Source organism: Kaistella yonginensis (genome assembly GCF_030409525.1).
In the GTDB taxonomy this organism is placed as follows: domain Bacteria; phylum Bacteroidota; class Bacteroidia; order Flavobacteriales; family Weeksellaceae; genus Kaistella; species Kaistella yonginensis.
The window spans coordinates 1-57,671 of the sequence record NZ_JAUFQB010000054.1 but is presented as its reverse complement, the minus strand read 5'-3'; the positions used below and the strand labels follow the sequence as shown (position 1 = coordinate 57,671).

The window sequence follows — 57,671 nt, the reverse complement described above, 5'->3', positions numbered from 1 at the left end:
TAGAGTTCATAGTTTTTTCCGATGTGATTGGCGATGAGTTTCCATTCCTTCGGTCCCATATCCGACGAATCAAGCGGCTTTTTAAACGGATAAACCGAAACCTCGCACTCGATCAATTTCATTTCCGGAATTTTCTGAAAGATATTTCCAAAGTCGAAGGCCATCAAACTGCCGGTTTCATAATCTTTTTCCATCCCGATCGTCCCACCGGTATAAATCAGAAGCACTTTTCTTTTCATAAGTCCAAAAATACAGTATTTCGCAGAATAACAAAAATTCCTTTTTGGGCGATTTTTTTAGATTTTTGCCTGGTCAAACGCCAGCTTCTAAAATCTAAAAAACCGGGCTCTCCGTTTCAATTCCTCGCCCTCGTCTAATACGAGGGCTGCGGGATTTCCACTGCGATCCCTATCGCGGGCGGTTGTATTCGAATCAAAAGAGAAAATCCCGAAAAACAGAAGAGGTTAAGTGCCTAACAATTTATCGCTCAACCTATAACTTGGTGACTTTTTGGCGCTCGCTTCGCTCGCGCCCCTGCTGCCACAAATGATTGAATCATGAATCAAAGAATTATACTATTTTATTTGTAGAAATTAAGAATCGTTTCTATGGTGTTTTCCTTAAAAAGAAGAATCGTATTATCAGCCCGTATTATTCGGGTATTTGCAGGCTATAAAACCTAAAATATTTCTTATTTTTGGCGGTATGAAAAACCAGAAAACCTTTGAATATCTGCAGCAATTTTTAACCGATGACCGATTAGAGAAAATCAATCATTTTGCGCCGGAAAGTTCCGATTTTATCTTGCCGGTGATCGAAGATGTTTTTCAGTTTCGCAATGCAGCTGCCATTGTGCGGTCGGTAGAAGCTTGCGGTTTTCATAAAATTGTAGCCATGGAAAGCGAGAATCAGTTCAATCCCAACTTACGTGTAACCAAAGGCGCAGAAACTTGGATGGAGGTGGAGCGGCTTCCGCACAACATCGATTCTTTAAAAAAAATAAAAAACCGAGGCTATAAAATGGTTGCGGTTTCCCCAGAAAAAAATGCAACGTTCCTTGCAGATTTTAAACTTACAGAACCCGTTGCTTTAATTTTCGGCACCGAAAAAGAAGGGGTTACGCCAGAAATCTTAGACTTCGCGGAGGAAACTCTGGCGATTCCGATGTATGGATTTACACGAAGTTTCAATGTTTCTGTCGCGGCGGCAATTTGTGTGTATGCGTTAAAACAAAAACTGATCAACTCGAATTTAGAGTATAAGCTTTCCGAAGAAAAATTGTGGGAAATGAAAGTTCGGTGGGCCGTGAATTCAATCAAAAGTGGGGAACAGATTTTGGCTAAGTATTTAAAGGATAACTCGTGAATCAGAAAGATGAAAAATTTATTGTTTTTACTTCTAATTTTTACTTCTTGTAAGAAACAAGACTCCGACATACAATTTATACATTTATACATAACAACAATAACGGCAATAAGTTGCGAAGAATTATTAAAGTCAAGTGAAATAAAAAAGTCGTTTTAACCAAAGAAGAAGACAGTGAATTGATAAAAATTTTCGCAGAATTAAAACCAGCAGATTACGATTGGAATGTTGATGCAAGAGTTTCTGGATTTTTGTATGAACAATCAACAAAATTGAATTTTTGCATGAGTACTACAATAATAGAAATAAATTCGAAAAAATACTTTGTCAACGATAAGTTACGAGATTATATCGTAAAAATAACGAAACCTTAATTTCAATACTGCGGTTAAAATTCATCATCAGCTCAACCCATAATTCCAAGCGGCTACGAAAACTCCGGCAGTTTCCGTTCTTAATCGTTGACTTCCGAGCGAAACTGCTTTCACACCTTTTTCCGCTAAAAGTGCAATTTCTTTATCCGAAAAATCTCCTTCCGGACCGATTAAAAAAGTAATTTTTTTAATGCGGTCATGCGTAGTTTGTTGAAGGTTTTTTAAATCAATTCTCACTAACTTTTCATTGCAATGAGCCACAAATGTTTCTTCTGGATTGATGTTTTTTATAAAATCAGAAAACTTAGTTAAATCATTAATGACAGGAAAGTGAAAACGCAAACTTTGTTTCGAAGCAGCAATACTTTGCTTTGTCAATTTCTCAATATTCAGATTTTTACGCTCCGTTTTTTCAGTTTGCAATAAGGTGATTTCTGCAATACCCATTTCCGTGGCTTTTTCAACAAAGAATTCAATACGGTCAATGTTTTTAGTAGGTGCAATTGCGATGTGAAGTTGGGTCGGAAAATGGGGCAAATTCTTTTTAATTTCCGTAAGATCTAGTGATACCCTTTTCCCTTCAAATACAAGTTTACCCAGGGCTAAATTTCCTTTTCCGTCCGTCACGAAAATTTCTTCACCAGAGCGCATTCGCAAAACTTTTACGATATGCGTTTGCTCTTCTTCATTAATTTTAACTTCAGGAAGTACTTCTCCAAAAAAAAGTTTCATAAATGTTTATTATCTATTCGTCTATATTCTAAATATCTTTTTTAAAACGCTCCTCAATATCATACCGGGCTGTGGCAGAAATCGATAAATCTGCAAATTCGCCGCGGTCAAATTTTAACTTCGCTACCATAGCGATCATGGCCGCATTATCGGTGGTGTACTCAAATTTGGGGATGTAAATATTCCAACCCAGTTTCTCTATATTTTTCTGCATGGCTTCCCGCAAACCACTATTGGCAGATACGCCGCCTGCAATAGCTACTTCCTTTATATTGAGTTCTTCGGCTGCTTTTTCTAATTTATCCATCAGGATTTCTACAATCGATTTTTGCACCGATGCACATAAATCATTCAGGTTTTCTTCAATGAAATTTGGATTTTTACGAACTTCTTTTTGAATAAAGTAGAGGACTGAAGTTTTAATTCCACTGAATGAATAATTGTAGTTTTCCATTCGTGGTTTATTGAATTTAAATGAATTTTCTACCGTATTTTTTGACAATTTATCAATGATTGGTCCTGCAGGATAATCTAGGCCGAAAATCTTACCAATTTTATCAAAAGCTTCACCCGCAGCATCATCGATGGTTTTTCCGATAATTTCCATATCGAAATAATCTTTCACCAAAACGATCATGGTATGTCCGCCCGAGACCGTTAAACATAAAAAAGGAAATTTTGGTGGTTGTGGATTGGCATCCTCGATGAAGTGTGCTAAAATATGGGCTTGAAGATGGTTTACTTCAATCAATGGCACCTTTAAACTCATCGCCAAAGACTTTGCAAAAGAAGTTCCGACCAATAAAGATCCTAAAAGACCAGGCCCTCTGGTAAAACCAATGGCAGAAATATCTTTTTTATGTATATTTGCTTTATTGACTGCTTTTTCAACAACAGGGATGATGTTTTGTTGATGCGCACGAGACGCTAATTCTGGAACCACACCACCATATTCAATGTGGATTTCCTGATTGGCAGCGATGTTGGACAAGATTATATTTCCTTTGATAACCGAAACTGACGTGTCGTCGCAAGAAGATTCTATCCCTAAAATTATTGAGTCACTCATAACAATGGCAAATTTAGAGAATAATAACGATAAAGAAAATAAAAAATCGATTGCAGAAAACATTGGTGATTCTGTGCAGAAAGGCGTAGAAAATGTTCAGGATTCTGTAAAAGAAACCGTGAAAGATGCGGCCAATTTGGCATCGGACGCTCTTAATCATTCCGTAGAAACCGCAAAAGAATTTGGCGAACAGGCGGCAAAAGATGTGACCAACTACAAATGGTGGGCAAAATTGTTGCTCGGTATATTTTGGACCGGCTTGTTTTTGTTTTTATCATTTATCATTATAGTAAGTCTACCAGCCACCAAAAACTGGGCAGCACAAAAGGTGATTTCTAAACTAAATGAGGATTTGAATTCCAAGATGTCTTTCGAAAGTGTGGATGTTAATTATTTTGGGGATATTCACATTCATAAAGTTGCCATAAAGGACCATAAGAATTTTCCCTTTTTAAAGGCCAAGGAATTATATGCCGATTCAAACTGGTTTTCCATCATCAGCAATTCCCGGAATTTACAATTTCAATCCTTGTCTTTAGATGAACTCGACCTAAAAGTAATTACCTACAAAGGCGATAGCATTTCAAATTTCATAAGATTTGTAGAGCTATTTGATACGCCAGCACCCACCGTAAAAAGGGAACCTTTTCAGTTGAAATCCAGAGTGTATATTTCCAATTCTAAAGTATCTATTATTAATCAAAACAGCGAAGGAGAAGAAGGAAAATGGCTGGATGCACAAAACGTAAATCTCGTTGTTCCCGAACTTAAAGTGATTGGGCCAGAAGTGTTCGCACAAATTAACAATATGCGTTTTACAACGGAAAGATGGGGTAAAAAACATTTTGTCGATACCTTTTCTACGGATTTTTCGCTGACCCACGATTTTTTATTACTTAAAGATTTAACCTTTAATACCGATCATTCCTTGCTTCAAGGCGATGTGAAATTTAATTTGAACGATGGTTCATGGCAGGATTTTACGAACAAAGTGCGGTGGGATTTGCAACTTCAGCAGGGAAGCCAAATCAGCGGGTATGATATCAGTTATTTTGTAACCGATTGGGATAATTATAAACCGATCAATATGTCGGGGAAAATTACAGGTCCCTTGAATAAATTTACAATGGAAGATTTCCTCATTAGAAATCCACAAGTTAATATCAAAACGAAATCGCTGAAAGTTTCCCGTATTTTAGAAGGCGATTTTCAGATCGAAACCAACACGCTTTCCACCGATTTTACCTATAAAGATTTAAAGGCAATGATGCCTACTTTCATTTCATCAAAAATGAAAAATTTTGCTGATGATTTTGGGAGAATTAAATTTGATGGCGCAGCAAGAGTTACTCCAAAACAGGTTTATGTTCCACAAGCAAAATTACTCACCGGAATTGGTCAAGCCAAGATTAATAATTTCTACCTGGAAGATTACAGTACCGATTTGCCAAAATACAGAGGTTTTGCCGAAGTCAATGATTTAAACACGACGGTCATTACAAAAAGCAAAGAAGTGGGTTTAATCAGCGGAAAATTTAATGTAGAAGGCAGAAGTTTTGATGTGAATACCATGGTTCTACGCACCAAGTCGCAGATTTCTAAAATTGAAATTACCGATAAAGTAATAAATAATGTTTATTTGGACGGAATTCTGGATCATAAAAAATATTCAGGAATTATCAATGTTAATGATGAGCAAGCCAAGGCAAATATAAAAGGACTTATCGATTTCAGCACCTCTAAACTTTTTGCAGATGTTCAAGCCAATGTAGATTATTTAAACATAAATTATTTTACCGGAACGAAGGGTACGCAAGCAGTCAATGGAGTGGTGGTTGGGAAAATTGCCATGACCAACATCAACGATTTGACTTTAGATGCTGATTTGCAAAATATCAATTTCGCCACTACAACACAGAAATTTCATATTCCGAATGCAAAGGTAAAAGCATTTTTTGAAAACGGAAATCGTATTGTTTCCGTAGATGCTCCTGGTGCTGTTAAAGGACAAATTGCAGGGAAATTTAATTTAGGTGACTTAGCCGGAATGGTAGAAAATGGGTTCGGAAAAATATTGGTTGGCCCGCCAGCCAGAACGTTTTATCGCGGTCAAAATTTCACTATGAATTTTGAGGTTAAACAAGATTTGGTCAATTACTTTCTGCCAGAACTTCATATCCCAAAAGGAGCTTTGGTTGATGGCTCTTTCGACGGGAATTCTAACAATTTAATTTTAAACGTTGATGCGGAAATGCTGAAGTATGTGATGACTAAAAAAGAAGACATCACCGAAGCTGATTTGGCACTCGCCAGAGCGAACCCAGCCTATAAAATTAACGAAAGAGATAAAATCACAAAGGACAGCGCGATGATCAATCAAGTGATGGTACGAATTAACACGGCCAACTTGCAGGAACAAATCTTCGCAAAAATCGATAGAATTGAATACAATCAAAATATTTTGAAAGATATTACGCTCAGTGGAAATAATGAAAACAATCAAGTCCTGCATATCGCGACCAATTTTAAACTCGGCTCACCAGAACAAGAAATAAAACAAGAGTTGAAAGAATATTCGATCAACCTTAACCAATCCACCAACAGCACTGGCGATTTCATTTTCCGTTTTGAACCTACGACCGTTACCTTTAATGAAGTTGCCTGGAGTGTAGATACCGATCCACTTTTAAATCATTCGATTACCTATCGAAAAAATTCGGCTGATTTTTTTATTGAAAATCTTAGGCTGTACTCCGATAAAAGTGAACTTTTTATAAAGGAATCGATTTTTAAATCGGCGAAAGATTTCTCGGCAGCAGGCGAAATTCGGAATGTTGATGTGGCCAAAGTATTTGCGCTCATCAAAAATAAAAATGATATGGATATCAAAGGAATTGCCAATGGTACCTTTGATATTAAAATGGATAAGAACAATCTCGAACCGCTTATCGATTTGAACATTACCGATATTTTTATGAATGGGCAGGTTTTAGGAAATATTGAGATTAGAACCAAAAACAGCCCTATTCCCAATGTGTTTGATGTTGATGTAAAAGTACTTTCAACGGGAATTTTGGGAGATAATAATCTACATTTAACAGGTACGATTAATAATAATACCGCTTCGCCGTCGCTGGATTTAATTGCGAAAATGAATGATTTTGATTTGGCTTTTGCACAACAGTTTGTAGAAGGTATTTTTTCTAATATGCGCGGTAAAGCCTCGGGAGATTTGCGAATTTCCGGACAGCTCAATGATATGGATTATAGCGGTGACATTGCCCTAAAAAAATTCGGTTTAAAGCTAGACTTTACCGGTGTTGATTATTCTTTTGATGATACCGTAGTTTCTTTATCCCGAGGTTTAGCGATTCTGAATGATATTGGTGTAAAAGATGGCAGAGCCAATTCTAGTGGTTCAATTTCCGGGGCAATCCAGTTTGAGACCTTGTCTTCTATGGGAGTCAACTTAGTCTTGCGTGCAAATAATTTACTCTTGCTCAACAACACGCAGAAGGATTCTGATTTATTTTGGGGAAGGGTGTATGGCAACGGAACCCTTTATGTTGATGGACCGGTTTCGGGTTTAAATATTTCGACACCCGAAATGAAAGCCTTGGCAAATTCCGTTTTTACCTTTAATTCTAACTCCACCTCGAATGTGGAAGAATTTAAAATGTTGCGGTTTTTGAAAAGAGATGAAAATGGAGGCGTAATCACAGAAGAGAAGAAGAAATCAAGCGCCAATATAAATGTTGATTTCAATTTGGAAGTTGATAAAGGAACCACCGTAAATGTATTGGTTGGTGATGATATCGGCGACATCAGTGTGCGCGGAATTTCAGAGCGGCTTCGATTTGTGATGAGCAGAACGGGAGCTATTGCAATGAATGGAAATTATATTGTAGAAAATGGAACCTTTGTCTCTACCGCAATTCTTAATCGAACTTTTCAGATTGCCAAAGGCAGCTCCATTCGTTGGGATGGCGATCCCATCGCGCCTCAGCTTAATATCAATGCAACTTATTTGCGTACGGTAACGAATGCAGGGCAATACCTTAACACCGCAAATCTGCCGCCGATTAATGTTTTGCTTTCTACCAGAATTACGCAAACCCTTAATAATCCAAAAATTGAGCTTGGCGTTTCTGCAGAAGATGTCTCTAGTAATATCAAGGAAACACTCGCTGAAAAAATGAGCAATGAAGATGAAAAAATCATTCAGTTTGGATCTATTCTGGTGTTGAACAGTTTTAATGTTAGTAATTCAGGTGGTTTTGATATTAACATCGGAAATTTTGCTGAAAGTTCGGGATACAATATATTATTCAAACAATTGGGATCGGTTTTAAATACCATTAGTAATGAATTTCAGGTCGATTTAAATTATCTAAAAGGTGATGCCGGATCGAATACAGGCGATCGCGCCAATGCCAGTGTGAGTTTTGCGTTGTCTCCAAGAGTTACCGTTAAAACCGGTTTAGGAATTCCTGTTTCTAAATCAGAAAACGCCGGAAGTGATTACCTTTCCGGAGAAGGAATTGTAGAATATGACTGGTCCAAAAATAATGATGGAACAAGATTATTGCGCGGATATTCTAAACCAACCAATATTGGATTGAATGGAACTGCCGCCGGAAATGCTGGTGCCAACCAAAGCTATGGAGTGGGAGTCGTGTACAGTAAAAGTTTCAATACCATTTTTAAAAGAAAGAAAAAGGATAAAAATGCAAAATCCAGCCCTGAAAAAATTAAAACAGATTCCGTTAAAAACGATACACTTAATTAAAGATATTTAAGTAAATGTTGAGGTTTTAGTTAAAATTTATTAATATTTCATATAATTTTCGTCTATTCATATTTTTTTGTAAATTTGCAAAAAATATAAGATACTATTATTAAATTTATAAATGATAAAAATGAACTATCAACTGGACGAAATAGATAAAAAAATTCTGGACTTTTTAGTTGAAAACACCAGAATGCCTTTTACAGAAATTGCAAAGCAAATGGACGTATCGGCCGGAACAATCCATGTACGGGTAAAAAAAATGGAAGATGCCGGGATTATCTTAGGTTCTTCACTCAACATTGATTACTCCAAATTAGACTATCACTTCACCGCTTTTATCGGGATTCTTTTGACCAAGTCAAATAGAACTCAGGAAGTTTTGAAGGAATTAACGGTTATTCCTAACGTAATTGAAGCAAGTGTTATCTCTGGAAAATATAATATTTTCTGTAAAATAAGAGCAAAAAATACCGAAGATGCCAAACGAATTATCTATCAAATTGATGATATTCAAGATGTAATGAGAACGGAAAGTATGATTTCTATGGAAGAATATATTTCAGATAAAAACAGATTGATCGACGCGGTTTCTATCTAAACACTGATTAATATCAACTATATTTAAAACTTTTGATTTCTTATCAAAAGTTTTTTTATTTTTACCACTATGAATGATAATTTTAAAGGAGAAAGCCCAGCGAAAGATTTCGGCTTTGTATTGTCCCTTGCCGCTTTGATGCTCTTTTCCTTAATGGGAGTGGGGATCGACTTTGATGAGTATACGCAACATCAGGAAATCAACATCCCGTTGGGATATTTTTATTTTATTTTCTTGGTTGATTTGGTAATGATCGTGTCCCTGATTTTTATCTTTTTTTACAAGAAGGTCGGCGCTTTTATTTTTCCACTTGCAGTTTTAAGCCACTTTCTGTCGCATAATTACTTTCTTACCACCTTTCTCTATACCGATGTGACCAATTTATTTTTATTTACCGGTGTGGGTTTATTGGCAATTATTCCAAAATGGCAATTTTTTAAATAATACAATTATAGATGTTTTCAAAAGCGTGCGAATATGCCATTAAAGCAACGATTTATATTGCACAACAAACCAATCAGGAACGGCGCGCAAATGTAAAAGAAGTGGCGAAATCAGTGAATGCTCCCGAAGCATTTACCGCAAAAATTTTGCAGCAACTATGTCGTGCAAATATTTTAGAATCTGTTCGCGGGAAACAGGGTGGTTTTGTCTTTCCTACAGCGACGCAAAAACAGATTAAAATTTATGATGTCGTAGAGTTAATCGATGGCGATGGACTTTTTACGAATTGTGGATTGGGTTTACACAAATGTTCCTCGGAAAATCCTTGTCCGGTGCATGATGATTTTAAAATCGTTCGAGATAATCTCGTCGCCATGACCCAGAAATTTTCCTTTTACGACTTAGCCCTCAAAACCGAGAATGGGCTGGTCTGGCTCAAATAATTTATATATTTTTTCCCTTTTTAAAAGCTTCTAATGAAGTCCGAAATATTTTATTAAATTTAAATAAGATAATTTTGTCCGAATTGAAATTTTGTGTACATTTGTACTCTAATATTAAATAAGACATCATGTTAACGAAAGAAAAAACGATCGGTGAGTTTGTAGCAGAGGATTTCAGAGCAGCACAAGTATTCCGCAAGTATAAAATCGATTTTTGTTGCAAAGGCAATAGAACGGTAGATGAAGCGTGTGAGAACAAAAAATATCAGGCAGAAGATATTTATAAAGAACTCGCCAACGTTTCCAATTTACAATCTGGCGAAATTGATTTTAATTCTTGGCCCTTGGATTTATTGACCGATTATATCGAGAAAACCCATCACCGTTATGTTGAGGAGAATTCTCCAGTACTCGTTCAATATTTGAATAAGCTTTGTAAAGTTCATGGCGAGAGACATCCTGAATTATTTGAAATCACCGAATTATTCACCGGAAGTGCACATGATTTAGCAGAGCATTTGCAAAAAGAAGAAACTGTTCTTTTCCCGTTTATCCGAAAAATGGTCGTGGCCAAGCAAAAAGGCGAAACCATAGAAACACCACATTTCGGCACCGTTGAAAGTCCGGTTACCATGATGAAAGATGAGCATACCGTAGAAGGCGATCGGTTTGTAAAGATTGCTGAATTAACCAATAATTATCAAATCCCTGCCGATGGTTGTGGTACCTATCAAGTAGCATTCAAAATGTTAGAAGATTTTGAAAATGATTTACACAAGCACATTCACTTAGAAAACAATATTCTTTTTCCAAAAGCGATTGAGCTGGAAAAAACGTTCTAAACTAAATTTCTGTTTTTTTTCCTGAGATCCACTTCATCTTAATGAGGTGGATTTCTCTTTTAAAAGCGATGAAAGTTTACAAAAACCAATTATTATTTTGTAGAATCTGCTTGAAGATTGAGCTTATATTTTGGTTAAAGCCGAACCTCTATGCGCAGCAATATGTTCGGTTTTGCTGCTTTTAATTTCGTACTGCGGCGCTTCTTCGGTTGCGTGATGGGTGTACCCTTTGTAATCGAAATCCTTGGTATGAACTTTAATAATCGTTCCCGAAACCTTTCCCGCTTCAGAATTCCAACTGACTTTGTCGCCGATTTTAAATTTGTTTGCCATGATTGAATTTTTCAGCACTTGGTCAAAGTTAAGATTTTTAACAAAGTTTAATAGAACTTTATTTAAGAATTTTCACAAAATTAATGCGAAGATTATTCAGAATAAAATACCTTGTTGCCCACAATTCTTGCAGGTGCAGTATAAGGATGTTCCGTCGCTTTTCCTAAAGACATGATGTGCAAAACTTCCCAACCTTTTGCCTTGAAATAATCCGAAACCATGGAGCGGTGACAACGCCACCAAACTGCTTCTGAACACATTATCGCAGTCGGTTTCTCCAGTGCAAGCTTTGCCAGTTCGGCGGCAGCATTTGCAAAGGATTCGGTTTCCATGTAATCGGCGTAACCTTGAAAAGATTTATTTCGCCAAGTTGTATTTTTAGAATCCTTTTTTGCCGGTCTTCTGCCGCCTAGATCTTCAATATAAATATATTCTATTCCGTTTTCTTCTAAAGATTTTTTCAGCGCATCTTGATCGAATTGAGGATATTTTCGAGAGCCGGGCAATCTTCTGATGTCTGCTAAAATTTTAATATCAAATGAAAAGAGCAACTCCAAAAATTCCTCGATCGTTCTGGTAGAATGACCGATGGTGTAGAGGGTTGCACTTTCTGGAGGTTTCATTTTGAAAATTCATTTTCTTAATTATTATCAAAATTAAAGTTTTTAAATTAAAGTTTTGTCTCCAAATTAAAAGATGACCCAGTCTGGAATTTTCTTGGCTGGCTCTATATAAACCACATGATAGAATCGTGCGGCAGCGACGGGGAGTGTATTTAAAAAAGAAAATCCACTGAAATGTGATCAGTGGATTTGTCTATTTTCTAACAGCGAAGCTATTTATGATCTCTTCGTCTTTTGAAATTATCTCTTCATAATTCTCTTAACAGCTGCAATCACAGCGTCAGAATCAATTCCGTATTTTTTCATGAGTTCTGCTGGGGTTGCAGATTCTCCGAAAGTATCATTTACAGCTACAAATTCCTGGATGGTTGGTCTTTTTCGGGACAACATTCCGGCAACGGATTCACCTAAACCACCAATGTAGTTGTGTTCTTCAGCAGTGACGATTCTTCCGGTTTTCTCAATGGATTTCAGGATGATTTCTTCGTCCAAAGGTTTGATCGTGTGGATATTAATGACTTCACAGGAAATACCTTCTTTTTCTAAAGCATCTGCTGCCAATAAGGATTCCCAAACGAGATGTCCGGTGGCTACGATGGTCACGTCGGTTCCTTCCTGAAGCATAATTCCTTTTCCGATCTCGAAAGGCATATCTTCTGGAATGAAAACGGGAACAACTGGTCGTCCGAATCGTAAATAAACCGGCCCTTCAAAATCTGCGATGGCAAGGGTTGCCGCTTTGGTTTGGTTGTAATCACAAGTGTTGATCACGGTCATTCCGGGCAGCATTTTCATCATTCCGATGTCTTCTAAAACCTGGTGCGTTGCGCCGTCTTCACCCAAAGTTAAGCCTGCGTGAGAAGCACAAATTTTTACATTTTTGTTAGAATAAGCAATTGACTGACGGATCTGGTCATACACTCTGGATGTTGAAAAGTTTGCGAAAGTTCCGGTGAAAGGAATCTTTCCGTTGATGGTTAATCCTGCTGCAATGCCCATCATGTTGGCTTCTGCAATCCCAACCTGGAAAAATCTTTCTGGTGCTTTTTCAATGAACTTCTCCATTTTCAAAGAGCCGATGAGGTCGGCACAAAGTGCAACCACATTGGGGTTTTTATCTGCTAATTCTGCCAAGCCGGCACCGAATCCACTTCGGGTGTCTTTTTGTTCTGTATAGGTGTATTTCATTTTAATCTAATTTTTCTAAATATTGATTGACTTTCTTTTGGTCCGATTTATTGAGTTTTTCCTTTTCTGCATTGATGAACAAGAATTCTCGCCGAATTTCATCGATGGTTATTTTTATCGCCACATTATGAGATTCACTTTGGGTGAGATAAAGATCGCATAATTGTCCCGTCAAATTTTTAAGATGGGTTGCGAAATTTTTATCCTCCAGAATTGGCAGATTCTTATTCAGGTCTGTGCAATGGGTTGGAAGCATTTCCCACATTCTTTTATTGGGCAAGTTATCGATTGCATAAGATCCTTCTTCCGGTTTTTTCTTGTAAGTTGATACATATTTCTCTACACTTAAACCCTCGTCGATGTATGCGGAATCCATTATTGCAACTTGCATGGAATCTGCCATCTCGTGTTCAGAATTAAATTCGGATTCGTATTTTATTCTTTCGACTAAAAGGGAATCTGCAGTTCTTTGCTGCTGCATCATCGCTTTTCTTTGGTCAAAGAATGCGTAATTTTGCGTGTCTTTAATCGATTTAATAATGATGTAGTCATCAGTTTTGGATTCTCCTGGACCTACTTTTAATACCAAACCTTTTAAATTGGAGTTTGATAGCTTTGCATTACTCAATTCATTGATGATACTCGAAACTACGGGAACATTATTAATTGCATTTTTTTCATCGATACAAATTTTTATTTTCTCGGTCGCAATTTCGTCAGAAGGATCATATTCAGGATTTCCGTACGGATAACTTAACAAATAATTATTGCAAGAAATACCTAGAATGGTTTCTTTGGAGTTCAAATTTTTCACCGTCACTTCCGAAGGTTTTTTATCCGATTTATTATAAATACTTCCGAAAAAAAAGTAATTCACAAACATAGAACTTGTTAAAATATTATTAAAGCCAAGTTTTACGGGAATGATTCCTATCTCATTAGAAAACAAGTGGATCGGAAGATAATTCATTTCCAATGAAGTTAGAAATTCTCCTTTATTACTCGACAAAAGTTTGAAAGTTGGTAAAGGTTTATTCCCAATGTTTGTAGAATAGCTGGTGTAATTTAATTCTTTGGTAAATTCTATCTTTTTTTCTTGTCCGAAGGTGAATACCAATAGAAAAATTGCAAAAAACATATAGTGTTTTTTCATTTTTATTCTGGTTAATAATCTGAAGCAGCTTCTAAATACAACTGCTTGAAAGCAGTTGCTAGTTGCTCATCATTCGGTGCTTTGCCGTGCCACGCGTGTGTTCCGGTCATAAAATCGACTCCGTAGCCCATTTCGGTATGTAACAAAATACACACGGGTTTTCCTTTGCCAGTCTCGGCTTTTGCTCTTTCAAGAATGGCGATGACGGCTTCCAGATCGTTTCCGTTTTTTTCATTCAAAACAGTCCAACCAAAGGCTTCCATTTTTGCGTGTAAATCTCCGAGGTCTAAAACATCATCGGTATCGCCATCAATCTGCCGACCATTGTAATCGATGGTGGTAATGAGGTTATCTACGTTGTTTGCCGCGGCATACATAAATGCTTCCCAATTCTGGCCTTCTTGTAATTCGCCATCGCCTTGTAAAACGTAAACAAGATTTGCATCACCGTCTAATTTTTTACCTAATGCTGCTCCAATCGCAACGGATAAACCTTGACCCAAAGAGCCAGAAGCGATCCGAACGCCGGGAAGTTGATCGTGCGTAGTTGGGTGACCTTGCAATCTGGTTCCCAATTTTCTAAATGTGGCCAGTTCTGCTACCGGGAAAAAATCGAATCTCGCTAAAGTGGAGTAGAATACGGGCGAAATATGCCCGTTGGAGAGGAAGAATAGATCGTCGTTTTTTCCTTCCATGGTGAAAGGGAATTTGTAGTTCATTACTTTCCCGTACAAAGCGGTGAAGTATTCGGTACAGCCCAAGCTTCCGCCGGGATGACCTGAATTTACAGCGTGAACCATTCTTAAAATGTCTCTTCTAATCTGTGTGGTAAGAGATTTCAGCTCTTCAGTAGATTTACTCATTATTGTTGATTTATTAGTTCACGAATTTACGAATTTTTGGTGGGTTTGGGAAATGAAAAAATCCGGGGTTTTGTTCCGAATCTTTGGTTTTAAAATTGGAGTTGCTTAGCAACCTTCATTGATATACACAGTAACTTCTACCACTACATTATTGATCATTCGGAAAAATAATTCGGTGTTGGAATCGGAATCGGATAAAGTAAAGGAGCTTTCTGTGGTGGATTTTTTTGAGGTTTTCTCGTCCCACATTTGGTTTACAGAATAGTTGGGATAATTTCTGTAAGCATCTAAAAGTTGATCTTTTGTGCTTCCAACACCAATACCGCTTTTGGTTTTAAATTTTGGGCTTTTGGTGGTAAGGTTATAAATGCCAATGGCACTTGGCTGATTTTCACCGGCGTAAATTTGACTTAATGCGATTTCGATTTTTTCGCCATTGTAATTTGCGATGGCGACCTCATTGCCATATTTGTCCTTTCCATTGTTGAATTTGGTATTGGCAACTTTTCTCATATCGGTTTCTTTCATTCCGTATTTGAAGGGTCCGATCCTTAAGGTAGAAAGGTCGTAATTGTCTTGTGCATTGATGGAAAATGAGATAAAAATGAGGAGTAGAAAAATGGCTTTTTTCATGGTTTTGTGGTTTTAAATTTATTAGATAAAGATAAACTTTTATTTTAATATTTCTTTCCATTTCTCACTTTCTGCACTTTCTTTAATCACATTATTTCTTTCGATAAGAAATGAAGTCATATATTTTTTAAGAAATAATTTATTTGCCAATTTACCCAGAAATCCAAGCGGAGATCGGTATTCAAAAATATCTATCATCAAAGTTCCATTGTTTAGATCTTCGAAATAATGCCGATGTTTAAAACTTTTGAAAGCACCTTTTAGCATTTCATCTACGAAATAATTTGGCTTTTCAAATTCTGTGATTTTGGATGTTAAATTTTGATAAATTCCAAGATTTTTTGCGCGCCAAGTTACGGTATCATTCAATTCCATCAATCCGGAAGTTTTTCCTGCGATGGCTTTTTCGTTTGTTTTTTTGGTTGAAAGTAAATGCAAATCTACACTTCGAGAAAGATCAAATACCAACTCTTTTTTTTGCTTTGATGATGGTTTGAAGGTGGATTTTGGGCATAGAAAAAAATTAAATTCTTGTGGAAAACTTTTTAAATTAAACTTTGTCAAAGTACAATCACACCGCAGAAAACTTTGACAAAGTGTTGTGCGTTCTCACTTTGTCAAAGTTAAAAATCTTTGACAAAGTTTATCTCCATTACTTCACCACTTTCAAACCCTTACTCCGAATCAACCACAACCCAATAAAAGTCAGCAATCCATTAATAATGATCAACTCCACACCGATTTTGTAAGCGCTGTTGTGCGTTACCACGTAATTTAAAAAATAAGTTAAAACCGGTGAAACCAAAGTGACGACCAGAATGCCGTACTTTTTTACAATCTGGAACTTGGTTAAAATTCCGAACGCAAATAGGCCCAGAAGTGGTCCGTAGGTGTAACCGGCAACCTCCATAATTAAATAGACGATCGATTTATCATTGATGGCTTTAAAAACCATGATCAAAACAAAGAAAATAACCGTGAAAACCAAGTGAACTTTCATGCGCAATCTTTTCTTTTCTTTTTCTGTTTTTTCTTGATTTTCGTTCATGTTCAATAAATCTACGCAGTACGAACTCGTAACCGCTGTGAGGGCGCCATCAGCCGAGGGAAAGAGCGCAGAGATTAAACCGATAATAAAAATTACCGCAATAAATAACGGGAAATATCCTTGCAGCGAAAGGGCCGGAAATAAATCATCGCCCATCATATTGTTGATTACGCCCGTGGCCGGATCTTTAAATCCAAAAACATTGCTGATGCTTTCTTGACCATTGACCATGTTCACAATTTGACCATATTCAGCACCATTTTCCATGGAAAAAAGATAAAGAAGTCCACCCAAAAATAAGAAGGCCAAATTCACAACAAGCAAGGTCACGGCAAAAGTCAGCATATTCTTTTTTGAGTTGTGCAGATTATCCACCGAGATATTTTTCTGCATCATTTCCTGATCCAAGCCCGTCATGGCGATCGTAATAAACATTCCACCCAAAATGGTTTTCAGGAAAAAAGTCTTAGAATTCAGATCGAAATTAATGAAATGCGTATAATCGTTCGCCGCCAAAACCGTGTAGGCTTCTGCTGCAGAAAGATTCAAATTCGACAAAATATAGACAATACAGCCAATTAAACTGATAATCATAAAAGAAGTTTGCAGCGTATCGGTAATCACAATCGTCTTTACACCACCTTCAAAAGTGTAGAGCAAAACCATTAACAAAATCACCGCTGCCGTCACCCAAAATGGAATGCCCAAACCTTCCAAAAGAAAAATCTGCAAAACATTAACAACGAGAAATAACCGAGCTGTTGCCCCAATCGAACGTGAAATAATGAAAAATAATGAGCCGATTTTATGTGCTTCCACATTAAAACGTCGACCCAAATAGGTGTAAATTGAGGTCAGATTCATTTTATAGTAAAGCGGCAGCAAAACAAATGCGACGATGAAATAACCAATAAAAAAGCCGATCACCAGCATATAATATTCAAACCCACCGAACGGATAATCGCCCGCCGTCATCTTGCCCACCGTGCCCGGCACCGAAATAAAAGTCACGCCACTCAAACTCGTGCCGATCATCCCGAAGGCCACCAACCACCACTTACTTTTTTTGTTCCCGATAAAAAAAGACTGGTTATCCGCATTTCTACTCGTAATATAAGAGATGACCAAAAGGCCGATAAAATAGGCGAAAACAAATAAAAGCAAAATCGTTCCTGTGTTCATTTTTAAAAATTTAGGAACAAATATAGTTTTTTTCTCATTCATTTGGGCGCCTTTATCCGCCCTCCGTTCCCAATCTTTTAGCTTTACGATATGGATTTTATGCAAATAAAAAGGGGTGAATGGTGTTGTTGAGTAAGCGAAAATTCAGGTCGGCGCGCAGATTTTTGCTACTTATCAAATTCAGGAAATAAAAACCTTTCAGCGTTTCCACTGAAAGGTTATCAATATAAAAAATGATAGCACGTTCATCATCCCCGAATAGCTTAATTACACGCGCCGCGACTTATTCTAAAGTTTTTTCAATTCGAAGATCCGGAATAATCCACATCAAAGCCACTATATAATAAATTACCACGCCGCCAATGGGAAATACAAAAGAAAGCAAAATACCGAGGCTGTAAAAAACAATAGATAATTTCTCTTTTAAAGTCGAAGTCAGCGCTTTTGCGATCACCGAATCTTTGCCTTCACCCTGTACGCAGAATTTCTCTAGAATATTAAAAGCAATGGCACACATGAGTAAAATCAATCCGTATAAAGCCACTGGATTTTTGGTGAAATTGTTTTCGCCCATCCAGGCCGTGGCAAACGGTAGAATCGACAGCCAAAATAACAAATGAAGGTTTGCCCATAAAATTTTACCATTTACATTCTTCACCGCTTGAAACAAATGGTGGTGATTATTCCAGTAAATACCGACATAAATAAAACTGAAAATATAAGAAAGAAATTTGAAGAATGTAGGTTTTAAATCGGCAAAAGTATCACCGTTTGGCACCTGCAGAGCCAGCACCATGATTGTAATAATAATCGCAAGAACACCGTCGCTGAAAGCCTCTAACCTTCCTTTTGTCATTTTGTTTTTTTTAATTTAGAGCCTAAATGTATAAAAAAAAGTGAGAAACTTAATTTCTCACTTTCTATTAAAATGGTTTTACGGTTGCGTTGGTTTTGGCGCCCATTGATCATAAGGCGTTAGATCAAAATTATTGACTTCCTCCATGCTTAATCCCAAAGCAGTTGCAACACCTACTCCATATTCTGGATCGGCTTTGTAGCAATTTCTGATGTGGCGAATTTGAATGAATTTTTCTGCGCCACCTACATTTGCTGCAGTATTTTTGAAAAGCAAATCTTGCTTTCCATCTGCTTTGATGATGCGGAATAAATCTCCCGGTTGCGTGAAATAATCTTCATCATCATCTCGGAAATTGTGTGCATAAGCGTCTCCAGATAATTCTAAAGGCGGTTCTTTTGCAGAAGGTTGCTCCTGCCATTCTCCATAACTGTTTGGTTCATAGTGTTTTGTTGCGCCATAATTTCCATCTACGCGCATTTGCCCATCTCTGTGAAAAGCGTGATACGGGCATCTTGGCTTGTTTACCGGGATTTGATAATGATTAACACCCAATCTGTAACGTTGTGCATCGCCATAAGAAAACAATCTTCCCTGCAACATTTTGTCTGGTGAAAAACCAATTCCGGGTACAATATTCGTAGGATTAAAGGCGGCTTGCTCAACATCTGCAAAATAATTTTCTGCATTTTTGTTGAGTTCAAATTCGCCAACTTCTATTAAAGGAAAATCTTTTTTGGACCAAATTTTGGTCAAATCAAATGGATGAAAACGATAGGTTTTGGCTTCTTCTTCCGTCATTATTTGAATTGCCATTTTCCATTTTGGGAAATTTCCTTTTTCAATGTTGTCAAATAAATCACGTTGAGAAGATTCTCTGTCCATCGCGATTAATTTTCCGGCTTCTTCATCTGATAAATTCTCGATACCTTGTTGCGTGATGAAGTGAAATTTCACCCAATGTCTGGTATTATCTTTATTCAAAAAACTGTAGGTATGACTTCCAAAACCGTGCATGTGACGATATCCGTTGGGAATGCCACGATCACTCATCAATATTGTTAATTGATGCATCGCTTCAGGAAGCAAAGTCCAGAAGTCCCAATTGTTGTTGGCATCCCGCATATTGGTTTTTGGATCGCGTTTTACAGCGTGATTCAAATCTGGAAATTTCATTGGATCACGGAAAAAGAAAACCGGTGTATTATTTCCTACCAAATCCCAAATTCCTTCATCGGTATAAAATTTTAGGGCAAAACCACGAATATCTCTTTCTGCATCGGCTGCTCCACGTTCTCCGGCAACGGTAGAAAATCGTGCAAACATTTCTGTTTTTTTACCGATTTCGCTAAAAATATGGGCTTTCGTATATTTTGAAATATCGTGCGTAACTGTAAAAGTTCCGAATGCGCCAGAACCTTTTGCGTGCATTCTTCTTTCCGGAATAACTTCTCTATCAAAGTTGGCCATTTTTTCTAGAAACCAATAATCCTGCATCAGCATTGGTCCTCTTTGTCCCGCCGTTTGTACGTTTTGATTGTCTGGAACTGGTGCTCCGGTTTGTCTCGTGAGTTTTTTCTTGTCTTCCATTATTCATTTTTTTTAATGAATCAAAGTTAGGGATTATAACCTCAAATAGTTATTTATTTTGTCTAAAACGGTTATTTGTTTTAAATAATTCATTTAAATTTTACAAATAAGCAAGATATTGAGGGATTTCATTACCAATAAAAAAACAGCCAAATAATTAGCTGTTTGTCTAGATTTTGAAGGATATTTAATTCCCACAGAACCAGTGGTTTTGTTTTAGAAAAGCAGATCCTGCAATTCTTCATATTTCTCGAAGGTCGCTTTTGCATACGGGCAAAGTGGGATGATTTTTTTGCTGTTTTCGCGCGCATATGCTGCACCTGCAAATACCAGTTCTTTTGCTAAACCTTTTCCGCCGAAAGCTTTGTCAACCTCGGTATTATCGATGATGAATTTGTCTTTCCCAGCCCATTTGTAGGTCATTTCACCAGCTTTTTCTCCGTCAAAATAAATTTCGAAGGTGCCGTTTTTTTCGTTGTTGAGGTGTTTGATTTCTGTCATGATTCTGTAAATTTTGTGTTAATTTCTATATTTCCGTGAAGTATTTTATGAATGGGGCACCGCTCTGCGATGGTATGCAAGCGCGCCAGTTGGTCAGCATTTAGCTTTGCTTCGTCATAACTGATGTTTCTTTCAAAAATGGTCGTTTTGGTTTGTGGGTAATTCTCCAGTATAACTTCTACATTAATTTTTTCAACGTCCCACTTTTTCCGATTGATATACATTCTTAAAGTGGCTGCCGTACAGCTCGCCAAAGAAGTTGCCATGATTTCGTAAGGGTTGAAACCTTTATTTTCGCCACCAGCGCTCACGGGTTCATCGGTAATGATGGTATTTTCTCCAGCGGTAACTTCGGTGTAATATTTTTGTCTTCCTAAACTTGCTTTTACGGTAACTGCCATTATTTAATTCTAATAAATTGTTTATTGTTTTCCTTTTAATATTGCTCTCGGCAGTGGGATATATTCCTGATCATCGCCCGGAACTTTTGGGAACGCATCTTCATTTTGATCAAACCAATTTTGTTTTGCCTGTTCGATGAGTTCTTTATCTGAATTGACGAAATTCCAGAAAATAAAACGTTCTTCCTCAAAAGGTTCACCACCAAAAAGATATACGGTTGTATTTTCTCCGATCTCAAATTCGCAGAGTTTTGCGTTTTTTGCAACCAGTAATTGCTTGCCACCGTATTGATTTCCTTCGATATGTACATTTCCATCTAAAACATACATCGCAACTTCACCAAATAAAGCTTCGCCGATATTGAGTTTCTGCGCTTCTTTACTTTTAATTTCAAGAAAAAATAATTTAGAATGGGTTGGCACTGGAGATTGGAGTTCCTGAAGTTCACCTGCTATTAATTTATACTGAATTCCGTTTTCTTCCCAAGTTGGGATTTCGTGTGCTTCGGTATGATGAAAAGTGGGCTCAGACTGTTCCATGTGTTTCGGCAGGCCAATCCAGATTTGAAATCCGTGAAGATTTTTATCCGTTGTTCTCAAATAATCGGGCGTTCTTTCGGAATGTACAACCCCTTTTCCTGCCGTCATAAAGTTCACCGCGCCAGGCTTGATTTCAATCGTGCTGCCCAAACTATCGCGATGCATAATTGCACCTTCAAAAAGATACGTTAAAGTAGATAACCCGATGTGCGGATGAGGCGGGACATCCATATTTTGGTAATCTTTTAATGCCGCCGGACCCATGTGATCAATGAAAACAAAAGGTCCAACCGCCCGTTTTTCACGAAATGGCAGTAAGCGACCCACTAAAAAGTTGCCAATATCTGCGGGTTTTTCTTCTATAATTAAGCCAATATTCGACATCATACTATTAATTTTTAAGGATTATTTGAATTTTATTTGAATCAGAATCTAAATTTAATGAAATTTAAAATGAAAAAATCAGACTTTTTTTTTAAACTTTAATCTTCTAGATAACCGAATTTTCCTGTATTGTAATCATCAAAAGCTTGCATGATTTCCTGCCGGGTATTCATGACAAAAGGTCCATGGCTTGCGATAGGTTCATGTAGGGGTTCACCGCTTAAAATTAAAACTACGCTATCTTCAGTTGCTTCTATGGTGAAGGTCTCACCACTATTTTCAAAAACAGCAAAATGATCGGTAGGTACCGCTTCTTCTTTATTAATGATGACATTTCCTTCAATAACTAAAGCGGCAGTGTTGTATTTTGCAGGATAATTAAAATCGGCTTTCCCACCTAATTTTAATTTGGCATTCATCAAATGAACGGGGCTGAAAGTAGTTGCCGGGCCTTGTTGCTCTTGATAATTTCCTGCAATTAATTCAAGATGACCATTACTTCCTAAATCAATGGTTTTCAAGTTTGCATATGCAATCGCTTGGTATTGGGGTTTATTCATTTTGTCTTTGGCGGGAAGGTTTACCCAAAGCTGAACCATTTGAAAAATCCCACCTGATTTTGCCCATTCGGTTTCGTGATATTCTTTATGTAAAATACCCGATGCAGCCGTCATCCATTGTATGTCGCCTTCGCCAATAATGCCGCCGCCACCAGCTGAATCGCGGTGTTCTACTTTTCCTTGATAGGCAATTGTTACGGTTTCAAAACCGCGGTGCGGGTGAACACCAACACCTCTTGGCGTAGAACTGGCACCGAAATTAAATTTTGAATTATAATCCAACATAATAAACTGATCCATTCTCTGCATACTAAAATTGCTGGGAATAAAATTATGAACCCGAAAACCATCACCAACGAAATGGGCCGGTTTGGGCTGAACGACCATTTGAACTTTTTTTACTGACATTTTATTTATCATTTACAGCAGCAAAATTACTGCAGAAAAGGATGAAATACATTGATATAGGATAAGTAACACTTAGGGTTAGGATCTTTATTCTTAAAAGTACTTTTTTTTAAAGTGCTGATTTCATATTTTCACCATCAGTCCAGTGAAGGCGTCTAAAAACAAATCCAGTAAAGATCGTGAGTAAACCCACCAGGAAAAACGTATATCGAAATGCCAGATGAATTTCGCCGTGTGTGATCGCCGAGTTATTTTCAAATAATTTTAAGGTAATTAAACCGATGGCAATACCGAAACCTACTGCCAGCTGCTGATTCACGGCCAATAATGAGTTTCCACTGCTCGTATGAGCATCACGCAAATCGGCAATCGCGATGGTATTCATTGCGGTAAACTGAATGGAGTTGAAGAATCCCAGAATCGCAATAATCGGTACAAACCAATATATAGAACTTTTGATGCCAGGAAGTCCTAAACAAGCAATGAGAAATCCGATGATGAAAGTATTGGTCATTAAAGTCTTACGGTAACCAAATTTATCGAGAATTTTAATCACAAAAGATTTTCCAAACATCGCAGTTAAAGCCATTGGAGCCACAATCCAGCCAGAAATTACCGCAGTTTGACCGTAGGCGATTTGGATCATTAGTGGCAATAAAAGCGGGATCGCGCTGATTCCTAGGCGTGTTGCCAAGTTTCCTAAAATACCTACCCGAAAAGTTCTCACTTGAAATAAATTCAAGGGAAAAATAGGGTTTTCTGTTTTTTTGGCGTGAACATAATAATAGTAAATCATTAAAAAACCTAAAGTAAAAATCAGTAAAACCGGTGTGGTGTTTTTGGCGGTTCCAAAAAGCTCCAAAGAAACCGATAGCAGCAAGGAAGCTGAAGCGAAAATCAAAAAACCTTTTAAATCAAACGTTATTTTGGTAGATCGATAATCTGGCATGTATTTTAAGCTGAGCATAATCCCTAATAATCCAAAAGGAATATTGATGAGAAAAATCCAGTGCCAAGAGAGATAATCAACCATATAACCACCAACCAAAGGTCCTAATATAGGCCCAATTAAAGCAGGAATGATGGCATAATTCATCGCTTTGACCAGTTCGTTTTTCTCAAATGTTTTAATTAAAGCCAAGCGGCCGACAGGCGTCATCAAACTTCCGCCAATCCCTTGAATAACCCTGGAAAATACCAAATGGTTGAGGTTTTGTGAAGCGGCACAAAGCAAAGATCCTAAACTGAAAATTATTAAAGAAGCGATAAAAACTTTGCGCGTTCCAAATTTGTCCGCCAAAAACCCACTGACCGGCATGAATAGCGCCAAAGTCAAAACATAACTAATAATCGCATTCTGCATATCCAATGGTGATTCCTGCAAATCTTTAGCGATAGACGGAAGCGACGTATTGAGAATGGTCGAATCCAGCATTTGCATAAAGATGGAGGTCGCCAAAATAAGTGGCAGGTATTTTTTAACAGCAGTATCTTGAATCAAAGGCATTCGGCAAATTTAGCGCAAAAGACAGCAAAGGATTTGCCATCAATTAATATATCTTTATAAAACAGTGATTGAAAAAAACAATAGCCAAATAAAATGAACACTTCTGATGTATAAAAATACATAATTAGGATAAAAAGCACACAGTCTTTTGCCTAAAAATGTTGCGATGTTCGGATTTATTTTAAATCACGGTTTTTTAATTCTTTTTTTAAGGCCTCCTCTTTTTTTCTGTTTCTAAAGAGGATCAAGACAAAGAACAAAGGAAACAAGGTAAAGAAACCAAAACCATTTTTCACGGTGCTGTACACGGCAATTCCGATGAGCATTCCGATCAGAACTCCGTGAAGAATAGCATTGGATTTCATTTTTTTTCGTTCAGCAAGTAACTGCTCGTCGGTGAGGGTGGATAATTCTGGACTTGGCATTTGGCGATGATTTATTTTAATGTTTACATTCTAAGCGGTGTTCAAATATACTTTAATTTTAAAATTAGCCGATAAAAATGTCGTCTTTTTTATAATATTTTCAAAATTTAAAGTAGATTTTACTACTTAAACATAAAAGCGTTTTTTTTAATTAAATCAAAAGTCTCACACTGAAAATTCATCTTTTTGAATGGGATCATCTAAAACCAAGACTATAATATTCGGTTTAAAAACCCTATTTTTGCAAAAATTTAATCCGAAGGTTCGAGATTGAATTAAAATTAAATACATCCGAAATGGAACTCATACACAGAAACTTACTCATTGGAATTCACGACGCGTTGCAGGAGACTTTTTTCGAAGATCGAAAATATGCAGATAAAGTAATCGAACGTCTTTTGAAAGGCCGTAAACAATGGGGCAGCGAAGATCGAAAAGTGGTCGCCCAGATTTTTTACGACATCATCCGTTGGAAAAAACGCCTCGAATATTATATGGGCGAAGGGGTAAAACCAAACAATATTTATAAAATGATTCTGGCGTACTGTCTTTGGACCAAAACGCACTATAAAAAATTTGAAGAATTCGACGGCATCAAAAATGCCGATATCCTTATTAAATTAAAGAAAAATTCAGTTCCTACTAAAGCGATTGAGTATTCGATTCCTGAGTGGCTGGCAGAGACTTTTGAAAAAGAACTCGGTATGAATTGGGAGCGAGAAATGGTCGCACTGAACGAACAAGCTCCGACCATTCTGCGTGCTAACACCTTGAAAACAACCGCCAGAGAATTGATTTCTGATTTAAGAGATGAAAATGTAGAAAGCTTCCAGATCCCAAACTACCCTGATGCGGTACAGTTGGAGTTAAAGAAAAATGTTTTTTTAACCTCTGCTTTCAAAGATGGCCTTTTTGAAGTTCAAGACGCAAGTTCGCAAAAAATCGGTGAGCTACTCGACGTACAAGAAGGAATGCGCGTGGTTGATGTTTGTGCAGGTGCAGGTGGGAAAACCTTGCACTTGGCGGCTTTAATGAAAAATAAAGGACAAATCATTGCCCTGGATATTTATGAGTGGAAATTAGCAGAATTGAAACGCCGCGCAAAAAGAGCGGGTGCACACAATATCGAAACCCGATTTATTGACGATAATAAAGTCATTAAAAGACTGCACGAAAAAGCAGATCGCCTCTTAATCGATGCGCCTTGTTCAGGCTTAGGGGTTCTGAGAAGAAACCCAGATTCTAAATGGAAAATCGATCAGGACTTTATCGATAGAATCAAAAAAGAACAAGAGAAAATCCTACAGGATTATGCTAAAATATTGAAAAAAGGTGGTAAAATGATCTACGCAACCTGTTCCATTTTGCCCAGTGAAAATAATAAACAAGTTGCCCTATTCCTAAAAAATAATGAAGGGTATACTTTGATAAAAGAAGAAAAGGTAATGCCTAGCGAAGGTTTCGATGGCTTTTACATGGCCTTAATCGGAAGAAACGCTTAAGCAGTTTCTGGAGCAACCCAATTTTTGCTTTTTACAAAACCCGTCCGGCTCTACACTGTATCTTTTTTTCGTCGTTCCTCCTCAAAAAAGGATGTCGTTGCGATCCGGGCTAGAAAAAAAGTGCAGGTTTCTTTTACAATTTAAAATAGTGATAGCGTTCCCTAGGAGCGCTATTTTGTGTAAATTTAACTTGTTCTTTAATTGTCCACAAAATTATATCCAACGTATTATTAATTTCTATTAAATCATGTTATACTAATTGTATAGAAGAGGATACAATCGATGCTTTAAAGTATTTCCAAAGGACAAAGCGGTGATTTACTATGGACTGCCTACTTCTATTATGCTCAATAGCCAACTCTAGTATGGTTATTGTTTAGTGGTAATGATGAATCGCAAAGAATTTATTCAAAATAGTAGTCTAGGAGTTACTGCCTTTTTCTTTTTAGGATCAGGCAATTTGTTTGGTAAAGCCCAAAATCCGTTGGAACACCAATCCATAAAATCCACAGAAATCATCAATAAAGAAGTCGTAATCATCGGTTCTGGATATGGTGGTTCGGTCGCTGCTTTGCGCTTAACCGAGAGAAATATTCCCGTAACACTCTTAGAAATAGGCTTGGATTGGGGAAAATCTGGAAAGAGATTTTCTGCGATGAGCAAACCCGGTCATTCTGCCGCGTGGCTAAAAACAAAGAGCATTGCGCCATTTTTTAATCTCTTTAGTTTAGAAAAATATACGGGTGCGCTGGATCGTTTAGATTTTGAACATATTAAAATATGGGTGGGTCGCGGTGTTGGTGGCGGCTCTTTGGTAAACGGTGGCATGGCTGTTACGCCTAAAAAAGAGTATTTTAAAGAAATATTTCCATTTTTAGATACCGAGAAATTTTACACGATTTATTTTCCGTTGGCCAATAAAGAACTGAAAACCAATGTTGCTTCGGAAGAGTTTCTGCAAGATTGTGATTTCTATAAATTCAACCGTGTGGGCGAAGAGGAAGCGCATAAAGCAGGTTTTAAAACAGTTCGTGTCCCGAATGTATACGACTTCGATTACATGGAAAAGGAATACAAAAATGAAGTTCCCCGATCTGCCCTCGCTGGAGAAGTGATTTACGGAAATAATTATGGGAAAAATTCCCTGGACAAAACCTATTTGAAAAAAGCATCATCTACCGGTAAACTAGAAATTCTGGAGCTTCATCAGGTGAATCACTTCTCACAAAATCCAGATCAAAGTTATTCGATCGATATTTCTGTAATCAATACCAAAGGCGAAGCAATTCAACATAAAATCATCAATACCAAAAAACTAATTCTTGCTGCAGGTACCATGGGTTCATTGGATTTATTATTAAAATCTAAGGCCGTAAACCAACTCCATATGGATGAAAATATTGGAAAAGAGTGGGGGAACAACGGGAATTTCATGACCGGACGAAATTGGGTAAAAGCTTTTTCTGGTGGTACAGGATTTCAACAGTCTACCATTCCAGTCGGTGGGATTGATTATTGGGAAGATAAAAAACACCCATTTTTTGTCGAGATCGCACCCTTACCGATGGGAATGAATGTAGCAACCTCCCTTTACTTGATGGTCAATAAATTGAAAAAATTTGGAGAGGTCAGTTATAATCCCAAAGAACAGAAATTAAATTTGCGCTGGGATCAATCCCATACCGCGCATATGAAAGACAATGCGAAATATTTTCTTCGAAAAATGAATAAGACCAATGGTGGAACCCGCGCTCATTTGTTGTTCCATAATGGTTTTGGCGCAGACATTTGTTACCATCCTTTGGGTGGGGTCGTGCTGGGAAAGGCAACTGATCAATTTGGAAGATTAAATGGGCACCAGAATTTATATGTGATTGATGGTTCCTTAATACCAGGTACGATTGGCGTGAATCCGTTCGTAACCATTACGGCAATTGCGGAATACTGCATGGAGGAAATTATTAAAAAGGATTTTGTTTAGATTTCATTTGCCATTAAAGTGAGGTTTTAAACCAGAATAAATTTTATCCACTTTAGATAGCAAATTTTCTTCTCAAACTTTAAATTTTACTATTTAAAAACGAAATTTAGTATAAAATTAACTTTTTGTAACTTTTGTTTTTGTTTTGTAAACAATTTTAATATGTTTGCGCTAGAATTTTAATTAAAAGTTACAAAACGAATAAATATAGGATTATGTGTGGAATTGTATGTCTCTTTGACGCTAAACAAAAAACCGAAATATTGAGACCACAGGTTTTAGAAATGTCGAAAAAAATCCGGCACCGTGGTCCTGATTGGAGCGGTATTTTTCAGAATGAAAAAGTTGTTTTTTCTCACGAACGTTTAGCCATCGTGGATCCAACTTCTGGAAAGCAGCCTTTGTTTTCAAAAGATAAATCAATGGTTTTAGCCGTCAATGGTGAAATTTACAATCATAGAGAATTAAGAAAAGAATTTCCGGATTATGATTTTCAAACCGAGTCTGACTGCGAAGTGATTATCCCACTGTTTCAAAAATATGGAAAAACCTTTGTTGATAAATTGAACGGAATCTTTGCTTTTGCCATCTATGATATCCAAAATGAAATTTATTTGGTGGCCAGAGACCACATGGGAATTTGCCCGCTTTATCAGGGTTGGGATCAGCATGGGAGTTATTATATAGCCTCCGAACTGAAAGCGTTGGAAGGGGTTTGCAAGAAAATAGAAACCTTTTTACCCGGCCATTTTTTATTCAGTCCCGATGGCTATGAATTGCAACAATGGTACGAAAGAGATTGGGAAGATTATGATCATGTAAAAGACAACCCAACCGATATTACACAACTTAGAAAAGCTTTGGAAGATGCTGTTCATCGACAACTGATGAGCGATGTTCCATATGGCGTTTTGCTTTCCGGAGGTTTAGATTCCTCTATTATTTCTGCGGTGACCGCAAAATATGCACGAAACAGAATTGAAAGTGGTGATACGCAAGAAGCTTGGTATCCGCGATTACACAGTTTTGCAATTGGACTAGAAGGAAGTCCGGATTTAATTGCTGCCCAAAAAGCCGCCGAACATATTGGCTCCATTCATCATGAAGTTCATTTTACCGTTCAAGAAGGTTTGGATGCGGTTCGTGATGTAATTTATCATTTAGAAACCTATGATGTCACCACAATTCGCGCTTCAACACCGATGTATTTGCTCGCAAGAGTTATCAAATCCATGGGAATTAAAATGGTGCTTTCTGGAGAAGGAAGCGATGAGATTTTTGGTGGCTATCTGTATTTCCACAAAGCTCCGAACGCAAAAGAATTTCACGAAGAGAATGTGAGAAAATTAGGAAAGCTTCATCTTTACGATTGTTTGCGTGCCAACAAAGCCTTGATGAGTTGGGGAATTGAAGGTCGGGTTCCGTTTTTAGATAAAGAGTTTATTGATGTCGCCATGCGCCTTAATCCGAAAGATAAAATGGTGGCTGCCCACGAACCGAGAATTGAAAAATGGGTTTTGAGAAAAGCCTTCGAAGATATTTTGCCAGAAAATATTACGTGGAGACAAAAAGAACAGTTCTCTGATGGTGTTGGCTATTCCTGGATTGATTCTTTAAAAGAAGTGGCCGAAAAAGAAGTGACCGATGAGATAATGACGAATTCTAAATTCCGTTTTCCATTAAATACTCCTCAGAACAAAGAGGAATACCGATACCGTGCGATTTTTGAAGAACATTTTCCGAGTGAAACAGCCGCTGCTACCGTTCCATCCGTTCCGTCGGTAGCCTGTTCTACCCCGATTGCCCTGGAGTGGGACGAAGCCTTTAAGAATGCCAATGATCCCAGCGGGAGAGCAGTACTTTCTGTTCACGAGGACTCATACTAATTAGAAAATATTTACCTAAAATGATTCGGAACCGGGTGTAAACTCGGTTTTTTATTTTATTTAAAGACTTCATAAAATCACCATTTTTTTTATCAATATCGAGTATTGGTGCATACTTTTAACCAAGAATTTTTTTCAATACATTTTTATCGTACATTTATAAACGTGAATAAATTATCCTTTTTTACATTAAAATTAATCTATGAAAAATTACGCTTTAGTAACGGGCGGAGCCGATAGAATCGGAAAAGCGGTCACTGTTCATCTCGCACAGCAAAATTATAATTTGGTGTTGCATTACAATTCTTCTAAAGAAAAAGCGCAGAAATTAAAAGAGGAACTCGAATCGATTTATGCTGACATCACCGTGGAATTATTGCAAATTAATTTTTTGAAAGACAACGATTTTGATGAAATTTTTACAGAATTGAAAAAGAAAAAAATCACAATAGATATTTTAGTAAACTGTGCCTCAGATTTTATTCCGTCTGGTTTTAGAGAAAAAGGAAGTGAGCTATTAGACAAAGAAATGACCATTAATTTTAAAATTCCTTACCTCTTAACCAAAGCATTTGCAAGCGTTTATGGCAAGGGAAATATCATTAACTTCGTAGATACGAAAGTTGCGAAAAACAATACCGTACACCTTGATTATATTTTAAGCAAAAAGTTATTAAGTGATTTTACCAAAATTTCTGCCGTGGAATTGGCACCAAATATTCGGGTTAATGCAATTGCGCCCGGGTTAATTTTACCACCGGAGGGCAAAGATGAATCGTACTTGTTAAGCTTGGCGCAACATATTCCTTTAAAAACAATTGGAAATTTAGAAGAAATATTGAAAGCCGTACAGTTTATTTTAGACAGTAATTTTTTCACTGGTCAAATCCTCTATATTGATGGCGGAGAACATTTGGTCTAATCATTGGCATTTATACTTTAAAATCAGATCTAAAAAATAGTAAAATATGGGAGCAACCTACAATCCTAAATTGTCCGAAGTCTGTGTTGAAAATCTGCGCTTAAGAGCGTATATTGGTTTCATTGATTGGGAAACCGAAAAATTGCAGGATGTTGTAATTTCTTTTTCCTTTAAATATGATACTGCTCTTGCATCAAAAACAGATGAGGTGCAAAATGCCGTAGATTATAAAAAAATTACGAAAGGGATTATCAAATTTGTGGATCATCAAAGTTTTCACCTGATTGAAACCTTAGCGGAAAAAATTTATCAGTACATTCAATTTTCTGGAGCTGCTTTACAAGATATTACAGTCAAAGTTGAAAAACCACATGCCTTGCGTTTTGCAGACAATGTACTGGTTCAAATTGATGGGAAAGACCGCTACCATGCAGCAGTGATCGCCATGGGTTCTAATATAAATTCTGCGGATAATTTTGATAAAGCTTTAGGACACCTTCAGCAAATTGGTTTCATCATGCAGCGTAGTTCTTTTATAAAAACCGAACCACTTAAATTTGAAGAACAGCCCGAATTTCTGAATGGGGCAATTCTGCTGCACACCACAAAAAGCTTGTCTGAATTGAATAGGCATTTAAAACAAATTGAAGCGCTCTTAGGCCGGGTAAGAACCGAAAACAAAAATGCACCTCGCGAAATCGATTTGGATGTGACGACCTACAATGGATTTATCGTTGATCAAGATTTCGCAGAGTTTCCTTTTCTGATCGAGTTTGTGCAACAACTGCAACCCGAAATTCAGCTGGATAATTCAGTCTTGAACAGATAAAAAGCCCAGCATTTAATCAGTCGGAAATCACAATAAAAATGTCTCGTCAAATAATGACGAGACATTTTTTTTATTTAATATTCTCTCTTGACAACGACTGCAACTGGATTCAGTTTAATAAGTTTCATTTTATCGAGTAGCACCATGATGTAATAAGTTACATCAATTTCATGCCATCTTACCCCACCGAAATTCGCTCTGCCACCGTGTTTGTGGTGATTGTTATGATAAGCTTCGCCCATCATTAGCCAATCAAAACGGAGGAGGTTTTTAGAAGTATCAGAAACTTTAAAATTGGTGTAACCATAAATGTGTGCAAACCAGTTAATTATTACCCCATGAATTGGCGCCATCATATAGGCAACCGGTAATAAAAGCCATTGCCACCAAGCGGTTGCAAAGAAATAGAAAAAAGCAGTGTAGGCAATTCCCCAAGCGAGTCTTGATCCCCAAGAGCTGGCAAATTTGTCGAAACCTTCCCATTGTGGCACATTCTTGGTGAATTTTTCCTCAATAATCGCTTTCTGACTGTTGATATCAGCATAGATTTTCTTCGTACGCCACATCATTGAAAACAAATTATCATCATATTTCGGGGAGTGTGGATCTTTTTCAGTATCGGCAAAAGCATGATGCATTCTGTGCATCACTCCGTAACCGTAAGCGGAAAGATAATTAGATCCTTGCGTTACCCAAGTTAAAACGAAACAAAGCTTCTCGCCAAATTTCGACATTTTAAAAGATTGGTGCGCCGCATACCGATGCAGAAAAAAAGTCTGGAAAAAAAGTCCTGAATACCAAAGGACAACGATGAAAATAATGATAACCATGTAATAAAATTAAGTGGCAAAGATACGATGAAATCCGTAAAAATAAAAACCGGAAGTGCTCCGGCTTTCATAATATAGTGTTAAAAATTAGCAGTTTTGTGCTTTATACCGCTTTTATAATAAAATAATTTTTTTTGCCTTTTTGCACTAAAAGAAATTTCTCATCGATTAAATCACTGTCGGCAACTGTAAAAGTTTCGTCTATTTTTTCTTTATTAATGGAAATTGAATTGCCCGCCAATTCTCTTTTTGCTTCTCCTTTCGATTTTAAAAAACCTGATTTTTCTGAAATTAAATCGATAATGTTACTTCCCACAACTTCAGCTTTTGTGATTTCTTTTTGGGGAACACCTTCAAAAACCTCCAGGAAAGTTGCTTCATCCAAATTCACCAAGTCTTCTGCCGTGGAGCGACCGAATAGAATCTCGGAAGCTTTCACTGCTTTTTCAAATTCTTCACGATTATGAACCCAAACCGTGACTTCTTCTGCCAGTTTTTTCTGTAATTTACGCTCATGTGGAGCCAGTTGATGTTCGTTAATTAAGGCTTCGATTTCTTTTTTGCTTAAAAAAGTATAGAATTTAATAAATCGTTCAGCATCGGCATCAGTGGCATTCACCCAAAATTGGTAGAATTTGTATGGCGAAGTTCTCTTTGCATCGAGCCAGTAGTTTTCGCCCGCTTCCGATTTTCCGAATTTTGAACCATCCGCTTTGGTAATGAGTGGAACGGTTAAAGCAAAGGCTTCACCCTGTACTTTTCTTCGGATTAATTCGGTACCCGTGGTGATATTGCCCCATTGATCAGATCCGCCCATTTGAAGACGTATGTTTTTTTCTTTATAAAGATGCAAGAAATCATAACCCTGCAATAGTTGGTAAGAGAATTCTGTGAAACTCATTCCTTCCGCACCGCCTTCACCAGTTATTCTTTTCTTCACCGATTCTTTCGCCATCATATAATTTACGGTGAGGTGCTTGCCGGTATCTCGAATGAAATCAAGAAAAGAAATCGTCTTCATCCAGTCGTAATTGTTAACCAACTCTGCGCTATTGGTTTCTGTTCCATCGAAATTCAGGAATCTTGAAAGTTGACCTTTCAAACATTCTACATAATGATTTAGAGTGTCTTCATCTAAAGTATTTCGCTCATTGGATTTTCCAGATGGATCACCAATCATTCCGGTGGCACCACCAACCAGAGCGACAGGTTTATGGCCGTGTTGCTGAAAATGTGCCAATACTTTAATCGGGATTAAACTCCCAATATGCAATGAATCTGCTGTAGGATCGAAGCCGATATACGCCGTCGTCATTTCCTTATTTAGTTGTTCATCGGTTCCAGGCATCATGTCGGCAAAAAGGCCGCGCCATTTCAGTTCTTCAATAAAAGCGTTCATTTCAGTACAATTTTTTAAAGTAGCAAAGGTAAGAATTTCAAAGGAAGAGCCAGCTGAAGACTCGAGAAAGTTTTTTTTGGAGAAGCATGAGAATTTTTTTATTAATGTAGATCATTCAACAGAAATGATATTTAAATTTAAAAGCGTAATTTTGCACCCGCAAAAAAAGATATAGTTATGAAGAGAATTGGTGAACACAGAAAACTTCTTGGGGTTGATAAAACAGCCACTTTGAAAGATTTAAAAACAGTCTACAGAAATACGATGAAAGAAGCGCATCCTGATAAATTTGTAAATGATGAAGCGGGCAAGCTTGATGCGGAAGAACAAAGTAAAACAGTGATTGAAGCTTATCATTTTTTAGTGAGCATCAATCCTGAAACGCAAGAAAAATACAAGGAAGAATACACAGAAACAATCGCAAAATCGATTATTCAGGATTTTTATCATGAGAAATCGATCTTGAAAGTTCAGCATTTTAATGGGAAAATGTACGAATATATCGGCGTTCCGAGAAATACCTATATCAAAATGGTCAACGCAGATTCCCCAAGCCGATTTGCCAGAAGACACATCTACGGAAATTATACCTACAGAAAGTCGGGTGAAGCAATGGTTGATTAATTACCAGGCTACCACTTTTTAATCCTATTTCAAAAACATAAATTCAGAATTAATTGTGTTTTTTGTTGTTGTAATGGCGATTTTTCTTGAATTCTATTTGTTATCGCTCTTTATTAGCAGCGTTAAGCGCTTTCCATTGTCGGTTGCGCTATTGTTCTTACGCGCGCATTTTTGAATTATTTTTTAATCTAAAAATTCACCCGAAACATAATACCAACGCTCATTCAATTTCTGAAATAAGGAAAGTTCATGATGTACTTGTGGTTTTCTACTTTCATCGTTGTAGAAGGCTTTGAATTCTACTTGATTTAAAGTTGGTGTTTGAACAATTTCCAATTTTGTCCATTCATTAATTTCGCCCCATTCCTGTAAATCTTTTTCGTTATAGAGTTTTCTTTTGGCGGGCACGGTAGTTTCCATCAGATATTCTCCATTGGGAATGGCGAAGGCAGAAAACCGAGAGCGCATCAACGCTTCGGCTGTTGGAGCAAGTTTTTCACTTTTGTGATAAGGTTTGCAACATGCTTCGTACGATTTTCCAGAGCAACATGGGCAGTTCATTTCTCTTAGATTTTTTAGAAGTCCAGATTTAACCATTCATAGAAATTCACGCTGTCGTACAATTCAAAACCAGAACGTGGGTAAAGTTGGTTTCCGATTTCATTATTTTTTCCGGTTTCCAATAGGATTCCGCTAGCGGCAGTTTCGCGGCATAATTTTTTTGCCTCGTCGATCAGTTCCTTGGAAAAACCTTTACCACGCGAATTTACATTCACATATAAATCATTTAAAAGCCAATATTTTTTCATTCTGGTCGATGAAAACAGTGGATAAAGCTGAACAAATCCGACCAGTTTTCCGTCTGTTTCGGCCACATAAATTTCAGAATCTTTATTTTGTAAGCGTTCCTTTAGAAAGTTTTCTGCGCTATTAACATCACTTTCTTTATGATAAAAAACCCTGTATTCATCAAATAAAATGGATAATTCAGCCGAATCATCAAAAGTTGCATTTCTTGTTTTTTTCATTTTTGCAATGGTGTTAAGTAGCGCTCTTTAACACTGTTTAAATGATGAAGATGGTGACCAACAATTAATTTACCCAATGTTTCTACGGAAATTTCGTTGCCATTAGCAATCCCTTTTCGAGAAAAAAATACCGCTTTTAAATTTTGGAAAAATAAAATATTGGATTTTCGCAGCTGGTCAAATTCCTCAAGGAGATTTTTCAAAGAAACTTCTTCTAAATGGTATTCTCTTCCGTAACCTTCTTCGTCCCAACCAGCAATTTCGGTTTGATCATTTCGGGAAAATCGCAAGGCACGATAAATAAAAATACGCTCTGCATCAATTAAATGCTGCAGCACTTCTTTTAACGTCCATTTCCCTTCTGCATATGCAAAATCAGCTTGTTCTTCTGTTAATTGTTGATACAGCTCGAGTGTTTCAGCGGAAGTGATTCTTAGTTCTTCCTGCCAGTTTTCAGTTGGAATTAAGTCGAGATATCTTTCAATATATTTTTGAAATTCGTTCATATTCAAAATTATAAAAAACCTTCAAGTTTTGCGAAACTTCAAGGTTTTTTTTTAAATATTTTTCGATTAACCAAAAGCCTTTTCCAGATCTGCGATCAAATCTTCTTGGTCTTCGATACCAACACTGAGGCGAACCAAATCATCGGTGATTCCCAATTCGGCACGTTTTTCTGCCGGGATAGATGCGTGGGTCATTAATGCGGGATGGTTGGCCAAAGATTCTACACCGCCTAGAGATTCGGCTAAGGTGAAGATTTTTACCTTTTCTAAAAACTTGATGGAATCTTCTTTTTTACCAGATTTAAAGGTGAATGAAACCATTCCGCCAAAATCTTTCATTTGTTTTTTTGCCAATTCAAACTGAGGGTGAGATTCTAATCCGGGATAAAAAACCTGCGCAACCGCCTGATGATTCTCTAAATATTTTGCCACTGCCAACCCATTTTCAGAATGTCTCTGAACTCTTAGAGCCAATGTTTTAATTCCTCTCAAGACCAAATAAGCATCGTGCGGTCCTAAAATCCCACCACTTGCAAACTGTATGAAATGCAATTTGTCACCCAAATCCGAAGTTTTTGCGATCAAGGCTCCCGCAATTACATCAGAATGCCCTCCTAAATATTTCGTGGCTGAATGCATCACGATATCTGCACCTAAATCCAAAGGCAATTGAAGGTAAGGCGTTGCAAAAGTATTATCGACCGCGACTAAAATATCTTTTCCTTTTACCAAATCGGTTACCGCTTTGATGTCGACCAATTTCATTAAAGGGTTGGTAGGGGTTTCCAACCAAATTAATTTGGTTTTATCAGTGATTACCTGCGAAATTTTCGAAACATCATCAAAACTCACAAAGGTAAATTTCAATTGATATTTTTCAAACAATCGGGTGAACATTCGGTAGGTTCCACCATATAAATCATCTACTGCAACCACTTCATCACCCGGATTTAATAATTTTAAAACACAATCAATGGCTGCTAATCCGGATCCAAACGCTAATCCTCTCGCTCCATTTTCGATCGAGGCAAGGCTGTCTTCTAAAGCTTGTCTTGTTGGATTTGCAGCACGGGAATATTCGTAACCAGAATGAATTCCTGGTGATTTCTGTGCAAATGTTGAGGTTAAAAATACAGGAACGTTCACCGAGCCTGTGGCCGATTCGTGGTGCTGCCCACCGTGTATCACTTTGGTATTGAAATTCATTCTTTAAAATTTTTAATATGCAAAGATACAAATGAAATTCTTTGTAAAAGTTTGAAACTGCTTTCCCGTCGATTAATTTTGTGCTAATCATTGCATAATTCATGAATTCTGCAATAGTTAAGTATTACTTTTAATTTAATCATAACTAAAAAATTGTATTTATGCATCTAATCTAAAAAAGTATTATGAAAAAAAGAATTATTCTTTTGGCGCTTTTGGTCGCCACTGGGTATGGTGCTTCTGCCCAATTAATTAAAGCTCCTAATGAAGGGAGTAAAGTAACATTTTTAACTTCTGTAACTCCTTCAAACGAGGCTTTTTTCCTGAAGGCTCCTACTACTTTATGGCAGGATAATGCAGATAATACTTGGTATAATACCACCGATACAGAATTTACGTTAACCACTCCAGCTCAGCTTGCAGGACTTGCTCAAATTGTAAATGATGGAAATAAATTTGTTGGAAAAACGGTGATCATCGGAAATGATATGGATTTTGGTGCACATCTTTGGATGCCAATCGGAAAAGGTTATCAGTTTCCATTTTCAGGAATTATCAAAGGAAACAATAAAAAAATATCCAACATTCAAATTAACCTGCCCGGTGGTGATTTTGTGGGTTTTGTGGGTCAAATGTTCAACGGTAAAATCGATAATCTTACGGCGGTAAACGTAACCGTTTCTGGCCACGATACGGTTGGAAGTATTGTAGGAAATCTATCGACCAACAGTACGATGGATAATTGCCACGCAAAAAATGTAAATATTTCTGGAACCGATTTTAATGTTGGAGGTCTCGTAGGTGGCCTGTTAACCAACTCCACCATCAGTAATTCATCTGCGGAAGGCGAAGTTTCTGGCGTTAATCAGGGTGGAGGCTTGGTTGGGACAGTCTGGGACAAAACTTCTATTACCAAATCTTATGCAAAAGGTAATGTAACCGGTCAATATATCATCGGTGGTTTTGCCGGGTATAGTACTATGGCATTCGGACCTAATCGGAATAATGAAATTTCTGATTCTTATACCCGCTCCAATGTTTTTGCCGCTTCTGAAAGAGTCGGTGGATTTTATGGTGGCCCGGAGAGTAATGCCATCACTACAAATGTGTACTCTACAGGAACTGTTAATAATGTATCCGCCAGCGGAGGTTTCGCTGGTTTTGTTGCGTTTATGACAGGTTCTAACATTTATTATGATTTTACAAATGCACCACTTGATCCGATTGGAATGTACCTTGCGGCTCCGACCACCTACGATATTATGGGTTGGCCTTCAGCGCAAATGAAAACGCAAAATCTTGCAAATTTGTTAAATGCTGCAAGACCTACCGCTGTTTGGTATTTTGATGCTTCAAAAAATGATGGATATCCAACGCTTGCATTTGAACAAGCTTTAGCAACTTCAAATTCTTCTGCAGGTTCTAAAATTCAGGTTTACCCAACGGTGGTCATTGATTTCATGACGATTAATTCAAAAGATAAAAACATCAGCTATAAAGTGGTCGATTTTTCTGGTAGAATTATTAAATCAGGTCTTGTAACTGAGGGTACTGTAAATCTGGCCCAACTAAGCAAAGGAAACTATATGCTCATCCTTCAAAATGGAATCGAAACGAGCAGCCATAAATTTTTTAAAAAATAAATGAAAGCTTTGGTTTTTTAACAAATGCCGTTTCAGTGCTGAAACGGCATTTTATTTTCTCTAGAATTTTGCGGTTGTTTTACATTTTAATCGCTGCGCGTTGGGCGAATTCTTCCGCCATAGCATCCATCCACTGGGCAACATCTTCTTCACCGGTTGCTTTTTCATAGGTGTGGCTTAACGACATTAAAACCTGGTGCAGGAACATTTTCATATCATCTACAGGCATGTCTTTCGTCCAAAGATCGATGCGTAAAGCTTCTTTTTTCACATCGTCCCACACGGAAACCATCGTCGCTTTAGTTGGTTCTTTTTCAATGCCTCCATCTTCGGCATTCCAGGTTATTTTTTCCGGAACATGGTTGTCATCAAGTTCGATATCTATGGTAATTTGAGTCTTTTTCATAATATTAATTTGTTAATTTCAAAATGCGCTGATTTGATGATGGTTTTTTAATGATCACCTTATCTCCTCAGTTCTTTGGTTTATAATTGCTTTGATTAAAAATTTCCTGAGCGTTCATCTTTAGAAAATCTGTCAATTTCGTATTTGGTTTTTCCTGATAAAATTTTCTACAAATCTGCCAACCGATATATATACCCAGTTGCGGCGAGGATTCATTGTCGATTTCTGTATAAAATTTAGAAAACGGTGCCGGGTTGATGAACCGTTCTGCCAATCTTTGGTCATCGCTGAAAACCAGATTATTCTCTACAAAAAAGTTCCAGATATTTACTTCATTCGCTTTTGCCCAATCGTATTGTTCTGGCGTATAATTCATTTTTAAAGCATCGGGTTCCTGCGGTAAAAATGCGTCTTGCAAAGTCATCAGTTTTCCGTAATATACGATTTGATCAATGAATTTTTGTTGTTCAAAGTTGGGTTCTACAAAATGGTGGGCAAAGATATCAGAGACCTTCGGTAGAATGTTTTTCGGATTCATACTTTTCTGGAAGTACAGTTCCAATCCTTTGTAGTTGGGGTTATTTTCACCCATAAATGCGGTGATGTCAATAAATAATACGGCTTCGTTGGGCTCATAGAATATAGGTTCCATAATTCCTTGCAAAGCAGATGAATAGATAAAAACTTTGGGCTCTTTAAATTCTGGAAAATGAACTTTTATATGCGAAAACAAATCAGCCAACTCGGTATTAAGTTTGGTGAGATCAATCTTAGAAATTGCGTCTTTGTAAATTTTTATTTCCTCTGGATCTTTTCTTCTTTCTGCGAAATCTTCCTCAGGAACAGTTCCTTGAAACCAGGGATATTTCTGGCTAAATATTTCCAACGGAACGGTTGGATCGTAGAATTCTTTCGAAATATCGGTTAATTCTATTTTTTCAATTGGATTTTCAACATCGACTTTCCAAACATTTTGGGATTCTTTTTTACAAGAAACCATTCCCAGTAGGAATACGGCAGAAAATAAGAGATATCTAAAAAACTTCATTATTTTTACATCAAATTTAGAATCGCAAAAATAAGGAAAATTAATGGCAAAAATATTCATTGAAACACCAAGACTTCTTTTAAGAGAAATTATTTATAAAGATGTGCAAAGGATATTCTTGTTGGATCGCAATCCCGAAGTCATGAAATATATCGGAGTAAAACCGGTAAGCAGACCAGAGGAATCTGAAGAAACCATTAAAAATATCCGAAAACAATATCAAGAAAACGGAATTGCGAGATGGGCTGTTATTGAAAAAAAATCGAATCTTTTGATCGGCTGGAGCGGCTTGAAATTTTTAAGAGAACCGATCAACGGTTATCAAGAAGTATACGAATTGGGGTATCGTTTTTTACCTGAATTTTGGGGTAAAGGTTATGCTACCGAAGCCGGAAAAGCCGTTTTGGACTACGGTTTTATAGAATTGAATTTAGATGTAATTTACGCTTGCGTCGCGATTCAAAATGTGGGTTCTGATCATATTTTAAAAAATAAATTGGGTTTCGAATCTCACGGAACTTTCGTTGACCCACTCGATAAAGCAACGTGTATTTGGTATGAATTAACGAAAGAAAAATTTAATAAAGATTAAATGCAAACAGAAAAAATAACAGAAAAAATTGTCGCCTGGTTAAAAGTTTACGCTGAAAAGGCTCACGTAAAAGGTTATATAGTCGGAGTGTCTGGCGGGGTTGATTCTGCCGTAGTTTCTACGCTTTGTGCGATGACCGGTTTAAAAACGCTATTAATCGAAATGCCGATTCGTCAAAATCAGGATGAAGTGAATCGCGCTTGGGAGCATATGGAACATTTGAAAAAGCGTTTTTTCAATGTAGAGGCAATTTCGGTTAATTTAACTCCAGCGTTCGAGGAATTGTATGAAACCTTCGATGTTGCAGATGAAGATTTTCCAGCCGAAAAACTGGCGTTTGCCAATACCAGAAGCCGCTTAAGAATGTTGACTTTATATTACTACGGACAAATTAACGGTCTGCTTGTTTGTGGAACAGGCAATAAAGTGGAAGATTTTGGGGTTGGATTTTTCACCAAATACGGGGATGGTGGTGTAGATGTTTCCCCGATTGCAGACTTGTACAAAACAGAAGTTTATGCTTTAGCAAAATCATTAGATCTTGTAGAATCCATTCAAAATGCGATTCCGGCAGATGGATTGTGGGACGAAGCCAGAACCGATGAACAGCAGATTGGCGCAACGTATCCGGAATTGGAGAAAATTCAAAAAGAGTGGGGAACGAAAACAGAAGCGTATTATTCAGGACGTGATTTGGAGGTTTTCAAAATTTTCCAGAGAATGAATCGAGCGGCGCAGCATAAAATTCAACCGATTCCGGTTTGCGATATTCCGGAAGAATGGCGGAATTGATTGGAGATTTAGAGCGTTCCGTAGGAACGTTATCTCTGTAGCAATTAATAAGAAAGAAAAACGCGTTCCGTAGGAACGCTATCTAAAACAAGAAGTAACATTTGAATTATATGAACAAACAAAACATAAAACTCTTTCTATTTTTCATCATCGGTTTGTTGACTGCTTTTTTGGTAATGTATTTTATTCAGAATTATAAAATTGAAAAGAAAAATCGAAAACATATTGGCTCAGCAGTTTCCATTAATGAAAATAATAGTGAAAATTTTAAACAAAATGAAAGTTCAAAATCACCAGGTTTCTCCAGTAATATTGATGATTTAACGGAAGAAAATAGGGTCATTCATTATGTGAAGAGCAATTACCGACTTCCCAATTATTATATCACCAAAGGCGAAGCGCGTAAACAGGGTTGGGTTGCTTCGAAAGGAAATCTGTGCGATGCACTCCCTGGCCGAGCAATCGGTGGAGACACCTTTAGCAACAGAGAAAAAACGCTTCCGGCAGGAAAGAAATATTTCGAAGCCGACGTCAATTACAACTGTGGCAACCGAAATGCCGACCGAATCGTTTTTACAAAAAATGGAGAAGTTTGGCTGACGAAGAATCATTACAAGAGTTTTGAGAAAAAATAAGAGAAGAGCCAAGTAAAAAGTAAAAAGAGTCAAGTAAATTTTGGATAAATTCAAACTAAAGAAACTACGACCCAAACCCTAAAACCCACAACTTAAAAAATATGAACACCATATATATAGACTTTACAGAAATCGGAGATATGGAAGATTTCTTCGATCAGTTAAAAGAAAAATTAAAACTGCCAGAAACTTTTGGCGATAATCTCGATGCGCTTTACGATTCAATTACTGGATTTGTAGAACTTCCGTTACATATCGAATTTGTGAATATGAGCGTTGAACAACTGGAAGATTTCGAAGATTTGCTCACGACTTTAGAAGAGGCAGATGAAGAGCTTGATGATTTTTCGTTTTCTTATTATTTGCAGCAATACGAAGACGAAGATGAGTAATCTTTAAAAAAATAGTTAAAAGTAAAAACCACCCAATCGGTGGTTTTTACTTTTGATATGAATGAAAAAAATGAAAAATTTATTTTAAGGAAGAAAGCAGGTCAACTCCATTTACGGTCGCCCAAGCACCGCCAACCATAGAGGCTTTTTTCACTGTTACAGTATTGGTAAATGCTAATGGATTCGCGGATGCAAAACCATAACCGAATTTTAATTGATTATCGTTGTTGCTTGTTGCAAATATCGGATCAACCTTAATTTTGCCCGTGGCGAATTGACTCGTTTCAGTAGCCAGATCCTGGATTAAAATAGAGTAAGCATTTTTTCCACCCGTATTTTTATAACCATCGATATAGACGTTTGAGAAGATTCCGGTTCCTTGTTTTTTAAATTGAATTGCGGAAATTTCTGCAGAACCTGAAACTTCTGGTAAAGTTCCCGCAGCTCTAATTAAAGTGATATTATTTACTTTCGGTGCGATGTTATCAGCGTTTGATGAAGCTTCGATTTCCATTCCGAAGTTGCCGATTCCAGTTTGGTAAGCAAACCAGTTAGCATTATTTTGTCCGCTCCAGGAATCCTGCCAGTCAAAAGCATCATCGTAATTTCCGTAAGAAATTAGATTTTTAGCGCTTACCGTTCCACCGAAAAATTCATAACCATCATCAGTTCCTTTGTAAGCCACTAAATTTTCTAATGTTGTACCTGCACCAACTGCGTAGAAAGTCATCGAGTTGGTCTCTGAAGTTCCGTCACCAATTTTTCTACCACCATATTCTACTCTTACAAACTTCATTGTTCCAGAATTTGAATTCGCATCAGCGCCACCATAATATTGATTATTTCCATCTTCCGAAAGTGCTGTGGCTGCTCCATTTAAGGCTTTAATTGGCGCATCTCCATATAATGTGATTCCGCCCCAATCTCCCGGCGTTTTGTTATCTGAGGTGAATACTATTGGAGAATCTGCAGTTCCAACTGCATTAATTTTTGCGCCTTTTAAAATAACCAATCCACTTACATCGCTTGTCGTAGCGGTAAATATCGCTCCTGGTTCAATGGTGATTGTTGCTCCGGAACCCACTTTTACGATTCCTTTCAGCGTGTAATTTCCTTTTTTAATCAAAAGGTCTTTTGAGATTTCTCCCGTTAAAGTGCCGATTCCATCCATTACATTTCCTGGTGTCTGCTGATTTCCACCATTGTTGGTTGGAGTGTCATTATCTTCCCGAATATCAACGGTGCAAGAGGTTGCAGATAAAACCAAGGCAAGTGTTACTAAAGTTAAAATGTTTTTTTTCATTTCTTTTTTTATTTTTTAAGTGATTTAAATTTGAGTTAGAAAGTATAACCAACGGTCATATTAAATGAAGTTCCCTTTTTATAATTTTCCATCAACAAGGAACTTTCCTGAACCTGAACCAAACTATTGTCGCCCAGTTTCAGTTGGTATTCTGAATTCAATAAATTTTGAATAGCAAGTTTCACATTCCAGTTTTTATCGATTTGGTTATTGTAAACGAAATCTAATTGATGGAAAGGCACTTCGAAAATATTATCGAGTTTTGAGAAACCAACGCCGTAAATTTTCTTGCCAGAAACATTGTAAACTAAAGAGTAGGTTTTGGTGAAATTCTGAGCATTTTTATATTCGTATTTCAAGTCGGCGTTCACCGTCCAGGGCGCTGCTCCTTGCAAAGCACGTTTTCTCTTCGCTTCCACATCGGTTTCTTTATTCTGATCTGCGCTGCGTTCTACGTCAGAATACATGATCGTTGTATTAGCGCCTAACGTAAACCGTGATAATGATTCGCTGATTCTGTTCAAAGAAATTATTCCTTCAAGTTCAACACCCGCCAATGTTGCGGTTTTAGCATTAAAGAAGGTAATGGTTTGTCCGTTTGAATTTCCGGAAGCGATGTAAGAGCGCTCGATCGCATTATCAATTTTCTTTGCAAAAAGGTTGACCGCAAACATTTCTTTATTGCTTGGGAACAATTCGTATTTCAAATCAATGTTATAATTTCCACTGTTGCTCAGATCTTTATTTCCAAAGATGTTTTCGTTGTCCGGATTGATATAAGTGATCGGCATATATTCAATAAGGATCGGTCTTGTAATGGTTTTACTGGCTCCGAAACGGATATTTGATTTTTCATTCAAAGCACGCTTAACCGATAAAGAGGGGAGAATATAGTATTGGTTTTTGGTGATATTATCGAACTCGTCATTAATGCCAACACTGATCGGTTTGTATCGCGTGATGTTGATGTTGTTTTCAACTCTTCCGCCAATTAAAATATCCCACAATTCCGACGGTTTATAATTAATATTAAGGTAACCCGCATTCACAAACTGATACAAATTGTTTTTATATTCCGATGTTGAACCTTCACGATAATGGTAAGTTCCATTTAAAATCGACTGATCAAAAATCGCCTGCGGATTATCTCTACCTACCGTAACCTGTGATTGCGAAGGATCATTTAAAACAGAATAAATAAATCGGTAAGATGTATTTCGAATATCTGCGAAGCCATTATATCCAATCGCCACTTGCCATGGATAAATTTTTTTATCACCTTTTTCACCAAGGTTTAACGCATATTCCGCAAAGGCTGAAAAGTAGTTTTTACCATTAACGTCCAGATATTGTCGCAGTAAATTATTCCCACCAAAAGATAAATTGATATTGTTTCCTTCGCCAGGTTGTCCGTACATGATTTTACGGTCCGGTTGCTGATAGAAATTGTTCACCCAACTTGCGCCGGCTTTTATAGAATGTCTTTCGTTTATTTTCTGTGACGCCGTCAACTGTAAATCTGTAAATCTTGAAATATCCTGTTGATTCACGCGGATAAACTGCTGATTATTCGTTTCTCCATTTCGGAATCCAACATAATCCTGAATTAAATTTTCGGAGTTTTGGAGAAAGAATCCATTTAAATTAATACCGGTTCCTTTATTTTTAAAACCCAAGCCTAGTAAAACGGAAGATTCGGTTTCATAAGTATATTCTTTTCGGTTGAGGTTGTTATTATAATCAATCGAATTTCCATTTAAACGAAACTGGTTTTTGACACCGTCTTTGTATTCATAGTGGTTTCCCTGATTTAATGAAAAGAGAAAGCCTAAGTTTGAAGTTTCACCGATTTTAAATTTCTGAGCCGTTGTAAAACCGATACTCGTGTTCGGTAGAGACTTTATATTATCTACATTCCAACCTTCACCAAAAGAATGCAGCGATTCAGAAGTGCTGAAATTGTAGCTTGACGGTCGATATCCTTTTACTTCATTTGGCAATTGTTTATCTCTTGAATTTAAACCAACATAACCATCGATAGAATTAGCGTTTGGATTAATTTTAAAGTTATTGCGAAAAGTGCTCAAAGTATTCACGCCGATTCCAAATTCAATTTTGGAAAATGGTTTTTCGTAAGTCAAAGTTTCAATATCGAAAGTCGCTCCCGCAAAATCTGCGTAGAGATTAGAATTAAAAGTTTTGTAAATATTCAATTTTCCAACCACATCAGTTGGGAATTGTTTTAATGCAATTATTTTCTGAAAAGGATTATTTGAAGGTGAACCCAAGCCATTAATTAACAACGTGTTGTAACGATCTTCCAGACCTCTCACAAATAAACCGCGTCCTTCGACGCTCGTAATTCCGGTTACTTTTACCAAAGCCTGTTCAATATTTGAAATTCCTTTTCGGGAAATTTCTTCAGAACCCATCGATTGTTTTTGAATAATCGCTTTCTTCTGATCGATCAAAAGAGCACTTTCTGATTTTCTATTGGACGAAGATTTTAGGAGAATTCCTTCGATGTTTCTCTCTTTACTTACCGTATCCGTTTTTGTGCTTTGTGCATACAAAAAAGGTGTGGCAGAATTTAGCAATACAACTGCAATACTCAGTTTTCTGATATTCATTTCTTCTTTTTATTAAATTTCTTTCGGGGCAAAGGAAGAAACAAAAGCTTAATTTGGTGTTGCGTCAGCTTTAATTTTAGATTACCATTCTTTTAACAAAAACACAGTCATATTAATTAATTATGAATTCTTAAATAGATGGGTTTTGGAACCTTTAATTTGAGTATTTTTGAAAGAATAAAAAGTGTACAATGCCTAAGAAAAAGATTCTTCTAATCGATGATGAGCTTGATATTTTAGAAATACTGACCTATAATCTTGAAAAAGAAGGTTATGTAGTGACCACCGCAACCAACGGGAACGAGGGAATTCTAAAAGCAAAAAAAATGATCCCCGATCTGATTTTACTCGATGTGATGATGCCGGAAAAAGACGGAATTGAAACCTGTCAGGAACTTCGTCAGATTAAAGAGTTGCAAAATACGCTTATTGTTTTTCTTTCGGCCCGTAGCGAAGAGTTTTCTCAGTTGGCAGGCTTTCAAGCAGGAGCAAACGATTATGTGGTCAAAGTAATCAAGCCGAAAATTCTTATTTCTAAAATTAATGCACTTTTGCAATTAACCTCAAAAGTCAGCAACGATGCAAAAGTTCTTACCGTTGGTGATTTGGTGATTGATAAAGACAATGTAAAAGTAACCAAAAACGGTCAGCATTTTTTATTGCCTAAAAAAGAATTTGATTTGCTTTATCTGCTGGCCTCCAACACGGAAAAAGTGTTTAAAAGAGAAGAGATTTTAGAACGGGTTTGGGGAAATGATGTTGTGGTCGGCGAAAGAACGATTGATGTTCATATCAGACGATTGCGCGAAAAATTGGGAATAAACACCATTCAAACCTTAAAAGGAATCGGCTACAAATTGGTGGTGTAACTTTGGTTTATTAATTTTATTGATCAATAATGAAATTTTATCGGCTTACTTTTTTCGCCTCTTTATTCCTCACCGCGGTCATGCTTATGCTCGTGTACGTTTTCGATGCGGCAAACCATTCCTTTTCCGAAACCGACCAACAATTTCTGCAAACTTTGATTTTGAGTACCTTGATTTTAATTATTATCAATTATTTGGTGGTAGACTTTCTCTTTAATTTTTATGGGAAAAGACAAATCAGAAAAATTTCAACCATTTTGCCGGAAGAAATCAGAGATGAAGAAAGCAACCTCAACTTTAAAGAGTTAAGCCAGAAATTTACCGATCTTAATTTGAAAAATGCTACTGAAATCGATACGATGAAAGGAATGGAAACCTATCGAAAAGAATATATCGGAAATATTTCCCATGAATTGAAAACCCCACTTTTTACCATTCAAGGTTATGTAGATACCCTGTTGGAAGGTGGCGTAGAAAACTTAGCGATTCGCGATAAATACCTGGAGAGAATTGATAAATCAGTCGAGAGATTATTAAATATCGTGAAAGATTTGGATATGATTAATCAGTTTGAAAGTGGCGAAATTACATTGAATAAAAGCAAGTTTGATCTGAATCATCTCATTCGCGAACTGATCGATATTTTAGATTTAGAAGCACAGAAAAAGCACACTAAAATTGTGCTGCAAACCTCATCCAATCAAATATTTGTACTTGCAGATAAGCAGAAAATATCGCAGGTTTTGTTAAATTTAATTTCTAATGCCATTTATTATTCTAATCGTGAAAGTGCTACGGTTACCGTAAAAACGAAAGTCCAGAATCAAAAAATTCTTGTTGAAGTTGAGGATAACGGAATGGGCATCAAACCTGAAATGTTGACCCGGATTTTCGAACGGTTTTATAGAATAGAATCTAGTAGAAATAGAAATGATGGCGGATCAGGTCTTGGTTTGGCTATCGTAAAACATATTTTAGAAGCGCATCAGGAAAACATTTCCGTAGAAAGCATCTATCTTGAAGGTGCCAAATTCAGTTTTTCACTACAAAAAGGCACCTAGTTTGCGGCGAAATTTAAGCAAAACTTTTTAATAAAAAGTCGGTAATAATTTTTTTGCCAAATTGCAATTGTTTTATATTTGCACTCGAAGAATAAAACTAATAAGTAATCGTAAAAATTTTAGGTCATAATGGTTTACAAACTCCGAATTATTTTAGACACCAAAGAAGATATTTTCAGGGATGTTGAAATTAAAGGCAAACAAAACCTTTGGAATTTGCATTTGGGAATTAAAAGTGCATTTTCGCTCATGGGTGATGATTTGTCTGTATTTAATATTTTAGATGAAGACGGCGTAGTTGTAAAGATTGTTCCATTGGAAGATATGAGTGATGATGGTGACGGCGAAATTATGTCTGATGTTTATATCACCGAAGCCTTCGAAAAACCAGGCGACAAGATTCATTTCCAATATGGATTTATGGATTTGTGGGAATTCTTCTGTGAACTGGTAGAAATTATCGACGAAAAACCTGCGGTAAATTATCCGATTACGGTTTTCCGTTTTGGCAAAATGCCCTTGAAAGCACCAACAAAATCCAGCACCAAAGCAAAAAGAAATGGCGTAGCACCGTTATTATCTGATGATGAGTTTCCGAGTTTTGAAGATGAATTTAAAGCCAGCAGTTTTGCTGATGATGATGACGATCATTTTGATGACGATGAAGATGACTTCGATGATGATGATAACTTTGATGATGATTTAGATGCATAAAATTGTATAGAACAAAAACCCCGAAAATTATCGGGGTTTTTTTAGGACTCCACATTTTTCTGTTTTAAATCATTAATGGTTAATTTGAGCCGCCCCAAACTTGGGAAATTTGAATAATTAACGATATATTTGCCTTAAATCTTTACCAATGAGAAGACTGATTCTTTTAGCAATTCTTAGCTTAGGAGTTATTTCCTGCAGCACCCTAAAAAATACAAAGAAAATGGATTTACCCAGCGAATGGAAACATACCACCAATATTTACGAAGTAAACGTACGACAATATACCCAAGAAGGAACCTTCCGGGCCTTTGAAAAAGAAATGCCACGATTGAAAGCAATGGGCATAAAAACACTCTGGTTTATGCCAATTACCCCGATTTCTCAAAAAGTGAAAAAAGGAACCATGGGCAGCCAATACGCCGCACACGACTATACCGCCATTAATCCCGAATTTGGGACCATGGAAGACTTTAAACATCTGGTTGATGAAGCTCATAAAATGGGTTTCAAAGTGATTATCGACTGGGTTGCCAATCATACGGGTTGGGATCACGTTTGGACGAAAACCAATCCAGAATACTATTTGCTAGATCCTAAAACCAACGATTTCCAAATTGCGTCTGGAATGGATGATATTATAGAGTTGGATTATTCAAACCCCGAATTAAGACAAGCCATGATTGAGGCCATGAAGTTTTGGGTGAAAGAAACCAATATTGATGGATTCCGTTGCGATTTGGCAAGCTGGGTCGAAGTTGATTTCTGGGAGCAAGCAAGACCCGAAGTCGAAAAAATAAAACCACTTTTTTTTCTAGGTGAATTTGATGAATTGGATAATCCAGAGTACGGAAAAGTTTTTGATGCCAGCTATATCTGGACGTGGATGCACAAAACAAAAGAATTTAATGAGGGTAAAGTTTCGTTCGCAGAATTAAAAGAGTTGTTGGCGAAATATTCAAATATTGGCGATTCTTCCATGAGAGCATGGTTTACCAGTAACCATGATGAAAACACCTGGAACGGAACGGAATATGAAAAATATGGAGATTTGGCTCTGCCTTTAGCTGTTTTCTCCATCACATGGAATGGCGTTCCTCTTATTTATAACGGGCAGGAACTCCCTTTGAAAACAAAACGTTTGGAGTTTTTCGAAAAAGATCCAATCCCGTGGACTGGCAAAAATCTACTGCACGATTTCTATAAAACGATGCTAAGTTTAAAGGCTAATAATGCCGCACTAAGAGGTGGTGATCCCGCTGCAAAAACCTATCTCTTAAAAACTTCTGCGGATAATAAAGTTTTGGCATACGTTAGAAAAAATGGGAAAGATGAAGTCTTGACCGTTTTGAATTTTTCAGAAGATGAGGTCTCTTTTACCATCGAGGATGAAAATGTTACTGGCATTTTTAAAAATGTTTTTTCTGGTCCGGTAAAAGATTTTTCAAAAGATAAAAGTTTTTATTTACCGGTTGGTGGGTATGCAGTGATGGAGAAATAAAATCGATAATACCTATTAAAGATGTTTATACGAGCGGGCTGTAGCCCGTTTTTATTTAAAGCAATACTCAACTGGCTTTAGCCAAAACCCATTTTTAAAGAAATGAATAAAACCGAAATCCTTCAAATCATCCAAGATAAACTATCAGAAAAGATTGGTACTTTAGAAAGAATGATTGCAGAAACCCGCGCCTCCAACAACGAAACCAAAAGTTCGATGGGTGACAAATATGAAACTTCCCGAGAAATGGTGCAGCAGGAAATCAACAATATTCAGCTTCAACTGAACGAAAATCTAAGGGCGAAAAATTCTTTGAAATTAATCACCACGAACCCACATCAAACAATTGGTGTAGGAAGTTTGGTTGAAACAGAAAAGGGATTATTTTATATCGCAGTTTCTTTAGGTGAAATTATTTTTAATGAAAAGAAAATCTTTGTGATTTCTACCGAAAGTCCTTTGGGTAATGTTTTGTTGGGTCATAAAACAGGTGAAGAAATTTCTTTAAATAATCTTAAGCAAAAAATTCTAAAAATTTGGTAAATTTGAAATCTGACTTTTTCAGTGAATTTATATTTTCAAATTAGCACCTTATCACATTTTCAAATAAACTTCAATGCAAAACTACCTCGACCTCCTTCAACATATCTTAGATAACGGAACTGATAAAACCGACCGTACAGGAACGGGAACCAGAAGTGTTTTTGGCTATCAGTTGCGCTATGATCTGTCCAAAGGTTTCCCCATGGTCACAACCAAAAAAGTTCATTTAAAATCCATTATTTATGAATTGTTGTGGTTTTTAAAAGGCGACACCAATATTAAATATTTAGCGGATAACGGGGTTTCCATCTGGAATGAGTGGGCGGATGAAAATGGCGATCTCGGTCCTGTTTACGGTGCGCAATGGCGAAGTTGGACTGGTGCCGACGGAAAAGTAGTCGATCAAATTACTGAGGTGATTGATCAAATTAATAAAAATCCAGATTCCCGCCGATTAATTGTTTCTGCCTGGAATGCTGCGGAAATTCCCAATATGGCTTTAGCGCCTTGTCACGCACTTTTTCAATTTTATGTTGCCGATGGAAAATTATCACTTCAGTTATATCAAAGAAGTGCAGATGTTTTTCTCGGCGTTCCTTTTAATATTGCGAGTTATGCTTTGCTATTAATGATGGTTGCACAAGTTTGCGATTTAGAAGTTGGCGATTATGTTCACACTTTTGGTGATGTGCATATTTACAACAATCATTTTGAGCAGGTTCATAAACAGCTTGCACGCGCTCCAAAAGATTTACCAACGATGAAATTAAACTCTGAAATAAAAAATATTTTCGATTTTGATTTTGAAGATTTTACTTTAGAAAATTATAATCCTGAACCCGGAATTAAAGCACCGGTTGCGATATAGAAGAGCATTAAAGTGGAGTAGTATAACTTCACTTTTTTTTGTAACTTTTCTTTTGAAACACCTACCAATCATTCAATGAAATCTTTAAAAATAAATCTCGAAGATAACGCTGATCTTGGTAAATTGACCGAACTATTAATCCAGATTAAAGGCATAAAATCGGTTGAAATCATCAATCATGATAATGATGAAAGCGATTTAAAAAAAGCCGTTAACAAAAGCAAAGAGCAGTTGAAAAGTGGCGACTATGAATCGTTTGTAAATGATTTATTCGAAACCTTTGTTAATAAGAAATCTTAGATTCTAGGCAAAATTATTCTTTAAAAATAAAATATTTTATATAAATGAAAAAACTGATCATCTCCCTTAGTTTACTCGGAATTTTATTCTCCGGAAATATTTTCGCCCAAACCGAAACTTCCGGCAGGACTGAAGTCTACAGAGCGTCACATACCAAAATGACCGAACTGAAACACACCAAACTTAAAGTGAGTTTTGACTATCAAAAAGAGCAAATGGCGGGAGAAGAGTGGCTCACCGCTTCGCCTTATTTTTATCCGACCGATTCTTTGGTGCTAAACGCGAAAGCCATGTTGATTCATGAAGTGGCCTTAGATAAAAACGGCAGCAAGAGCCCTTTGAAATTTGAGTATAAAGAGGATATGCTAAAAATTAATCTTGATAAAACCTACCACAGAAATCAAGACTACACCGTGTACATCAAATACACCGCTCGTCCGAATGAAGTGACCCAAAAAGGCAGCGCAGCAATCTCTGATGCGAAAGGTCTGTATTTCATCAATGCGCAAGGTACCGAACCCGATAAACCTACTCAGATTTGGACACAAGGAGAAACAGAAGCTAGTTCAGTCTGGTTTCCAACGATCGATAAAACCAACCAAAAAACCACCCAAGAAATTTACATGACCGTTCCCGATCAATATGTGACTTTATCAAACGGTTTAATGAAATCTTCCGTTAAAGGAAACGGTGGTTTGCGAACGGATCATTGGGTGATGGATAAAAAACATGCGCCATATTTATTTTTCATGGGTGTGGGTGACTATGCCGTAGTTAAAGATAAATGGCGAAACATTGACGTGGATTATTATGTAGAAAAAGAATATGAACCGTACGCAAAACAAATTTTTGGGAACACACCAGAGATGATGGAGTTCTTTTCTAAAAGATTAAATTATGATTATCCTTGGTCTAAATATGCACAAATGACCGCTAGAGACTATGTTTCTGGTGCCATGGAAAATACCACTGCAGTTCTTCATCAGGAATCTGCACAGCAAAAATCAGGCGATCTGATCGATGAAAATCGCTGGGAAGAGACCATTGCTCACGAATTATTCCACCATTGGTTTGGTGATTTAGTCACCGCAGAAAGCTGGAGTAATTTGACCGTCAATGAATCTTTTGCCAACTATTCCCAATACCTGTGGAACGAACATAAATACGGAAAAGACCTGGCCGATTATGGCTTAATGAAAGAGAGTAGAGGATATATGATGGATCCTGCGAACCCTACCAAAGATCTGGTCCGTTTTAATTATCACTCGCGCGAAGATATGTTTGATGGTGTTTCTTATAATAAAGGCGGCGCAATCCTTCATATGTTAAGAAATTACTTAGGCGACGATGCATTTTTTGCTGGTTTAACCGACTATTTAAAAACCAATGAATATGGTACTGGAGAAGCACACCAACTTCGATTGTCTTTAGAAAAAGTTTCGGGCAGAGATTTAAACTGGTTTTTTAACCAATGGTTTTACGGAAGCGGACATCCAAAGTTGTCGTATACCACCAATTTTGAACCCGTAAAAAAACAAGTTACTGTAACCATTACGCAAATGCAGGTCGGACAAAATTATCAGTTTCCGCTGGCCATTGATGTATATGAAAATGGAAAACCGTCTAGAAAAAATGTGTGGGTAGACGCTGAGGAAAAAAATAATTTCACCTTCTCCGTTTCCAAAAACCCTGAATTGGTCAATATCAACGCCGATGGAGTTTTGCTTGGTGAATTTACCGATTCCAAAACTGCTGATCAGTATTTTACGCAATTCCAAAATTCCAAAGAATTCTTGAGCAGATATCTGGCAGTTGAAAACGCAACAGAAAACGTGGCAAAAAATCCTGCGTTTTTAAAAATTCTAGTCGCTGGCTTGAAAGATCCTAATTTTAGAATCAGAATGAAGTCATTGAGTGGTTTAGATTTAGCAAAACCGGATCAGGCCAAAGCTGCCTTGTCTGAAGTTGAGAAAATGGCAGCTCATGATCAGAAAACTTTAGTTCAAGGTGCGGCAATCTCAGCTTTAGGAAAAACGAAAGATAAAAAATACCTTCCGCTTTTTGAAAAAGCAATAGGTGCTGTTTCTAATGCGGTAAAAGCCAACGCGCTCACTGGGATTTCGGCAGTTGATCCTGCTCGAGTGATTGCTCTTGCGGATAAGATTGATTTAGAAGGTGCAAGCGATGATTTAATTGCAGAACTTTTGCCCATCATTGTTAAAAATAAAATTGAAAAACAAATGCCTGCGATTGCTTCAACAGCGGCGTTTTATCCATTTTTAAAGTTCCAGAATCCAGAATTGGGTGCTGCCGCAGAAGATGGTTTTAACTGGATTATGAGCTCCGATAATTTGAAAGCAACGGAAAATTTAACCAAAGTTTTAACGCAAGTTAAACGTCAAATTGGGGATAATCCACAAGCAAAAATGATGATCTTGCAAATTTTGAAAGACGGACTCACCAAAAAAATGGTTGTTTTAAAAGCCAATCCTTCTAGCCCGACCCTTAATCAACAAATTGATTTGCTTAATAAAACGATTGAAGCGTATAAATAAACCTTAAAAATAATTGATAAAAATGGACTTCGGAATTAATTTCGGAGTCTTTTTTTGTAAGAAATCCTCTCGCATGTAAGCGTTTTAAAAAGATATTTTATAATTTCGTAGGTTAATTTTATATTGATGAATTTAGGAATTGAAGCAGCAAGCTTTTATGTGCCCGCATTGTATTTAACAATCAACGACTTAGCAGAGAAAAGAGCGATTGACCCTCTCAAACTAGAGAAAGGTTTAGGGTTGTATAAAATGGCGATCAATGATGTACATGAAGATGCTGCAACATTCGCCGCTGAAGCATTGCTCAAACTAATCCAAGATTACGACCTCAATCCAACGGAAATTTCAAGAGTGTATTTAGGGACCGAAAGTGCTTTAGATGCTGCCAAACCTACGGTTACTTTTGCCATTCAAATGGTTGAAAAAGTTTTGGCTGAAAAATTTGGCGAAAGATGCTTTAGAAATTGTGATGTTGTTGATTTAAATTTTGCCTGTATCGGCGCGGTTGATGCTTTGCATAATTGCTTGGACTATGTACATGCAAATCCTGAAAATAAAGCCATCGTCATCGCTTCTGATTATGCCAAATATGAGTTGGCTTCTGCTGGGGAATATACCCAAGGTGGTGGAGCAGTCGCACTTTTAATTTCTTCAAATCCTAAACTTCTTGAGATCGAAAATAAATGGGGCGTTGCCACCGAAAGTGTTTTTGATTTCTTTAAACCACGGCGAAGCATTGCAAAAAGTGATTTAACATCAGCCACAGAACAGATGGCTGATTACCTGGAACTTTTCACGGATGAACCTGTTTTTGATGGTCATTATTCTAACCAATGTTATCAAAATAGAATTAAAGAGGCTTATAGTCACTACAAGACACAAGCAAAATTAGAAAAACCATCTAAGAATTGGCGGTATTTAATTTTTCACCTGCCCTATGCTTTTCACGGTAAGAGAGTGTTTTCAGAAATTTTCAGTATCGAAAATAGTTTGGCATTTTCCACATCTGAGGAGCAAAAATTGGTTGCGAAGTCAGCCGTATATTTAGATTTTATTAAAGAAAAGATAGAACCTTCACAACGAGCAAGTTCCGAAATTGGCAATATGTATACAGCCTCTATTTTTATGGCGCTGCTGTCTGCTTTTCAGGTAAGTTATGATAGAGGGGAAGATTTATCTAATGAAAAGATAGGCTTTCTGGCGTATGGAAGTGGGTCTAAAGCAAAAGTTTTTACCGGTAAAGTTGGCAGAAACTGGAACGAAGTAGTTGCAAAATGGAATCTTTTTGAATCTTTAAAACAACGGATTCAAATTGATTTTGAAACCTATGAAAAACTTCATCGAAAACAATTGTATGATTCTATTAATCCTAATTACAAAGGATTTGGATTGGTTTGTATAGAACAACAAAATCCCGTTTTAATTGGTGCAAGAAATTATCAGTTCCAATAAAAAGCGGCTAAATCGTCCATTCATCATTAATTACAGCGACTAAATAATAGGTGCCGTGTAATTCCTCAAACACCAATCGCAAAGAATTCCAATCCATTCCGCTATATTGTTCAGAGCCAGGCAAGAAATTTTCGGTAAAATTAAAACCTGCATATGTTTCTTGTAGGTTATTTAGCGAGTTTCCACTGCCTTTAAATGTGTTTAATTGATACTCACCTTTGGTAAAATCGCGGTTGAAAACCCAATTGTTAAAATAGTCTTTGATCGACAGAACGAGTTTGTCACCAGATCCATCTTTTTCTCCCCATGTAAATTTAATATTGGTGGGCGCATATTTTATAAATTCTTGCCTGGTAAACCGCTTGTCTTGATTCGGCTGAATATAGGCGTACATGGAAAATTGCACGCCTTTTTCGGGATGAATATAGCTTGAAAACCTTGTGTAATCTTTTGCTTTTAACGTGGATAAGATTTGATCATTCAACGATTTTAAAGTTTCATCTTTATTTGTGTTTTTTGTCTCTAAACCTTGATTGGTTCTTTGAAGGGTATCTTTAGAGTTGGTAATCAAAGAATCTTTCACGGAGATTTCCGAAGTGGTTTTGCTTTCTTTTGAACAATAAATCAAAGATAGAAACGCAAAAATATAGAGGTGTTTTTTCATAGTGCTTCAATTTAATGATGAAATTTCTTAGATTAACCTGTTGTGCATTTAGCATAAATTAATTTTTGTTTTATTTATACTTCTTTTAAAAACGAAAAAATTCAGATACTGTATCATTGTAAAGGAAGTGATTTTA

56 protein-coding genes (1 of these 56 running past the window's edge) are annotated in these 57,671 nt (G+C 37.0%); 26 read left to right on the top strand and 30 right to left on the bottom strand.

The window, feature by feature from the left end; translation table 11 throughout:
- On the bottom strand, window positions 1-239 hold the 5' portion of the coding sequence (locus QWY78_RS10990; protein WP_290219747.1) for an asparaginase. It extends 778 nt beyond the left edge of the window; only the first 239 of its 1,017 coding nucleotides appear in the window; the start codon lies at window positions 237-239; its stop codon lies off the left edge, out of view.
- Window positions 240-705: 466 nt separating this feature from the next.
- Here QWY78_RS10990 and QWY78_RS10985 point away from each other — a divergent pair, with 466 nt between their 5' ends.
- Entirely contained in the window at window positions 706-1,365 is a 660-nt protein-coding gene (locus QWY78_RS10985) for a TrmH family RNA methyltransferase (protein ID WP_290219745.1), read from the top strand.
- A 401-nt stretch (window positions 1,366-1,766) separates the two neighbouring features.
- Here QWY78_RS10985 and QWY78_RS10980 read toward each other — a convergent pair whose 3' ends face one another.
- Both QWY78_RS10980 and tsaD read right to left on the bottom strand, forming a co-directional pair.
- Complete coding sequence (locus tag QWY78_RS10980; RefSeq protein ID WP_290219742.1) at window positions 1,767-2,471, bottom strand: RsmE family RNA methyltransferase; 705 nt, start codon at window positions 2,469-2,471, stop codon at window positions 1,767-1,769.
- 28 nt (window positions 2,472-2,499) lie between these two features.
- Window positions 2,500-3,540 carry a tRNA (adenosine(37)-N6)-threonylcarbamoyltransferase complex transferase subunit TsaD gene (gene tsaD, locus QWY78_RS10975; protein WP_290219740.1) on the bottom strand — a complete coding sequence of 347 codons (1,041 nt, stop codon included), beginning with the start codon at window positions 3,538-3,540 and terminating at the stop codon, window positions 2,500-2,502.
- Window positions 3,541-3,544: 4 nt separating this feature from the next.
- Here tsaD and QWY78_RS10970 point away from each other — a divergent pair, with 4 nt between their 5' ends.
- From QWY78_RS10970 to ric, 5 genes are all read left to right on the top strand, one after another.
- The gene (locus tag QWY78_RS10970) at window positions 3,545-8,329 is read left to right on the top strand and encodes a translocation/assembly module TamB domain-containing protein (RefSeq protein ID WP_290219738.1); all 4,785 of its coding nucleotides are present in this window, start codon (window positions 3,545-3,547) and stop codon (window positions 8,327-8,329) included.
- A 130-nt stretch (window positions 8,330-8,459) separates the two neighbouring features.
- Window positions 8,460-8,930, top strand: a complete 471-nt coding sequence (locus tag QWY78_RS10965; protein WP_290219736.1) for an Lrp/AsnC family transcriptional regulator — start codon at window positions 8,460-8,462, stop codon at window positions 8,928-8,930.
- A 69-nt stretch (window positions 8,931-8,999) separates the two neighbouring features.
- Window positions 9,000-9,374: a hypothetical protein gene (locus QWY78_RS10960; RefSeq protein WP_290219734.1), complete on the top strand. Its 375-nt coding sequence runs from the start codon at window positions 9,000-9,002 to the stop codon at window positions 9,372-9,374.
- A gap of 11 nt (window positions 9,375-9,385) precedes the next feature.
- Entirely contained in the window at window positions 9,386-9,817 is a 432-nt protein-coding gene (locus tag QWY78_RS10955) for an RrF2 family transcriptional regulator (RefSeq protein ID WP_290219732.1), read from the top strand.
- 128 nt (window positions 9,818-9,945) lie between these two features.
- On the top strand, window positions 9,946-10,659 hold the full coding sequence (gene ric, locus QWY78_RS10950) for an iron-sulfur cluster repair di-iron protein (protein ID WP_290219730.1): 714 nt from the start codon (window positions 9,946-9,948) through the stop codon (window positions 10,657-10,659).
- A 123-nt stretch (window positions 10,660-10,782) separates the two neighbouring features.
- Here ric and QWY78_RS10945 read toward each other — a convergent pair whose 3' ends face one another.
- The 16 genes from QWY78_RS10945 to QWY78_RS10870 form a co-directional block, all read right to left on the bottom strand.
- Window positions 10,783-10,992, bottom strand: coding sequence for a hypervirulence associated TUDOR domain-containing protein (locus tag QWY78_RS10945; RefSeq protein ID WP_290219727.1), 210 nt, complete (start codon window positions 10,990-10,992; stop codon window positions 10,783-10,785).
- A 92-nt stretch (window positions 10,993-11,084) separates the two neighbouring features.
- Window positions 11,085-11,615, bottom strand: coding sequence for a DUF488 domain-containing protein (locus tag QWY78_RS10940; protein ID WP_290219725.1), 531 nt, complete (start codon window positions 11,613-11,615; stop codon window positions 11,085-11,087).
- A 240-nt stretch (window positions 11,616-11,855) separates the two neighbouring features.
- Window positions 11,856-12,803, bottom strand: coding sequence for a transketolase family protein (locus tag QWY78_RS10935; RefSeq protein ID WP_290219723.1), 948 nt, complete (start codon window positions 12,801-12,803; stop codon window positions 11,856-11,858).
- A 1-nt stretch (window position 12,804) separates the two neighbouring features.
- Complete coding sequence (locus QWY78_RS10930; protein WP_290219721.1) at window positions 12,805-13,956, bottom strand: hypothetical protein; 1,152 nt, start codon at window positions 13,954-13,956, stop codon at window positions 12,805-12,807.
- A gap of 11 nt (window positions 13,957-13,967) precedes the next feature.
- The gene (locus tag QWY78_RS10925) at window positions 13,968-14,819 is read right to left on the bottom strand and encodes a transketolase (RefSeq protein WP_290219719.1); all 852 of its coding nucleotides are present in this window, start codon (window positions 14,817-14,819) and stop codon (window positions 13,968-13,970) included.
- A gap of 105 nt (window positions 14,820-14,924) precedes the next feature.
- Window positions 14,925-15,452, bottom strand: coding sequence for a hypothetical protein (locus tag QWY78_RS10920; RefSeq protein WP_290219717.1), 528 nt, complete (start codon window positions 15,450-15,452; stop codon window positions 14,925-14,927).
- Window positions 15,453-15,491: 39 nt separating this feature from the next.
- Window positions 15,492-15,920, bottom strand: a complete 429-nt coding sequence (locus QWY78_RS10915; protein ID WP_353960530.1) for an SRPBCC family protein — start codon at window positions 15,918-15,920, stop codon at window positions 15,492-15,494.
- A gap of 184 nt (window positions 15,921-16,104) precedes the next feature.
- Window positions 16,105-17,682, bottom strand: coding sequence for a sodium:solute symporter (locus QWY78_RS10910; RefSeq protein WP_290219715.1), 1,578 nt, complete (start codon window positions 17,680-17,682; stop codon window positions 16,105-16,107).
- A 283-nt stretch (window positions 17,683-17,965) separates the two neighbouring features.
- Window positions 17,966-18,538 carry a TMEM175 family protein gene (locus QWY78_RS10905; protein WP_290219712.1) on the bottom strand — a complete coding sequence of 191 codons (573 nt, stop codon included), beginning with the start codon at window positions 18,536-18,538 and terminating at the stop codon, window positions 17,966-17,968.
- A 78-nt stretch (window positions 18,539-18,616) separates the two neighbouring features.
- On the bottom strand, window positions 18,617-20,128 hold the full coding sequence (locus QWY78_RS10900) for a catalase (RefSeq protein ID WP_290219710.1): 1,512 nt from the start codon (window positions 20,126-20,128) through the stop codon (window positions 18,617-18,619).
- Between the two features lie 216 nt (window positions 20,129-20,344).
- Complete coding sequence (locus QWY78_RS10895) at window positions 20,345-20,629, bottom strand: GNAT family N-acetyltransferase (RefSeq protein ID WP_290219709.1); 285 nt, start codon at window positions 20,627-20,629, stop codon at window positions 20,345-20,347.
- A complete protein-coding gene (locus QWY78_RS10890; RefSeq protein ID WP_290219707.1) occupies window positions 20,626-21,030 on the bottom strand; it encodes an OsmC family protein in 405 nt (134 codons plus the stop codon). The genes QWY78_RS10895 and QWY78_RS10890 overlap by 4 nt, the downstream gene beginning before the upstream one ends.
- A gap of 21 nt (window positions 21,031-21,051) precedes the next feature.
- Window positions 21,052-21,954 carry a pirin family protein gene (locus QWY78_RS10885; protein WP_290219749.1) on the bottom strand — a complete coding sequence of 301 codons (903 nt, stop codon included), beginning with the start codon at window positions 21,952-21,954 and terminating at the stop codon, window positions 21,052-21,054.
- Window positions 21,955-22,052: 98 nt separating this feature from the next.
- Window positions 22,053-22,922, bottom strand: a complete 870-nt coding sequence (locus QWY78_RS10880; RefSeq protein WP_290219705.1) for a pirin family protein — start codon at window positions 22,920-22,922, stop codon at window positions 22,053-22,055.
- Between the two features lie 109 nt (window positions 22,923-23,031).
- Window positions 23,032-24,429, bottom strand: coding sequence for an MFS transporter (locus tag QWY78_RS10875; protein WP_290219703.1), 1,398 nt, complete (start codon window positions 24,427-24,429; stop codon window positions 23,032-23,034).
- Between the two features lie 176 nt (window positions 24,430-24,605).
- The gene (locus QWY78_RS10870) at window positions 24,606-24,854 is read right to left on the bottom strand and encodes a hypothetical protein (RefSeq protein ID WP_290219701.1); all 249 of its coding nucleotides are present in this window, start codon (window positions 24,852-24,854) and stop codon (window positions 24,606-24,608) included.
- Window positions 24,855-25,150: 296 nt separating this feature from the next.
- Here QWY78_RS10870 and QWY78_RS10865 point away from each other — a divergent pair, with 296 nt between their 5' ends.
- The 5 genes from QWY78_RS10865 (at window position 25,151) to folK (ending at window position 31,974) form a co-directional block, all read left to right on the top strand.
- Window positions 25,151-26,356: an RsmB/NOP family class I SAM-dependent RNA methyltransferase gene (locus tag QWY78_RS10865; protein ID WP_290219699.1), complete on the top strand. Its 1,206-nt coding sequence runs from the start codon at window positions 25,151-25,153 to the stop codon at window positions 26,354-26,356.
- A gap of 385 nt (window positions 26,357-26,741) precedes the next feature.
- Window positions 26,742-28,337 carry a GMC oxidoreductase gene (locus QWY78_RS10860; RefSeq protein WP_290219697.1) on the top strand — a complete coding sequence of 532 codons (1,596 nt, stop codon included), beginning with the start codon at window positions 26,742-26,744 and terminating at the stop codon, window positions 28,335-28,337.
- A gap of 215 nt (window positions 28,338-28,552) precedes the next feature.
- A complete protein-coding gene (asnB, locus tag QWY78_RS10855) occupies window positions 28,553-30,223 on the top strand; it encodes an asparagine synthase B (protein ID WP_290219695.1) in 1,671 nt (556 codons plus the stop codon).
- 202 nt (window positions 30,224-30,425) lie between these two features.
- Entirely contained in the window at window positions 30,426-31,145 is a 720-nt protein-coding gene (locus tag QWY78_RS10850; RefSeq protein WP_290219694.1) for an SDR family oxidoreductase, read from the top strand.
- Window positions 31,146-31,191: 46 nt separating this feature from the next.
- On the top strand, window positions 31,192-31,974 hold the full coding sequence (gene folK, locus QWY78_RS10845; protein WP_290219692.1) for a 2-amino-4-hydroxy-6-hydroxymethyldihydropteridine diphosphokinase: 783 nt from the start codon (window positions 31,192-31,194) through the stop codon (window positions 31,972-31,974).
- A gap of 74 nt (window positions 31,975-32,048) precedes the next feature.
- Here the strand turns inward: folK and QWY78_RS10840 are convergent, their stop codons facing one another.
- Entirely contained in the window at window positions 32,049-32,804 is a 756-nt protein-coding gene (locus tag QWY78_RS10840) for an acyl-CoA desaturase (RefSeq protein ID WP_290219691.1), read from the bottom strand.
- Window positions 32,805-32,907: 103 nt separating this feature from the next.
- Window positions 32,908-34,203: a tyrosine--tRNA ligase gene (gene tyrS / locus QWY78_RS10835; RefSeq protein WP_290219690.1), complete on the bottom strand. Its 1,296-nt coding sequence runs from the start codon at window positions 34,201-34,203 to the stop codon at window positions 32,908-32,910.
- Window positions 34,204-34,380: 177 nt separating this feature from the next.
- Here tyrS and QWY78_RS10830 point away from each other — a divergent pair, with 177 nt between their 5' ends.
- Window positions 34,381-34,827 carry a KTSC domain-containing protein gene (locus QWY78_RS10830; protein ID WP_290219688.1) on the top strand — a complete coding sequence of 149 codons (447 nt, stop codon included), beginning with the start codon at window positions 34,381-34,383 and terminating at the stop codon, window positions 34,825-34,827.
- Between the two features lie 183 nt (window positions 34,828-35,010).
- Here the strand turns inward: QWY78_RS10830 and QWY78_RS10825 are convergent, their stop codons facing one another.
- The 4 genes from QWY78_RS10825 to QWY78_RS10810 form a co-directional block, all read right to left on the bottom strand.
- Window positions 35,011-35,388, bottom strand: coding sequence for a YchJ family protein (locus QWY78_RS10825; RefSeq protein ID WP_290219687.1), 378 nt, complete (start codon window positions 35,386-35,388; stop codon window positions 35,011-35,013).
- A 14-nt stretch (window positions 35,389-35,402) separates the two neighbouring features.
- Window positions 35,403-35,855: a GNAT family N-acetyltransferase gene (locus tag QWY78_RS10820; protein WP_290219686.1), complete on the bottom strand. Its 453-nt coding sequence runs from the start codon at window positions 35,853-35,855 to the stop codon at window positions 35,403-35,405.
- A complete protein-coding gene (locus QWY78_RS10815; protein WP_290219685.1) occupies window positions 35,852-36,361 on the bottom strand; it encodes a DinB family protein in 510 nt (169 codons plus the stop codon). Before QWY78_RS10815 ends, QWY78_RS10820 begins: the two co-directional genes overlap by 4 nt.
- A 66-nt stretch (window positions 36,362-36,427) precedes the next feature.
- A complete protein-coding gene (locus QWY78_RS10810; RefSeq protein WP_290219684.1) occupies window positions 36,428-37,567 on the bottom strand; it encodes a cystathionine gamma-synthase in 1,140 nt (379 codons plus the stop codon).
- 185 nt (window positions 37,568-37,752) lie between these two features.
- Between QWY78_RS10810 and QWY78_RS10805 the strand changes: the two genes are divergently transcribed.
- On the top strand, window positions 37,753-39,210 hold the full coding sequence (locus tag QWY78_RS10805; RefSeq protein WP_290219682.1) for a GLUG motif-containing protein: 1,458 nt from the start codon (window positions 37,753-37,755) through the stop codon (window positions 39,208-39,210).
- Window positions 39,211-39,289: 79 nt separating this feature from the next.
- Here QWY78_RS10805 and gldC read toward each other — a convergent pair whose 3' ends face one another.
- A complete protein-coding gene (gene gldC, locus QWY78_RS10800; protein ID WP_290219681.1) occupies window positions 39,290-39,616 on the bottom strand; it encodes a gliding motility protein GldC in 327 nt (108 codons plus the stop codon).
- A 67-nt stretch (window positions 39,617-39,683) separates the two neighbouring features.
- Complete coding sequence (gene gldB / locus QWY78_RS10795) at window positions 39,684-40,664, bottom strand: gliding motility lipoprotein GldB (RefSeq protein ID WP_290219680.1); 981 nt, start codon at window positions 40,662-40,664, stop codon at window positions 39,684-39,686.
- Window positions 40,665-40,707: 43 nt separating this feature from the next.
- Between gldB and QWY78_RS10790 the strand changes: the two genes are divergently transcribed.
- From QWY78_RS10790 to QWY78_RS10775, 4 genes are all read left to right on the top strand, one after another.
- Complete coding sequence (locus tag QWY78_RS10790) at window positions 40,708-41,256, top strand: GNAT family N-acetyltransferase (protein ID WP_290219679.1); 549 nt, start codon at window positions 40,708-40,710, stop codon at window positions 41,254-41,256.
- Window positions 41,257-42,048 (top strand): NAD(+) synthase, encoded by a 792-nt coding sequence (nadE, locus tag QWY78_RS10785; RefSeq protein ID WP_290219678.1) that lies wholly within the window; start codon window positions 41,257-41,259, stop codon window positions 42,046-42,048.
- A 110-nt stretch (window positions 42,049-42,158) separates the two neighbouring features.
- On the top strand, window positions 42,159-42,683 hold the full coding sequence (locus QWY78_RS10780) for a ribonuclease domain-containing protein (RefSeq protein WP_290219676.1): 525 nt from the start codon (window positions 42,159-42,161) through the stop codon (window positions 42,681-42,683).
- A 101-nt stretch (window positions 42,684-42,784) separates the two neighbouring features.
- Window positions 42,785-43,075 carry a barstar family protein gene (locus QWY78_RS10775; RefSeq protein WP_290219675.1) on the top strand — a complete coding sequence of 97 codons (291 nt, stop codon included), beginning with the start codon at window positions 42,785-42,787 and terminating at the stop codon, window positions 43,073-43,075.
- A 79-nt stretch (window positions 43,076-43,154) separates the two neighbouring features.
- Here the strand turns inward: QWY78_RS10775 and QWY78_RS10770 are convergent, their stop codons facing one another.
- Both QWY78_RS10770 and QWY78_RS10765 read right to left on the bottom strand, forming a co-directional pair.
- Entirely contained in the window at window positions 43,155-44,378 is a 1,224-nt protein-coding gene (locus tag QWY78_RS10770; RefSeq protein WP_290219674.1) for a beta-helix domain-containing protein, read from the bottom strand.
- A 35-nt stretch (window positions 44,379-44,413) separates the two neighbouring features.
- On the bottom strand, window positions 44,414-47,008 hold the full coding sequence (locus QWY78_RS10765; protein ID WP_290219673.1) for a TonB-dependent receptor plug domain-containing protein: 2,595 nt from the start codon (window positions 47,006-47,008) through the stop codon (window positions 44,414-44,416).
- A gap of 191 nt (window positions 47,009-47,199) precedes the next feature.
- Between QWY78_RS10765 and QWY78_RS10760 the strand changes: the two genes are divergently transcribed.
- From QWY78_RS10760 to QWY78_RS10720, 9 genes are all read left to right on the top strand, one after another.
- On the top strand, window positions 47,200-47,877 hold the full coding sequence (locus QWY78_RS10760; RefSeq protein WP_290219672.1) for a response regulator transcription factor: 678 nt from the start codon (window positions 47,200-47,202) through the stop codon (window positions 47,875-47,877).
- Between the two features lie 29 nt (window positions 47,878-47,906).
- A complete protein-coding gene (locus QWY78_RS10755; RefSeq protein WP_290219671.1) occupies window positions 47,907-48,938 on the top strand; it encodes a sensor histidine kinase in 1,032 nt (343 codons plus the stop codon).
- A gap of 129 nt (window positions 48,939-49,067) precedes the next feature.
- Entirely contained in the window at window positions 49,068-49,652 is a 585-nt protein-coding gene (locus QWY78_RS10750; RefSeq protein WP_290219669.1) for an IS1096 element passenger TnpR family protein, read from the top strand.
- A 148-nt stretch (window positions 49,653-49,800) separates the two neighbouring features.
- Window positions 49,801-51,153: an alpha-amylase family glycosyl hydrolase gene (locus QWY78_RS10745; protein WP_290219668.1), complete on the top strand. Its 1,353-nt coding sequence runs from the start codon at window positions 49,801-49,803 to the stop codon at window positions 51,151-51,153.
- A gap of 102 nt (window positions 51,154-51,255) precedes the next feature.
- The gene (locus QWY78_RS10740) at window positions 51,256-51,696 is read left to right on the top strand and encodes a hypothetical protein (protein ID WP_290219667.1); all 441 of its coding nucleotides are present in this window, start codon (window positions 51,256-51,258) and stop codon (window positions 51,694-51,696) included.
- 73 nt (window positions 51,697-51,769) lie between these two features.
- Window positions 51,770-52,564, top strand: a complete 795-nt coding sequence (locus QWY78_RS10735; protein WP_290219666.1) for a thymidylate synthase — start codon at window positions 51,770-51,772, stop codon at window positions 52,562-52,564.
- 75 nt (window positions 52,565-52,639) lie between these two features.
- The gene (locus QWY78_RS10730) at window positions 52,640-52,864 is read left to right on the top strand and encodes a hypothetical protein (protein WP_290219665.1); all 225 of its coding nucleotides are present in this window, start codon (window positions 52,640-52,642) and stop codon (window positions 52,862-52,864) included.
- A gap of 44 nt (window positions 52,865-52,908) precedes the next feature.
- The gene (locus QWY78_RS10725) at window positions 52,909-55,419 is read left to right on the top strand and encodes a M1 family aminopeptidase (protein ID WP_290219663.1); all 2,511 of its coding nucleotides are present in this window, start codon (window positions 52,909-52,911) and stop codon (window positions 55,417-55,419) included.
- Between the two features lie 126 nt (window positions 55,420-55,545).
- Window positions 55,546-56,871 (top strand): hydroxymethylglutaryl-CoA synthase family protein, encoded by a 1,326-nt coding sequence (locus tag QWY78_RS10720; RefSeq protein WP_290219662.1) that lies wholly within the window; start codon window positions 55,546-55,548, stop codon window positions 56,869-56,871.
- 7 nt (window positions 56,872-56,878) lie between these two features.
- Here the strand turns inward: QWY78_RS10720 and QWY78_RS10715 are convergent, their stop codons facing one another.
- On the bottom strand, window positions 56,879-57,535 hold the full coding sequence (locus tag QWY78_RS10715; RefSeq protein ID WP_290219661.1) for a hypothetical protein: 657 nt from the start codon (window positions 57,533-57,535) through the stop codon (window positions 56,879-56,881).
- Window positions 57,536-57,671 lie beyond the last annotated feature (136 nt).

Coding starts and splice junctions, on each gene's coding strand:
- tyrS (WP_290219690.1), bottom strand. CDS start 34,203: ATGAACGCTTTTATTGAAGAACTGAAATGGCGCGGCCTTTTTGCCGAC.
- QWY78_RS10770 (WP_290219674.1), bottom strand. CDS start 44,378: ATGAAAAAAAACATTTTAACTTTAGTAACACTTGCCTTGGTTTTATCT.
- QWY78_RS10725 (WP_290219663.1), top strand. CDS start 52,909: ATGAAAAAACTGATCATCTCCCTTAGTTTACTCGGAATTTTATTCTCC.
- QWY78_RS10760 (WP_290219672.1), top strand. CDS start 47,200: ATGCCTAAGAAAAAGATTCTTCTAATCGATGATGAGCTTGATATTTTA.
- gldB (WP_290219680.1), bottom strand. CDS start 40,664: ATGAAGTTTTTTAGATATCTCTTATTTTCTGCCGTATTCCTACTGGGA.
- QWY78_RS10860 (WP_290219697.1), top strand. CDS start 26,742: ATGATGAATCGCAAAGAATTTATTCAAAATAGTAGTCTAGGAGTTACT.
- QWY78_RS10935 (WP_290219723.1), bottom strand. CDS start 12,803: ATGAAATACACCTATACAGAACAAAAAGACACCCGAAGTGGATTCGGT.
- QWY78_RS10910 (WP_290219715.1), bottom strand. CDS start 17,682: ATGAACACAGGAACGATTTTGCTTTTATTTGTTTTCGCCTATTTTATC.
- QWY78_RS10790 (WP_290219679.1), top strand. CDS start 40,708: ATGGCAAAAATATTCATTGAAACACCAAGACTTCTTTTAAGAGAAATT.
- gldC (WP_290219681.1), bottom strand. CDS start 39,616: ATGAAAAAGACTCAAATTACCATAGATATCGAACTTGATGACAACCAT.
- QWY78_RS10740 (WP_290219667.1), top strand. CDS start 51,256: ATGAATAAAACCGAAATCCTTCAAATCATCCAAGATAAACTATCAGAA.
- QWY78_RS10870 (WP_290219701.1), bottom strand. CDS start 24,854: ATGCCAAGTCCAGAATTATCCACCCTCACCGACGAGCAGTTACTTGCT.
- QWY78_RS10830 (WP_290219688.1), top strand. CDS start 34,381: ATGAAGAGAATTGGTGAACACAGAAAACTTCTTGGGGTTGATAAAACA.
- QWY78_RS10875 (WP_290219703.1), bottom strand. CDS start 24,429: ATGCCTTTGATTCAAGATACTGCTGTTAAAAAATACCTGCCACTTATT.
- QWY78_RS10815 (WP_290219685.1), bottom strand. CDS start 36,361: ATGAACGAATTTCAAAAATATATTGAAAGATATCTCGACTTAATTCCA.
- QWY78_RS10775 (WP_290219675.1), top strand. CDS start 42,785: ATGAACACCATATATATAGACTTTACAGAAATCGGAGATATGGAAGAT.
- QWY78_RS10930 (WP_290219721.1), bottom strand. CDS start 13,956: ATGAAAAAACACTATATGTTTTTTGCAATTTTTCTATTGGTATTCACC.
- QWY78_RS10735 (WP_290219666.1), top strand. CDS start 51,770: ATGCAAAACTACCTCGACCTCCTTCAACATATCTTAGATAACGGAACT.
- QWY78_RS10810 (WP_290219684.1), bottom strand. CDS start 37,567: ATGAATTTCAATACCAAAGTGATACACGGTGGGCAGCACCACGAATCG.
- QWY78_RS10985 (WP_290219745.1), top strand. CDS start 706: ATGAAAAACCAGAAAACCTTTGAATATCTGCAGCAATTTTTAACCGAT.
- QWY78_RS10885 (WP_290219749.1), bottom strand. CDS start 21,954: ATGTCGAATATTGGCTTAATTATAGAAGAAAAACCCGCAGATATTGGC.
- QWY78_RS10895 (WP_290219709.1), bottom strand. CDS start 20,629: ATGACAGAAATCAAACACCTCAACAACGAAAAAAACGGCACCTTCGAA.
- QWY78_RS10865 (WP_290219699.1), top strand. CDS start 25,151: ATGGAACTCATACACAGAAACTTACTCATTGGAATTCACGACGCGTTG.
- QWY78_RS10765 (WP_290219673.1), bottom strand. CDS start 47,008: ATGAATATCAGAAAACTGAGTATTGCAGTTGTATTGCTAAATTCTGCC.
- QWY78_RS10820 (WP_290219686.1), bottom strand. CDS start 35,855: ATGAAAAAAACAAGAAATGCAACTTTTGATGATTCGGCTGAATTATCC.
- QWY78_RS10980 (WP_290219742.1), bottom strand. CDS start 2,471: ATGAAACTTTTTTTTGGAGAAGTACTTCCTGAAGTTAAAATTAATGAA.
- QWY78_RS10905 (WP_290219712.1), bottom strand. CDS start 18,538: ATGACAAAAGGAAGGTTAGAGGCTTTCAGCGACGGTGTTCTTGCGATT.
- QWY78_RS10730 (WP_290219665.1), top strand. CDS start 52,640: ATGAAATCTTTAAAAATAAATCTCGAAGATAACGCTGATCTTGGTAAA.
- QWY78_RS10780 (WP_290219676.1), top strand. CDS start 42,159: ATGAACAAACAAAACATAAAACTCTTTCTATTTTTCATCATCGGTTTG.
- QWY78_RS10925 (WP_290219719.1), bottom strand. CDS start 14,819: ATGAGTAAATCTACTGAAGAGCTGAAATCTCTTACCACACAGATTAGA.
- folK (WP_290219692.1), top strand. CDS start 31,192: ATGGGAGCAACCTACAATCCTAAATTGTCCGAAGTCTGTGTTGAAAAT.
- QWY78_RS10750 (WP_290219669.1), top strand. CDS start 49,068: ATGGTTTACAAACTCCGAATTATTTTAGACACCAAAGAAGATATTTTC.
- QWY78_RS10880 (WP_290219705.1), bottom strand. CDS start 22,922: ATGTCAGTAAAAAAAGTTCAAATGGTCGTTCAGCCCAAACCGGCCCAT.
- QWY78_RS10955 (WP_290219732.1), top strand. CDS start 9,386: ATGTTTTCAAAAGCGTGCGAATATGCCATTAAAGCAACGATTTATATT.
- QWY78_RS10715 (WP_290219661.1), bottom strand. CDS start 57,535: ATGAAAAAACACCTCTATATTTTTGCGTTTCTATCTTTGATTTATTGT.
- ric (WP_290219730.1), top strand. CDS start 9,946: ATGTTAACGAAAGAAAAAACGATCGGTGAGTTTGTAGCAGAGGATTTC.
- QWY78_RS10965 (WP_290219736.1), top strand. CDS start 8,460: ATGAACTATCAACTGGACGAAATAGATAAAAAAATTCTGGACTTTTTA.
- QWY78_RS10970 (WP_290219738.1), top strand. CDS start 3,545: ATGGCAAATTTAGAGAATAATAACGATAAAGAAAATAAAAAATCGATT.
- nadE (WP_290219678.1), top strand. CDS start 41,257: ATGCAAACAGAAAAAATAACAGAAAAAATTGTCGCCTGGTTAAAAGTT.
- QWY78_RS10720 (WP_290219662.1), top strand. CDS start 55,546: ATGAATTTAGGAATTGAAGCAGCAAGCTTTTATGTGCCCGCATTGTAT.
- QWY78_RS10840 (WP_290219691.1), bottom strand. CDS start 32,804: ATGGTTATCATTATTTTCATCGTTGTCCTTTGGTATTCAGGACTTTTT.
- tsaD (WP_290219740.1), bottom strand. CDS start 3,540: ATGAGTGACTCAATAATTTTAGGGATAGAATCTTCTTGCGACGACACG.
- QWY78_RS10940 (WP_290219725.1), bottom strand. CDS start 11,615: ATGAAACCTCCAGAAAGTGCAACCCTCTACACCATCGGTCATTCTACC.
- QWY78_RS10920 (WP_290219717.1), bottom strand. CDS start 15,452: ATGAAAAAAGCCATTTTTCTACTCCTCATTTTTATCTCATTTTCCATC.
- QWY78_RS10945 (WP_290219727.1), bottom strand. CDS start 10,992: ATGGCAAACAAATTTAAAATCGGCGACAAAGTCAGTTGGAATTCTGAA.
- QWY78_RS10825 (WP_290219687.1), bottom strand. CDS start 35,388: ATGAACTGCCCATGTTGCTCTGGAAAATCGTACGAAGCATGTTGCAAA.
- QWY78_RS10890 (WP_290219707.1), bottom strand. CDS start 21,030: ATGGCAGTTACCGTAAAAGCAAGTTTAGGAAGACAAAAATATTACACC.
- QWY78_RS10755 (WP_290219671.1), top strand. CDS start 47,907: ATGAAATTTTATCGGCTTACTTTTTTCGCCTCTTTATTCCTCACCGCG.
- asnB (WP_290219695.1), top strand. CDS start 28,553: ATGTGTGGAATTGTATGTCTCTTTGACGCTAAACAAAAAACCGAAATA.
- QWY78_RS10900 (WP_290219710.1), bottom strand. CDS start 20,128: ATGGAAGACAAGAAAAAACTCACGAGACAAACCGGAGCACCAGTTCCA.
- QWY78_RS10850 (WP_290219694.1), top strand. CDS start 30,426: ATGAAAAATTACGCTTTAGTAACGGGCGGAGCCGATAGAATCGGAAAA.
- QWY78_RS10805 (WP_290219682.1), top strand. CDS start 37,753: ATGAAAAAAAGAATTATTCTTTTGGCGCTTTTGGTCGCCACTGGGTAT.
- QWY78_RS10960 (WP_290219734.1), top strand. CDS start 9,000: ATGAATGATAATTTTAAAGGAGAAAGCCCAGCGAAAGATTTCGGCTTT.
- QWY78_RS10745 (WP_290219668.1), top strand. CDS start 49,801: ATGAGAAGACTGATTCTTTTAGCAATTCTTAGCTTAGGAGTTATTTCC.